This window comes from Chryseobacterium sp. OSA05B, assembly GCF_019970065.1.
In the GTDB taxonomy this organism is placed as follows: domain Bacteria; phylum Bacteroidota; class Bacteroidia; order Flavobacteriales; family Weeksellaceae; genus Chryseobacterium.
In genome coordinates, this window is record NZ_JAHXYH010000002.1 from 865,071 (window position 1) to 922,741 (window position 57,671).

At 37.0% G+C, this 57,671-nt stretch carries 55 protein-coding genes (1 of these 55 only partly in view); 21 read left to right on the forward strand and 34 right to left on the reverse strand.

Annotation, left to right across the window (positions count from 1 at the left end; all coding sequences use genetic code 11):
• Positions 1 to 78: 78 nt before the first annotated feature.
• From LC419_RS11280 to LC419_RS11315, 8 genes are all read right to left on the reverse strand, one after another.
• Entirely contained in the window at positions 79 to 516 is a 438-nt protein-coding gene (locus tag LC419_RS11280) for a hypothetical protein (protein WP_223607427.1), read from the reverse strand.
• Positions 513 to 3,914 (reverse strand): DUF6443 domain-containing protein, encoded by a 3,402-nt coding sequence (locus tag LC419_RS11285; RefSeq protein WP_223607428.1) that lies wholly within the window; start codon positions 3,912 to 3,914, stop codon positions 513 to 515. The genes LC419_RS11280 and LC419_RS11285 overlap by 4 nt, the downstream gene beginning before the upstream one ends.
• Positions 3,915 to 3,922: 8 nt before the next feature.
• Positions 3,923 to 7,261 carry a hypothetical protein gene (locus tag LC419_RS11290; protein WP_223607429.1) on the reverse strand — a complete coding sequence of 1,113 codons (3,339 nt, stop codon included), beginning with the start codon at positions 7,259 to 7,261 and terminating at the stop codon, positions 3,923 to 3,925.
• Positions 7,262 to 7,265: 4 nt separating this feature from the next.
• Entirely contained in the window at positions 7,266 to 8,867 is a 1,602-nt protein-coding gene (locus tag LC419_RS11295; RefSeq protein ID WP_223607430.1) for a T9SS type A sorting domain-containing protein, read from the reverse strand.
• A gap of 321 nt (positions 8,868 to 9,188) precedes the next feature.
• Positions 9,189 to 10,007, reverse strand: a complete 819-nt coding sequence (locus LC419_RS11300; protein WP_223607431.1) for a DUF2314 domain-containing protein — start codon at positions 10,005 to 10,007, stop codon at positions 9,189 to 9,191.
• Between the two features lie 146 nt (positions 10,008 to 10,153).
• A complete protein-coding gene (locus LC419_RS11305) occupies positions 10,154 to 10,792 on the reverse strand; it encodes a hypothetical protein (RefSeq protein WP_223607432.1) in 639 nt (212 codons plus the stop codon).
• A gap of 426 nt (positions 10,793 to 11,218) precedes the next feature.
• Positions 11,219 to 12,061: a hypothetical protein gene (locus LC419_RS11310; RefSeq protein WP_223607433.1), complete on the reverse strand. Its 843-nt coding sequence runs from the start codon at positions 12,059 to 12,061 to the stop codon at positions 11,219 to 11,221.
• Between the two features lie 103 nt (positions 12,062 to 12,164).
• Complete coding sequence (locus LC419_RS11315) at positions 12,165 to 12,593, reverse strand: DUF4268 domain-containing protein (protein ID WP_223607434.1); 429 nt, start codon at positions 12,591 to 12,593, stop codon at positions 12,165 to 12,167.
• 132 nt (positions 12,594 to 12,725) lie between these two features.
• On the opposite strand from LC419_RS11315, the gene LC419_RS11320 reads away from it, so the two are divergent.
• From LC419_RS11320 to LC419_RS11330, 3 genes are all read left to right on the forward strand, one after another.
• Positions 12,726 to 13,133, forward strand: a complete 408-nt coding sequence (locus tag LC419_RS11320; protein ID WP_034726378.1) for an Rrf2 family transcriptional regulator — start codon at positions 12,726 to 12,728, stop codon at positions 13,131 to 13,133.
• Between the two features lie 185 nt (positions 13,134 to 13,318).
• Positions 13,319 to 14,206, forward strand: coding sequence for a sulfite exporter TauE/SafE family protein (locus LC419_RS11325; RefSeq protein ID WP_223607435.1), 888 nt, complete (start codon positions 13,319 to 13,321; stop codon positions 14,204 to 14,206).
• Between the two features lie 89 nt (positions 14,207 to 14,295).
• Entirely contained in the window at positions 14,296 to 14,586 is a 291-nt protein-coding gene (locus LC419_RS11330; RefSeq protein WP_047448412.1) for a putative quinol monooxygenase, read from the forward strand.
• Positions 14,587 to 14,807: 221 nt separating this feature from the next.
• On the opposite strand, the gene LC419_RS11335 is transcribed toward LC419_RS11330, so the two are convergent.
• Together LC419_RS11335 and LC419_RS11340 are read right to left on the reverse strand one after the other, a co-directional pair.
• Positions 14,808 to 16,106 (reverse strand): T9SS type A sorting domain-containing protein, encoded by a 1,299-nt coding sequence (locus tag LC419_RS11335; protein WP_223607436.1) that lies wholly within the window; start codon positions 16,104 to 16,106, stop codon positions 14,808 to 14,810.
• Positions 16,107 to 16,305: 199 nt separating this feature from the next.
• Positions 16,306 to 17,124: a choice-of-anchor J domain-containing protein gene (locus LC419_RS11340; protein ID WP_223607437.1), complete on the reverse strand. Its 819-nt coding sequence runs from the start codon at positions 17,122 to 17,124 to the stop codon at positions 16,306 to 16,308.
• A gap of 469 nt (positions 17,125 to 17,593) precedes the next feature.
• On the opposite strand from LC419_RS11340, the gene LC419_RS11345 reads away from it, so the two are divergent.
• The 8 genes from LC419_RS11345 to LC419_RS11380 all read left to right on the forward strand — a co-directional run bounded on the left by LC419_RS11345 (position 17,594) and on the right by LC419_RS11380 (position 26,346).
• Positions 17,594 to 19,708 (forward strand): TonB-dependent siderophore receptor, encoded by a 2,115-nt coding sequence (locus tag LC419_RS11345; RefSeq protein WP_223607438.1) that lies wholly within the window; start codon positions 17,594 to 17,596, stop codon positions 19,706 to 19,708.
• A gap of 15 nt (positions 19,709 to 19,723) precedes the next feature.
• Positions 19,724 to 20,830 carry an HmuY family protein gene (locus LC419_RS11350; RefSeq protein ID WP_223607439.1) on the forward strand — a complete coding sequence of 369 codons (1,107 nt, stop codon included), beginning with the start codon at positions 19,724 to 19,726 and terminating at the stop codon, positions 20,828 to 20,830.
• Between the two features lie 22 nt (positions 20,831 to 20,852).
• Positions 20,853 to 21,731 carry a hemin ABC transporter substrate-binding protein gene (locus tag LC419_RS11355; RefSeq protein WP_223607440.1) on the forward strand — a complete coding sequence of 293 codons (879 nt, stop codon included), beginning with the start codon at positions 20,853 to 20,855 and terminating at the stop codon, positions 21,729 to 21,731.
• Complete coding sequence (locus LC419_RS11360) at positions 21,715 to 22,755, forward strand: iron ABC transporter permease (protein WP_223607441.1); 1,041 nt, start codon at positions 21,715 to 21,717, stop codon at positions 22,753 to 22,755. The genes LC419_RS11355 and LC419_RS11360 overlap by 17 nt, the downstream gene beginning before the upstream one ends.
• Positions 22,755 to 23,525, forward strand: coding sequence for a heme ABC transporter ATP-binding protein (locus LC419_RS11365; RefSeq protein WP_223607442.1), 771 nt, complete (start codon positions 22,755 to 22,757; stop codon positions 23,523 to 23,525). The genes LC419_RS11360 and LC419_RS11365 overlap by 1 nt, the downstream gene beginning before the upstream one ends.
• Before the next feature lie 2 nt (positions 23,526 to 23,527).
• A complete protein-coding gene (locus tag LC419_RS11370) occupies positions 23,528 to 24,178 on the forward strand; it encodes a class I SAM-dependent methyltransferase (RefSeq protein WP_223607443.1) in 651 nt (216 codons plus the stop codon).
• 4 nt (positions 24,179 to 24,182) lie between these two features.
• The gene (locus LC419_RS11375) at positions 24,183 to 25,211 is read left to right on the forward strand and encodes a hemin-degrading factor (RefSeq protein WP_223607444.1); all 1,029 of its coding nucleotides are present in this window, start codon (positions 24,183 to 24,185) and stop codon (positions 25,209 to 25,211) included.
• Positions 25,212 to 25,473: 262 nt separating this feature from the next.
• A complete protein-coding gene (locus tag LC419_RS11380) occupies positions 25,474 to 26,346 on the forward strand; it encodes a ChaN family lipoprotein (RefSeq protein WP_223607445.1) in 873 nt (290 codons plus the stop codon).
• A gap of 242 nt (positions 26,347 to 26,588) precedes the next feature.
• Here the strand turns inward: LC419_RS11380 and LC419_RS11385 are convergent, their stop codons facing one another.
• Positions 26,589 to 27,263: a hypothetical protein gene (locus LC419_RS11385; protein ID WP_223607446.1), complete on the reverse strand. Its 675-nt coding sequence runs from the start codon at positions 27,261 to 27,263 to the stop codon at positions 26,589 to 26,591.
• A gap of 394 nt (positions 27,264 to 27,657) precedes the next feature.
• Between LC419_RS11385 and LC419_RS11390 the strand changes: the two genes are divergently transcribed.
• A complete protein-coding gene (locus LC419_RS11390) occupies positions 27,658 to 28,287 on the forward strand; it encodes a peptide deformylase (RefSeq protein WP_223607447.1) in 630 nt (209 codons plus the stop codon).
• Between the two features lie 64 nt (positions 28,288 to 28,351).
• Here the strand turns inward: LC419_RS11390 and LC419_RS11395 are convergent, their stop codons facing one another.
• From LC419_RS11395 to LC419_RS11490, 20 genes are all read right to left on the reverse strand, one after another.
• Positions 28,352 to 29,074, reverse strand: coding sequence for an NERD domain-containing protein (locus LC419_RS11395; protein WP_223607448.1), 723 nt, complete (start codon positions 29,072 to 29,074; stop codon positions 28,352 to 28,354).
• 100 nt (positions 29,075 to 29,174) lie between these two features.
• On the reverse strand, positions 29,175 to 29,597 hold the full coding sequence (locus LC419_RS11400; RefSeq protein WP_223607449.1) for an organic hydroperoxide resistance protein: 423 nt from the start codon (positions 29,595 to 29,597) through the stop codon (positions 29,175 to 29,177).
• Positions 29,598 to 30,032 carry a MarR family winged helix-turn-helix transcriptional regulator gene (locus LC419_RS11405; RefSeq protein ID WP_047449087.1) on the reverse strand — a complete coding sequence of 145 codons (435 nt, stop codon included), beginning with the start codon at positions 30,030 to 30,032 and terminating at the stop codon, positions 29,598 to 29,600.
• Positions 30,033 to 30,062: 30 nt separating this feature from the next.
• On the reverse strand, positions 30,063 to 30,695 hold the full coding sequence (locus LC419_RS11410) for an NAD(P)H-dependent oxidoreductase (protein ID WP_223607450.1): 633 nt from the start codon (positions 30,693 to 30,695) through the stop codon (positions 30,063 to 30,065).
• A 296-nt stretch (positions 30,696 to 30,991) separates the two neighbouring features.
• A complete protein-coding gene (locus LC419_RS11415; protein WP_139222019.1) occupies positions 30,992 to 31,303 on the reverse strand; it encodes a hypothetical protein in 312 nt (103 codons plus the stop codon).
• Between the two features lie 68 nt (positions 31,304 to 31,371).
• Complete coding sequence (locus LC419_RS11420) at positions 31,372 to 32,325, reverse strand: protein-glutamine glutaminase (protein WP_223607451.1); 954 nt, start codon at positions 32,323 to 32,325, stop codon at positions 31,372 to 31,374.
• 305 nt (positions 32,326 to 32,630) lie between these two features.
• A complete protein-coding gene (locus tag LC419_RS11425; protein ID WP_223607452.1) occupies positions 32,631 to 33,677 on the reverse strand; it encodes a serine hydrolase in 1,047 nt (348 codons plus the stop codon).
• A 173-nt stretch (positions 33,678 to 33,850) separates the two neighbouring features.
• A complete protein-coding gene (lipB, locus tag LC419_RS11430) occupies positions 33,851 to 34,579 on the reverse strand; it encodes a lipoyl(octanoyl) transferase LipB (RefSeq protein WP_223607453.1) in 729 nt (242 codons plus the stop codon).
• 79 nt (positions 34,580 to 34,658) lie between these two features.
• A complete protein-coding gene (gene trpA, locus LC419_RS11435; RefSeq protein WP_223607454.1) occupies positions 34,659 to 35,393 on the reverse strand; it encodes a tryptophan synthase subunit alpha in 735 nt (244 codons plus the stop codon).
• A gap of 80 nt (positions 35,394 to 35,473) precedes the next feature.
• Positions 35,474 to 36,658 carry a tryptophan synthase subunit beta gene (trpB, locus tag LC419_RS11440; protein WP_223607455.1) on the reverse strand — a complete coding sequence of 395 codons (1,185 nt, stop codon included), beginning with the start codon at positions 36,656 to 36,658 and terminating at the stop codon, positions 35,474 to 35,476.
• 87 nt (positions 36,659 to 36,745) lie between these two features.
• A complete protein-coding gene (locus tag LC419_RS11445; protein ID WP_223607456.1) occupies positions 36,746 to 36,901 on the reverse strand; it encodes a hypothetical protein in 156 nt (51 codons plus the stop codon).
• Positions 36,885 to 37,409 (reverse strand): hypothetical protein, encoded by a 525-nt coding sequence (locus tag LC419_RS11450; protein WP_223607457.1) that lies wholly within the window; start codon positions 37,407 to 37,409, stop codon positions 36,885 to 36,887. Before LC419_RS11450 ends, LC419_RS11445 begins: the two co-directional genes overlap by 17 nt.
• Positions 37,410 to 37,492: 83 nt before the next feature.
• Positions 37,493 to 37,945, reverse strand: a complete 453-nt coding sequence (tnpA, locus tag LC419_RS11455) for an IS200/IS605 family transposase (RefSeq protein ID WP_223607458.1) — start codon at positions 37,943 to 37,945, stop codon at positions 37,493 to 37,495.
• A 44-nt stretch (positions 37,946 to 37,989) separates the two neighbouring features.
• The gene (locus LC419_RS11460) at positions 37,990 to 38,685 is read right to left on the reverse strand and encodes a phosphoribosylanthranilate isomerase (RefSeq protein WP_223607459.1); all 696 of its coding nucleotides are present in this window, start codon (positions 38,683 to 38,685) and stop codon (positions 37,990 to 37,992) included.
• Positions 38,686 to 38,780: 95 nt separating this feature from the next.
• A complete protein-coding gene (gene trpC, locus LC419_RS11465; protein ID WP_223607460.1) occupies positions 38,781 to 39,557 on the reverse strand; it encodes an indole-3-glycerol phosphate synthase TrpC in 777 nt (258 codons plus the stop codon).
• Between the two features lie 116 nt (positions 39,558 to 39,673).
• Entirely contained in the window at positions 39,674 to 40,663 is a 990-nt protein-coding gene (gene trpD, locus LC419_RS11470) for an anthranilate phosphoribosyltransferase (RefSeq protein WP_223607461.1), read from the reverse strand.
• Between the two features lie 49 nt (positions 40,664 to 40,712).
• On the reverse strand, positions 40,713 to 41,192 hold the full coding sequence (locus LC419_RS11475) for a hypothetical protein (RefSeq protein ID WP_223607462.1): 480 nt from the start codon (positions 41,190 to 41,192) through the stop codon (positions 40,713 to 40,715).
• 1 nt (position 41,193) lies between these two features.
• On the reverse strand, positions 41,194 to 41,802 hold the full coding sequence (locus LC419_RS11480) for an aminodeoxychorismate/anthranilate synthase component II (RefSeq protein WP_223607463.1): 609 nt from the start codon (positions 41,800 to 41,802) through the stop codon (positions 41,194 to 41,196).
• Between the two features lie 65 nt (positions 41,803 to 41,867).
• The gene (locus LC419_RS11485) at positions 41,868 to 43,292 is read right to left on the reverse strand and encodes an anthranilate synthase component I family protein (protein ID WP_223607464.1); all 1,425 of its coding nucleotides are present in this window, start codon (positions 43,290 to 43,292) and stop codon (positions 41,868 to 41,870) included.
• A gap of 254 nt (positions 43,293 to 43,546) precedes the next feature.
• A complete protein-coding gene (locus LC419_RS11490; RefSeq protein ID WP_223607465.1) occupies positions 43,547 to 44,191 on the reverse strand; it encodes a hypothetical protein in 645 nt (214 codons plus the stop codon).
• Positions 44,192 to 44,331: 140 nt separating this feature from the next.
• Here LC419_RS11490 and LC419_RS11495 point away from each other — a divergent pair, with 140 nt between their 5' ends.
• The 4 genes from LC419_RS11495 (at position 44,332) to lysS (ending at position 47,811) form a co-directional block, all read left to right on the forward strand.
• Positions 44,332 to 44,556, forward strand: coding sequence for a hypothetical protein (locus LC419_RS11495; RefSeq protein WP_223607466.1), 225 nt, complete (start codon positions 44,332 to 44,334; stop codon positions 44,554 to 44,556).
• Positions 44,556 to 44,930 (forward strand): c-type cytochrome, encoded by a 375-nt coding sequence (locus LC419_RS11500; RefSeq protein ID WP_223607467.1) that lies wholly within the window; start codon positions 44,556 to 44,558, stop codon positions 44,928 to 44,930. The genes LC419_RS11495 and LC419_RS11500 overlap by 1 nt, the downstream gene beginning before the upstream one ends.
• A gap of 2 nt (positions 44,931 to 44,932) precedes the next feature.
• Positions 44,933 to 45,859: a 23S rRNA (adenine(1618)-N(6))-methyltransferase RlmF gene (gene rlmF, locus LC419_RS11505; protein WP_223607468.1), complete on the forward strand. Its 927-nt coding sequence runs from the start codon at positions 44,933 to 44,935 to the stop codon at positions 45,857 to 45,859.
• 257 nt (positions 45,860 to 46,116) lie between these two features.
• Positions 46,117 to 47,811: a lysine--tRNA ligase gene (lysS, locus tag LC419_RS11510; RefSeq protein WP_223607469.1), complete on the forward strand. Its 1,695-nt coding sequence runs from the start codon at positions 46,117 to 46,119 to the stop codon at positions 47,809 to 47,811.
• Between the two features lie 35 nt (positions 47,812 to 47,846).
• Here lysS and LC419_RS11515 read toward each other — a convergent pair whose 3' ends face one another.
• From LC419_RS11515 to LC419_RS11525, 3 genes are read right to left on the reverse strand one after another with little or no spacing between them, the layout of a single operon-like run.
• Positions 47,847 to 48,362, reverse strand: coding sequence for a ClbS/DfsB family four-helix bundle protein (locus LC419_RS11515; RefSeq protein WP_223607470.1), 516 nt, complete (start codon positions 48,360 to 48,362; stop codon positions 47,847 to 47,849).
• 2 nt (positions 48,363 to 48,364) lie between these two features.
• The gene (locus LC419_RS11520; protein ID WP_223607471.1) at positions 48,365 to 49,369 is read right to left on the reverse strand and encodes a cytochrome d ubiquinol oxidase subunit II; all 1,005 of its coding nucleotides are present in this window, start codon (positions 49,367 to 49,369) and stop codon (positions 48,365 to 48,367) included.
• Positions 49,366 to 50,709, reverse strand: coding sequence for a cytochrome ubiquinol oxidase subunit I (locus LC419_RS11525; RefSeq protein ID WP_223607603.1), 1,344 nt, complete (start codon positions 50,707 to 50,709; stop codon positions 49,366 to 49,368). The genes LC419_RS11520 and LC419_RS11525 overlap by 4 nt, the downstream gene beginning before the upstream one ends.
• A 230-nt stretch (positions 50,710 to 50,939) precedes the next feature.
• Between LC419_RS11525 and gyrB the strand changes: the two genes are divergently transcribed.
• The 5 genes from gyrB to LC419_RS11550 form a co-directional block, all read left to right on the forward strand.
• Positions 50,940 to 52,874 (forward strand): DNA topoisomerase (ATP-hydrolyzing) subunit B, encoded by a 1,935-nt coding sequence (gyrB, locus tag LC419_RS11530; protein WP_223607472.1) that lies wholly within the window; start codon positions 50,940 to 50,942, stop codon positions 52,872 to 52,874.
• Positions 52,875 to 52,958: 84 nt separating this feature from the next.
• Positions 52,959 to 53,384, forward strand: coding sequence for a DUF5684 domain-containing protein (locus tag LC419_RS11535; protein WP_223607473.1), 426 nt, complete (start codon positions 52,959 to 52,961; stop codon positions 53,382 to 53,384).
• A 377-nt stretch (positions 53,385 to 53,761) separates the two neighbouring features.
• Entirely contained in the window at positions 53,762 to 55,684 is a 1,923-nt protein-coding gene (locus LC419_RS11540; protein ID WP_223607474.1) for a DUF3857 domain-containing protein, read from the forward strand.
• Positions 55,685 to 55,729: 45 nt separating this feature from the next.
• Entirely contained in the window at positions 55,730 to 57,622 is a 1,893-nt protein-coding gene (locus LC419_RS11545; RefSeq protein WP_223607475.1) for a DUF3857 domain-containing protein, read from the forward strand.
• 8 nt (positions 57,623 to 57,630) lie between these two features.
• On the forward strand, positions 57,631 to 57,671 hold the 5' end (the start) of the coding sequence (locus LC419_RS11550; protein WP_223607476.1) for a transglutaminase-like domain-containing protein. It continues 1,891 nt past the right edge of the window; the window shows 41 of its 1,932 coding nt (coding positions 1–41); its start codon is at positions 57,631 to 57,633; its stop codon lies off the right edge, out of view.

Genomic DNA, 57,671 nt, shown 5'->3' on the forward strand with positions numbered 1-57,671 from the left:
GCTTTTCTTTTTATTTCACCCGTTTGCTTTACAAAAGCAAACTAGCATATGTCAATGAGCGGGGGGCAATTATTATTCTTATCTTTCCATAATTTTATAATCAATAACAGTATACTTATTATCTTTAGAATCTATTTGAACATTTATCACAATACCTTCTATTTTATAATCAAAAGTAAGGTTTAAGATGCTTCCAGATTGAGTTACGTTTAATAGTCTTATTAAATTTCTATTTCTATGTTCCATTCCTTTTTGAAGAATTTTAACGTGTTTAGAAAATAAGTCAAAATATTCACTATCATTAGGCTGTAAAGGATACAAACTATAAAATGATATATTATTTCTATCTGGAATTTCCAAATGCAAATATGGTTTAAAATTTTTTAAATCTAGAGCTTTTTCAATAATTACAATATTTACGGTATAAGTATCCTGAGTACTTTTATACTTATCGACATTATTCTGAGCAAAACAAGAATAATTTATTATTAAAACTAAAAAAAATAGTATCCTCATGGCGTTGTTGGTGTTATCGGGATTGGAGTCGTTGTAGTAGAAGTCGTTGGTGTTGTAGTGGATGTAGTAGTTTTTGTTGTATTTTTCTTATTTTCAAAATCTTTTCTTGCAGCATTCATATTAGATTCATCAACAATTCTTCCAAAGGAATCTTGCTCCATTTGCTCTCCTTCTTCACCAGGATAATCAACATTATCTTGATCATCACCTCTATGTGTATTCTCATGTAATATCGTCACTCCTGTCAAAAAATCGTAATCTTTCTTGTCTTCTCCTTTTGCTGCATCTTGTTTCTTTAATAAATCTTCGTCTACACGTATCTCATTTGAACTAATACCTGGTGTGAACTCACCATAAGCACCACTTAAATTTGCTACTTTAATAGTTGGACCTTTTCCATCTTTTAAATCTTCTTTTAATTGTTTTAAATCCAATTGACCATATTTTAAAACTGCAGCCTGTACATCCTTATCATTTATCATTTTTCTCATTTCTCTAATAGCTGCTTTGATTGCTCTCTTTTGTTCTTTAGTAGCATTAGGATCTATAATAAATCTTCCATCAGGATCGATAAACCTTATCGGATTGTTTACAGCATAATTATACGGCGACCAACGTCTGTATAATTCCGCCAACGGGTCAACAACACCCCATCTCCCAATATCCGGCATGTAAAATCTCGCGCCATAATCATACATTCCGGTCTCTTGCAACTCCTTGCCGTTGTACTTATAACTGTAATATCCTCCAAAATTAGAACTGCTCAACATGCCCTCAATATGGTTCAACCCAAATGGATAATAGTTATTGGTATCTGTTACTTCAACAGCTCCTTCGCTGTTTTTGGCAAAACTAACTCTGGCATTTCCCAGGTGGTCCCTGTACTGGTAAATATAACGGTTTTCTGTGAAACTGTAAAATCCTTCAGCAGTTGGGACAAAATCCAGTTTCCATTCCGGGGTTCCACCAAGACCGGGAAATGTTTTGCCCACATTTTCATAGGCCTGCTCTTCAAAAGCAGATTCTGTTCTGCAGCCCAGACAGGGTTGAAACCCATCTCCCGAATCAATATAGCTGTACTGGAAACCATCCAGATAATCTGTCATTCGTGTTGTAGTTGTGGTCCCTCTTCCATCTCTTCTGCTGGTATAGATTTTTTTCAGCTTGGTTCCGTCTGCACGGTAAAGATAACCAAGACTAGAGCGGACAGTAACCCCCATCGTGTTCTGTACAATATCAAAGGTGTCTGGCAGGCTTAGATAATTGTATGTAATGGTTTGGATCCCTTTATCTTTCATATTGATCATATTCCCGTTCAGGTCATAATCAATGATATTGTTTCCTCCTTCATATCCTGTATCATTTAAAGAGCTTTCAATCACCTGATTCAAGCGGTTTCCAATATATTTATACTCAAGATCATCCACCTGTGTGGATGTTGAGCCAAAAACAGGAAGGGCATTTCTTTTTAAGAATGAAATATTTCCATTTAAATCGTAGGTTAAACGTTCATCAAAATTCTTATTGTGAGGATTGGTAGTCTCCGGTTCTGCGTATTCGGCATCGGTTAACCTGTTGAGTTTATCATAGGTGTAGTTGTATCTTTTCAGATTATTGACCGTTGACATATTCCAATCAATTTCAGCAATATTCCCATTGAATTTTCCTGGAGAAATACTATTGTAAACAGGATCTGTATATTTTACTTTATATCCAAACAGTTTTCCATTCAAAGCTGCAGGATCATTAATCTGGGTCATCCAGCCTCTGATATTGTATTTGTAATCTAAGCTTTGAAGCGGTGATCCAACACTAATTCCTCCGACTTTTTTGTTTTCAAGCTGGGAAAGCTCGTTGTACTTATTCTGAGCAAGAATCTCTTCAGGGTTCCCATCTACCTGGTGCTTGTGAACAAGCATTCTGTTTTGATGGTCATACGTGAAGGTTTCGGTGATGACTTTTTCCGTATCTGTGGCCAGTCTTTTATGTTTGGTAATAACGGTCTGTGCAACCCCTGCAAAATCCAGTTTAGATTCTGTTTTGGTATACCCTCCAAGATGATTAATGGAATAAGTGCTTACTGGCCGGCCTTTGGTATCGTAGTAGGAGTAGTTCTTCGTCCAGTTATCATCTTCGATATTCTTGACCATGCTCATCACAGCAAGTCCTTTGGTGCTTCTGTTGTCAGAAGAAGGTGTTTCTGTTAAAATCGGCTCACCCTGAATAGTAGAAGGGAAAGGAGGATTGAAGCCATACCCCTGAGGATAGGAGTCATAATAGTTAACGGATAAAAGTGTATCTACGTTTAGATATACACTGGTATAATAAACGGTTATTCCATTCCTTACGAAACCCGTTAGATGTCTGGCATCATAAATAACCAGATCTGCAATCTGATTTTGCAAGGCAGTTCTACTACTGGTATTGTTTACTATTCCCGTATAAGCCACTCTCCCCAACATATCATATTTGGTCATCAGCCATTTGTTTTGTGAGGCCATCACAGCATCCTGAGTAAGAAGTAGTCGGTCTGCTTTATCGTACACCATATATTCCCAGCCTTTGCCCGGAAGTTTCTTTTCTACAAGCCTGCCTCTTCCATCATAGCGGTATTGATAGCACAAATCATTCAATAAAGTTTCTGTTATAGCTTTGTTGACAGCCAATGGCGGAACGACCACAGCCAGCTGATTATATTCGTTATAAACATAGTAGGTATCTGCATAATCTGTTTCATTGAGCATTTTTCTCACCAAAACGGTTTGTCCCTGACCATTTTTAAACTCTGTTGTATTATTTCCATCTTCATCCAGAACGGTATTTTTGTACAGTTGGTTAGGTTCGTAGACGGAAAGAGTTAATGTTGTTTTGGTAGCTCCGTTTTCCCAAATTGTATGAGGAACATATTTAAATACTTCATTGTTTACATTAGCATTGTAATAAAACTTTACAGGTTTATCATTCCAGGCATTTCCAACCTGAGTCTGAAGAAGAATCCTGTCTAATGGAGAGTTTTCCAATACTTTTTCTGAATAGATCTTTTCCGATCCGTAAATATCGGGTTGGGTAGCATTAGCTAATGACGAAGGGACAATTCCTCCATTTTGAGTTCCGGTCTGAGGAACGGGTAGAAAATCATAGATCTGTCTTCCGAACTGGTCGTATTCTATATGAGTAACCACATCTCTTCCTAAAGGCGAGGCTTTTACATTAACAACCTGTTTGGGTCTTCCAAGACCATCTATATACTGTACGGTTTCAGACGTTTTTGTAGGCTGACCACCGGCATTATAATCAAGATAAGATTTGGAATACACATAGTTTTCTCCCTGGGTAAGCTGTGCATGAGCTGAATGACCCATCAGCAAAGCCCCGATGGGAATGATTATCTTTTTCATGTCTGTGTTTAGTTTTTATAGTTGTATTGGTATTCTTTCAGCACTTTTCCATTCACGTCAATCACTTTTTCAAGTCTGTTGGCCGTATCGTATTTGTAAAGCTCTCTGATTCCGGATGGCGGGGTGATGCTTCTTACTCCAATTAACGGATCGCAGGTATAGGTACTGATCTGATAGCCCGATAATGCAGAATTATTTCTGAACAAATCTAAAGCCGCAACCAGAGACTGCTCTGAAGCATCGGTACCCAGTTGGGCATCATTATCTGAAGCACTGACAATATTGTCAATTAATGACTGAGCAATATCAGAAAGTTTAGCTCCTTCGATTTTGGCAATAGGCTGGCTTTTGTTGTAGCCCCAGATCACCGTTGTAGAAATTCCGCTTCTTGTGGTGTATTGCTGTATGTTACCCCTGGAATCATATTTATCGTAGGTAGCTTCTGTGGAAGGTACATTAGTCTGAAGATCATAAGAAAGCACAGATAGTGGCAGTACAAGAGAAGAGCTGTTGTTCGTTATCTCCGCTGTTGTTTTTGGATAAATCGTTTCTGTTTTTGATAACGTTTTTGTAGTACTTCCCATAGTTTGAGTGGTTGAAGTTTCCAGAGGAATAGCTACCATATTCTTACCGATCATCAGCTGGTTGCCTCTTTCATGAGCATATTGATAAGAGGTTTCTGTGACGGTATTGTCTGAACTTTTTACAGACACTGTTTTCACATTTATAGGCTTGTTAATATCTGTATCATAATATTCAGATTTCGTAACGGTTTCTATGACTTTATTTCCAGGGAAATATTCTGAAGTCTTAGATTCTATTTTTTCTACTTTTCCAGAATTAATTCCTATAATTGATTTAGTTAATAAATAATTTTGCACATATATGGGATGTCCCGCTTGATCATAAGTAACCCTTTTCGGAAACTTTGCTATATCCAAATTTAGAGCAAATCCCATCTGATTAGGATCTGCTGTTATAAAGCCTGCTTTTGGGTTTTTCAGATAATTAAATGCGTATTTATTGGTTTCAACTTTTAAAGTATCTTTTAATTTATTTAAAATAATATTCTTTTCCAGAAATCCATTTTTCCAGTCATCATAATTTGAATATACATTACTATACATCCTATCACTATCTAAATTATTGACCTGCGAAAAAACATTGATATTTTCTCCTAAATCATTGTATTCTGTCACCTGTTTGTAAGTAATAATGTCTGAAGAACCGTAGGTATTATAATTGGTACTTGAATTATTTACAACAAGATAGTGTTGTACAGCAGGACCATTTTGTAATTCTACTTCATTTGTTGCAGTCATCGTATATCTTGTTAGCAATCTGGTATATTGAAAAGGCATATTCAGAACTCCACTACTTTTATTCGTATTGGAAATTGTATCCAAGACTTCGTATTTATAATTATATGCATTTACAATATTATTTTCATTTTTATCTTCAATTTTCTTAATCCTAAGTCCACCAATAGAGACATTAGAATTAATGGTATTGAACTTTCCATATATAACACCTAAAGAATATCCACACTGACATTTACCGGTTCGAGATAAAGATACATTAATTGAAGTACCCTCAACAGGAACTTCAAATTCTGCAGGTTTTCCATTTGTTCCATAATTAAGGCCATTATATATTGCATTTCCGTAACAGGATGTGTCATGAACCTGATTGGTTTCATCATCTACATTATTTTGGCAGGTATTCCCAAATGTCAATTTCACTTTTGGGGAATCCTTTCCTTCAAGAAAGTTTGAAGGAATATTAACGGTCTGATTTACATTCCCAAAACCATCACTTAGACCTCCTGAAGGTTCACTGAGAACCGTAGCAAAATTGTCGATATACCCCCATTGATAATTTGTTTTCTTAAAAAATTTACTGGCATTTTCATAATACAAATTTTTACTTCCACCGGTTGGATACTCGATTTTATTTAAAATACCAATCTGTGTATAAGTAGGATTTGTATTACGGTCTCTTGTATGTCCGGGTTTTACTGTAATATTCTCAGATGTAATATCCGTATAAATCTGAGAAGGAAGATTAGCAGAGTTTTCACCGAACGTGGTAGCATTAATATATCCCCAATAATCATCATTATTAGAATTACGCGCAGGGAAAGGAATACTTTCATCATAATAGAACTTATAATAATTATTTTGTAATGCATCATAAACATTCGATAACTTCAACCTAAAGTTTTGAAAGTCATTTCCTGTGTTTGAAGCAAAATAGGAGAAATTCAGCTGATAATTCTTGATGATTTTACCATAATTGTCTTTTACGAGAATCTGTCGCAATGCCACACCGCCAGGCCCTGCAAGATCTTTTCTTATGTTTGTCCCGTCAGAAAATGGTAAACCGTCATTAGAATAGTTGAAATATATAGCTCCATCGGGAAAATTAATTTTTGTAATTAATTTTTCCATATTAACAACATAGCCAATATACCTTTCATAATCAGGTAAAGGTGGTGGGAACAATGCATTTGGATTGATAACTTTGGTAATGTCAATATTAGCTCTTTCCGTAATACTTTTTTCCTCATAAGAATATGATTTAGCATATTCAAATGAAATTTTCTTATTGTTTGGAGTTGTTATACTATCTATCTGATAAAGTGTTTGTGAGCCAGAACTTGTACTTCCCGGAACACCTGAGTCTAATAATGTAGAGTTCTTAATACTTAAAAAATAAGAAGCCCCGTCCGTACTTACAATTTTAATGTTTTTTTTATTATTTGTAGCAGTAATCAACAGATCCTCATGAGGAATTGTATGTCCTGTATCATTATTAAAAATAAAGCTTCCTCCTCCGAATGGAAGGGAATAATTGAACATATCGGGTCTTGTATCATATACGCCTTCATAATGATCATCTACTATTTGACGGAAATCATTGTCATACATGCCAATATTTGTAATATTAGAGTATACGGTATTGATATTTTTGGTGTACATTGAAGAATACTTGTCATCTTTATCTACAATATTCTGGTTGATACTGCCCGGAATATTTAAAGCCCAACCTAAGCCTGCAACACTGGCCACCTCATTTAATTTTATTCCCCCAGTATTATATGACAGGGAAACAGGAATATTAACTCCATCCACATTCACCGTATAAAAAGGAATATTGATATTGACTTTTCCTCTAAACATATCAACCGGAAGCTTTCCCACTTTGTCCATCGCATACGCATTTGCGGAAGTAGGAAAGGCGACAATATTTTTTTTCTGTGTGCTGTTGTCTCCAACTTGGGCAGAGATCTGGCTACTGCATAATATAATAATACTGTTGATTATTATCTTAAATATGTTTTTCATTTCTTTATTTCTTAATAAGTTTAGCATTCGCCGTTTTATTCCCATCCGTCTTTATCGTCACCAGGTAAGCCCCCTGAATCAGATTCTGAGTACCCAACTTCGTTACCTTATTCTTCGTCTTCAAACTCTGAAGTTGTCTTCCCCCCATATCATACAGCATAATATCCGCTTCTTTAAACTCGAATCCTATTTCCACATAAGCATAGTCTGATACCGGATTCGGATAAATTTTAATGTCCTGTTTTTCGATTAACTTATTGATCTGACTGTCTCCCAATTTCACAATCTTCCAGTTCTCTTTTCCAAGTTCTTCTGCGCTGGTTCCTGCCAGAATGATAGAGCCGTCTCTGTTTAATTTAATATCTGAAAGTCTTTCTTCTTTTTTCCTGGATTCTCCTTTGACATATTTTCTCCACTCTTCATTTCCATCCTGATTCAAATACAGCATCCAGAATGTTTCGTCATCTGTTTCTATTTTTCCCTCTGCCTGTGTATAGCCACCTAAAAGAATTCCTTTTGAAGATTTATCATCTGCAGAATGAAGGACGCTCATTCCCATTAAAATATCCCGGTTCTTGAAATTGAAAGATTTCTGCCAGATCTCATCACCTCTTTCATTTAAAGAGATCAACCATAAATCAGTTCCTTCTTCAATACCTACCGTTTTATTTCCTGATCTTTCAGATCTGGATTCTCCACCGATTATGTATCCTGCAGATGTTAAGGCCAATGTTCTGATATGATCATCTCCTTTTCCTCCGAAATTCTTTTCCCATTCTACTTTTCCGGTTTTGTCAAGCTTGACGATCCAGTAGTCTCCTTCACCGAAATTATCAGTAGACTTAGCGCTTCGGGATACAGGATACGAGGTTGCCGAAGAAGACTTATCACCAGAACCCGAAACCCGGATCTCGGAACTCCTCGAGTAAATTCCTAACAACGCGCCACCGTCTCTCGTAGGAATCATCTTTTCAACTTCATCCAAACCTTTTCCACCCAAAACAGTTTCAGAAAGTACTTTTCCATTTTTATCCAATCTGGAAATCCAAACATCTTTTGATCCGTACCCTTTAGATGAGTTTTGAACATTTCCGGTGACAAAAAATCCAAGATCCGTAGTTTGAATAACTGACCTGGCTTCCTCATCAGAAGCACTTCCCAATGTTTTCTGCCATAGCTCATCTCCGAATTCATTGATTCTGATCAGCCAGATATCAGATCCTCCTTTGGAATCTTCTTTTTTATCTAATCCTTTTCCGGAATAAGAAGTTCCGGCCAATAGAAATCCTCCTTCCTGAGTAGCTACAGAAGCTGAGAGGTAGTCATGATTTTGCCCTGAGAAATATTTCTCCCAGATCTGTTCACCTTGTTGGTTCAGTTTAATTAAATGGAAATCGTAACCGTTATTTTGCTTACTGCCTTCAGCCTGAAGCTTACTGCTGTGTATAGAGCTTCCGGAAATAAGATATTGCTGATCAATAGTCGTGGTCACTTGGCTTAGAAAATTCTGTGTAGAAGATTTAATGTCTTTCTGCCACAATACTTCCTGGGCAGAAAGCCCCAGAAGCGTGCATAAGGTCAATGCACCGGAATAGAATCTCTTCATCTATTTGTGTTTAAATTAATATTAGTTTTATAAATAGCGCGACAAATTTAACAATTTTTAACATATATAAAGCTCTCTAAACTGAGATTTAATAATGAATTTTATCAGTCTTTGTATGTTTGTTAATAATGTTATAGGTTAATGATGCAAAGATATCATGTGACTGCGACAGAACGTGACGTATTACAATGAGAGATGACCGGCGCTTGAGTGATGATGATAGAAAGAACTTATATAAAGGAAATTTGAGATGAAAACAAAAAAAAGAGAAACTGAAGCTTCCCTTTTATATAGACTGTATTTTAATTTAAAGTTGTGTTTTTACCCCTGTAAAACCGGAATAATATGCTCCCATTGCAGCTGTTGCGCATAATCAAGGGCTGTTTTTCCGTTTTTCGATTTTACATTTTTGTCGGCTCCGGCTTCTAAAGCAATTTTTACAGATGTTAAATTTCCGGCAATCGTTTCTCTGTGAAGAAGAGTAAGGCCATTATCATCTGTATGGGCCAATTCATCGGGATATTCCTGTAGAAATTTCACGAATTCACCTTCCATATTTCTGCTCATAGGATGCTCTGTCAGATTTTCCGGTTTTTCCTTCTGCTCGTTCACGACGAGTATTTCATTGAAATCTCCGAAATCAAGCTGCCATGCATCATCATGCTCCTTTCTTTCATCTTCGGGCATATCGGCACGCATTTTATGAATCGTAAATCCGCCGTAAGTTTTCGGTAAAGGATTTTCAGATGAAGAGAACAGTTTGGAAAGGCCTTTCGGTTTCTTGGCTGCAGGCGTAATGGCAAACAACCAGTCGCTGATCTTGTTCAGGGGGATTTCAAAATAATCTCCGGCCTGTATATTGGTAAGTTCGTTAGGTTCGTTGATCAGAAATCCGCTTACGGTATCGCCATCAAAATCTATTTCATTGATCCACATGTGTTCCACAGTGTTTTCTCCCGTTTCAGGATCTTTCTGGCTGAATGATGCCTTCACACAGGCCAGATCAAGGCCCGGTATAATTCTTCTGTTTTCCCAGGACTGCTCCCGCCAGAAATATTTAAAGGTTTCTCTTGCTTTTTCATACGCTTCGATCATTTTAGGATCTTTCCCATCGGTAAATATAAACGAATTCTCTTCCATTGTGATTGGTTGATAGTTAACAGTTGATAATGATGCCGGGTTCAAAAGTGTTCTGAATCACTCTTAAACCCGGCATATTTTATTTGACTAAATTACGAAAAATATAAACTAATGTTTGATTTTTTTCGGTAAAATTTTACTGTATTTTATTCTTTTTCTGCCATTTTTGGAAGCAGGGCAGCTGTTTTGTAATAACTTATATCTGCATCGATTCTGTTCTGCAGATTTTTAAAAGTAGCGTATTCATAATGTTCCCATTCCTCGTCATTATCAGGGTTAGGTGTTTTATCTATTGCCAGCTCCAGTTTTCCGTCTTCCTGATAGCTGAATTCAATGGCTGCATATTTTTCACCGTTTTCATCAGAAGCATACCAGCACTTGGTTGTTCTTTCCGGTATCGGTTGAAGCGTTTCATTATCAAGAATTTGAGAACAGATGAAATTTTCAGGATCATTACGATAAAAAACGGTCTTTGAAACCAAAGGTTTTTCATCTACGGCGAGTGAATACATTTTGTTGGTGGCAATAATGAAGTCTCCCGCAGATTCTCTTTTCTCAATATCAAAAAGATCGGATTTTTCTTTGAGGTAGTTCACAATCTGCGCCTCATCTTCATCTGGGCTCATAAAATAATTGATGCTGTATATTTCATCTTCAGCGAGAAACTCGATCTCTTTGAGCACCTCAGACTCTTTTTCATAATAATATAAGTGATAGTCGTCTAATTTTTCAGCTTTTGCTTTTGAAATAACTTCTCCAAAAATGTTTTTGTATACTTTTTTCATGTTAGTCGTTTATTGTAGGTTGTGTTATCATTGTGTTTGTGTCAATAGAAATTGTGAATATCTTACACATCCTGAAATCCCACTGCCTTTAGATGGAATAATCCGGCATTGGTTAAGTTGGCTTTAGGAATTTTATGCAATTTCATGCATTATTTTTTCCAGAACTATTGTATCTGAAGGGTTAAGCCGGTTAAATGTACAGTTGTGATAGAAATTCGGTAATAGTGTAGGATACACATGTCTTTAGCGGAATCGGTAACCGCCGTATGAGGATATTACGGTTTTATTCTGGTGGTCTGGATGACGTACCATTTGTATTTTTTACCATAAGCATGGATGCTGTCTACGAGCCTAAAATTCTCGTCTCTGTATTCAGTTTTCATGGAGTGGGTTTTTGTGTGTTCAAATATATTTAAAATCAGAGAATTAAAGAATCATATCTGAGTTTTTATAATAAGGATTTTTTGATAAGAAGTCCGGGTATGTCATTTCCATCTCTGAAGCATATACATATGGAGTCTCCGGATTACTGTTCTCAATAGCGGAAAACCCGCCATTATGATCATATAAAAGCTCAACGCTGTACCCGAGTTGTTCATCAAAATAATATTTTCTGATGATCACCTCCGATCCTCCCTGGAAGTAATTTTCTTCCTTTTCATAAATCATCCGGTCATTCCTGTCATAAAGGCTGGTAAGATAGAATTCATCATTTTTCCCCTTGCTGTAGCTTGTGCTGAACTCTTTTCTGTATTCGCCGATATTTTCAGTTCTTATCAGAGAAAAATCCACTTCATGGAATGTTTTTACCAAAGCTGAAACGATGTCCTCTTCAGACTCATATTTTTTTAAATAGTAATTGAATTCGGAATACTTATCTACAGTAGCTTGGTCAAGGGGAGGCATATGTAAGAAATCTTTCCATAAAAGAAGCAGCTGTTTCAGATCTGAAAAAGGAATTTCCTGCAGTTGTTTTTTCTCAGGATCAATATCTTCAAACAGGGCAGAAGTATCTGTGTATCTCATGGTAAGGAAATCAAGATAGATCTCCATACAATATGCAGGATCATAGAAGCCTTCCGAAATAATAGAATCAATCTCTGAAACCATTTCATCAATGCTTTCGTCATCTTTAAAACGGCTTAGAAAATATCCAAGGAAATCATTGTCCACACGATGTATGGCTATTTTCATATTAACCGTCTTATCACCTGGAAAAGTGAAGGGACGGTCTACAAAAAAAAGCTTGTATTGTTCTAGAATCTGCATTTCTTCATGATCTAATATACATTAAAAAAGACATTGAGATCTACACGGTATTAGTTTTAAAAAAAAAATTGATTTCTTTTAGTCTGTATGATACTTTTTTAAATTAAACATCTTTTATAAAGTCTTCATATTCATAGTAAAACCTTTCAAAGCCATCCATTTTATCCCAGAAAAACTCAAAAATTTCCTGCCAGGTATTTTTGTTGTACACGGACACGCCCTGTTTTTCAATCCAGATTTTACTGATCACTTTTCCGTTGTCAAGGGTAAAATATTCCTCTTTTTGAAAATCTCCTATACAATCTTTCAAAATATCTTCCAAAGACCAGATCTTCTCATAATAAGCATTCCTGAAGATTTCATCCTTCATTTCGATATCCAATGACACCTCCGCCTTTTTGTTATCGGCATTAAATTTAAATGACATATCCTTGATCTTCGTATCATAAAGGAGCCATTTTCTGGGAAAAGACTTTCCAAAAGCCGTCCAAAATTCCTTTTTTAGCTGTTGAGCTTCTTGTTTACTGAACATGTGAACAAACATAAGAATTTAATGGGAAAAGAGCAACGTTATGAATGTTAATGTATCAATTGGAGAAATTAACTTTTTACGATCATCATTCTCCATTTATATAATTCAAACTATTTTCTTATTTTTGCTGTAATGCTTTCAAAAAAATCTCAATATGCTTTTAAAGCGCTTTCGTACCTTGTAGAAAAAAGGAATGATGGCCCGGTCCTTATTTCCGAAATTGCGGAACGTAAGAAGATCCCTTTAAAGTTTTTAGAAAATATCCTGCTGGAATTAAAAAAAGCAGATATCCTTGACAGTAAAAAAGGAAAGGGAGGAGGATACTTCCTGAGAGAAAATCCTGAAAATGTGAAACTGGCCAAAATTATCCGGCTGGTGAATGGTCCTATTGCCATGCTTCCCTGTGTAAGTCTGAACTTCTATGAAAAATGTGAAGACTGCAATGAAGACCACTGCGGGCTGCATGACGTACTTATTGAAGTCCGGGACGCATCACTGAATATTCTCGAGAAAAAAACTTTAATGGATCTGGTTGACTAACCCGGTCCTTTTTTTTGAATAATTAGTCTACTTTTTTGGTAGGATAATATTTTTATTTGATATTTGCAGTAGCCCAAATGACCTAATCACACTAAACCGTGCTCTGGCGCAGGTTTTAAAAGTTTCCAGGACCGGAGAGATCCGCGAAACTGAAAGGGGAGAGCAGGAGCTGTAATGATATTAATATGATAATTTCAAGAAAAATTCAGATAAGACTCAATGTATTCTTTGTGACGGCCGCAGTACTGCTGATCTCCGTTTTATCCATGTACGAAATGGGTTATATGGATGAGCTGCTGAATATTTTGGCTAAAGATAATTATATTTTTTACTGGATGCTTCTGGTAGGAGTTGTGGCAGAAATTGTAGCCGGATCCATGGGGATGGGCTATGGTGTAATCTGTACAACAACTCTTCTTTTCCTCAATATTCCACCTCATATTGTAAGTGCAAGCATCCATTCTGCGGAAAGTTTTACAACAGCTGCGGGAAGTTTAAGCCATATCAAACTCAAAAATGTAAGTAAAAGCCTGGTTAAAAAACTGGCCATTCCGGCAGTCATTGGGGCGATTATCGGAGCAGTAAGTCTTACGTATCTTGGAGAATATTATGCTAAAATTACCAAAACCATTATCGCGTTTTACACCCTTTATCTGGGGATTCAGATTCTGTCCAATGCTTTTAAAGAGAAGCAGAACCGGGCCATGAAAAGAAAAACGAACCTGACAAGGCTGGGTGTCATTGGTGGTTTCATAGATTCATTTGCCGGCGGAGGATGGGGACCCTTGGTGACCGGAACCCTGATCAAAAATGCATTCACGCCGAGATTTGCGGTTGGAAGTTCTACTGTAGCTAAATTTATTCTGACCATAACAGCTGCCATCACTTTCTTCCTGACTCTTGGAATCCAGCACTGGAATATTATCCTGGGACTTCTGATAGGGGGAATCATTACAGCTCCTTTCTCTGCAATGCTTACGGCAAAGCTTCCTGTGAAAAAAATGTTCGTGGTCATTGGAATCCTTGTGATAGTAATGAGTTCTATAACTATTTATAAATCAGTTTTTAATTAATTCAAGTGGGTATTTGTAGAAAAATAAATGCTTCAAAAACATTTTTCGTTTTGAAAATATTCTACTTTTACACCATTAAATAATAGAACATGAATTTACATATAGTAGCGCTTTTTAAGTTTAACGAAAACTATCTGATGGACGCTGTAGAGCTTTTTCAGAATCTGGTAAAAGAGACGAGAAAAGAGGAGGGTTGCCTTCAATATGATCTTATCGAGGATAAAGATAACAAAGGAACTTTCTTTCTGATCGAACTGTGGGAAAGTGTTGAACACCATAGCAGACATCTTGGACAGGACCATCTTCTTAATTTCCGTAAAGACGCTTCAAAAATGATGGAAAGCGCTGCGGAGGTGTATAAGGGGTTTAAGATTTATTGATGATAAAAGAGATTTAAAAATTTAAGAATTTAATGATTTAAGCATTCAGATTTAGTATTCTTTGAATATCTAGATCCCCAATAGCTTAATCTCTCAATCTTTAAATTTTTGAATGCTTTAATCTTTTAATCTTTACTTTAAGAAATATCATATAAAAGGCGGTCTCAGATTCTGAAACCGCCTTTTGATTAGAAAAAATAGAAAGTATTAAAATTTTGAGTTTATTTTACGATAAGTTTTTTCGTTTCCGTACTGCCTCCGAAAGTGATTTTTACTAAATAATTTCCAGCAGTAAGGTGAGATAAGTTCAGATCCTGTTTGTAGAAACCGGCCTGGTTGGTCAATTCTGCAGTATGTACTTTTTTCCCCGTGAGGTCATAGACCTCTATGCTTCCTTTGTTGTTGGCTTTTTCTTTAACGTCAAAAAGAACCGTTACTTTTTTGTCAGCTGTTGTCGGGTTTGGATAGATCCCGAAAGAAGCTTTTTTGCTTACTTCTGTGATACCCAGAGTGGCTGTTATCTTTTTGTATTTGAAATACATATTTCCGGTTTGAGTCCCTTCATTTGAAATGAAATACATTCTGTAGTAATCTGTACCCTGTTTTACATAATATACAGCATCAGAATATACTCCGGAAGTAGGCTTCCAAGAATGTCCGATAGTGGTAATATTACTGGAGAATGCTGTTGATGCCGGAATAGTAGATGTTGCAGTCGCCTGGGTTTCAGGTCTTACTTTAGCTACTGTAATATTCGAGTTTTGGATAACCCCGGACATTCTGTATTTCATGGTTTGCGGGTTTCCCTGTGGGTCTGTATAAGGATAGTCTGTGTAATATCTGGTAAACATCAGATCCCAGTTCGCTTTTGCCGGCTCAAGATTGGTCACTTTTTCACCGGTAGTGAATGAGAAATAATTGAAGTAGGCATCATCAGTTCCGTTGGCAACCGTTTTAGTCTGCGTTGCATCCCATGAAGAGGTACCTGCATTCCATTTTGCATATTTAAAAGTATAACCTCCAAAATAATCTTCAATCATAAATTTAACAGATGCTCCTGAAGCGTACTGCATAATGAAGATTACTTTTCCTTCTACATGGTGATTTCCTGAGTTATATTCTCCCCATCCATAGGTGGCAGAACCCTGTTCAAAAGCACCTTCCTGCAGGTATGTCGTATTGTCAACATTAAAAAGAGGAGCTCCGTAAGAAGCTACGCTATTGCTTGTAATGGTATTCCAGTCAGCTGGGTTGGCAGACGCCTGATACACTTTGATATCATAAGCATCATTAATTCTTGTTCCAAAATTAGTTGCCGAAGCTCTGTAAAAAGCTACATCCCATGAATTTGCGGGTTGCGATACTATATTATTGGCACTGAAGTCGAAAAAAACGCGGTTCTGGTAACTGCTCCCCATAGACAGATTAACTGTCGTGTATCCATTAGCATCTGTCTGTGCCAGTACTGTTTGTTGAACTGAAAGTGCAAACAAAGAAGTCAAAAGTAATTTTGTTTTCATAACAAGTAAAATTTATAAGTATCCTTATTTAGAATGATTCCACAAAAGTATATAATTATTTTTAATCATTCTAAATAAAAACATGATATTTGTCTTGTTTCATTATAATTGCATGATAAATATTTACATTTTTCGGCACAAAAAGAGCCGGCTGGAAAACTTCCAGCCGGCTTTATAAAGGGTTACTGTCTAATAAACCTTATTTTTTGATGAACTTAGATTTTATTACTGAACCTTCTGCTGTTTCAACTAGCATATAGTAAACGCCTGTATGCAGTCCGCTGATATCAAATTTTTGTGCTTTTAATTTTCCTTCAGCTACTTTTTGTCCTGAAGCAGAATAAACCTCAATGTTTTTAGGTTCTGTTCTGGTGATAAATTCTAAAGCTGTGTTGTTTGAATTTACAGCGAATTTAAAGTTTTCACTTACTTTAGCGGCATCATTAACACCTAAAGCAGTAGAAGGTTTAAATACTACATCATCTATTTGAATAGCTACGTGGGTAGCACTTGGAGTAAATTTAAAAACAATATAAGAACCTGTAGTAGAAGGAAGATTAACGCTTATGTTCTGAATGACTCCAATTGTAGTGACATTGATAAGATTTCCCACAGACACAAAAGTTGACATATCAGTAGGGCTTGTTGCTAATCCAATCTGGATAGTTCCGGGTCCGGGAGATGGAGATACCAATGTAGTGGTAAATGTTAAAACTTTATTTCCTGTTATATTCTCGATCTGAGGAGTAATAAGATAAGAAGGAGTTGTCGCATTATTACCAGCGTAAGATTGGATAAATCTCTGATTATTATCATTTTCAAGAGCAGCTACAATCATTCTTGGTGGTGCTGGTGGAAATGCACCTGTAATAGGAGCAACTACTGCAGCCCAGCCCCCCTGTGGAAATGTGGTGTTTCCAAGAGTAAAGTTGTTGAAATTTTCATTAAGCGTGGCTACTTGTGCATTCGCTGTAAAAGCCGTAAACATTAAAGTTCCTAAAAGTAGTTTTAATTTCATAACGTATCTTTATTTAGAATTATTCCACAAAAATAAGTATTAATTTTTAATTGTTCTAAATAATCTTAGATTTAACGTTTAAATTTTAATATTGATTCCATAGAAAATCATTGTTTTATTTTTATATGAAGAGATCAACCGGGTATGGAATCTGGAAGAGGAAAATTGTTTGAAGTCAGAAATACACATATGGAATTATCTTAGTATGACCGCCAAGTTATAAAACCAATAATGACTTCCAGTTTACAACTTATAATGTATCTGTTTCTCATCAATCACTCTCTTTTTTCGGTTTGTTTTAATTTGAGCGAAAAAAATCATGATAAATATCAATATTTAATTAAAAATATTTCTATAAGTGCTTCTCTAAAGTATTGTTTGGTGTGAAAAGGCAAAAAGGAATAATAATATTTTCCATTATTTTTAACTATTCTAAATAAAGCGTTATATTTGCCAAAATTTTTACTCTATGAAGAAGAAGGTGCTTTCCGTTCTATCATTATCCATTACCTTTTGGATGAACGCACAACAAAAAGATTCTCTTAATAAAAATAAAATAGAGGAAGTTGTTATTACAGGACAATATACACAGCAGTCGATTAATAAATCTATATACAAAGTTGACGTTATTGATGCTCAGCAGATCAAAAATATGGCTGCAACCAATGTGGCAGATGTTTTAAATCAAAGTCTTAATATACAAATTACGCCGGATACCCGCTCGGGAAATTCTACAGCTAATATCATGGGGCTGGATGGGAATTATGTGAAAATATTAATTGATAATATTCCAGTAGTAGGAGATACAGGACTCGGAAGTAATATTGACCTTACCAAACTTTCCCTGAATAATGTAGAAAGAATTGAGATTGTAAAGGGGAGCATGGGAGTGGAATACGGGAATGGGGCAGTAGCCGGAGTCATCAATATTATTACCAGAAAAACAAGTGTAAAAAAGGTTGCTGTGAAAGCGTCTCTTCAGGAAGAAACAGTAAGAGATAACTATGACCTTAAGAAAAAAGGAAACGGAAGACATATTCAGAACTTAAATGTAGATTACAATATAGACAGTAATTGGTTTGCGAATATCAGTTTCAATCATAATCAATTCATGGGGTATGAAGGTGAGAGTAAAGGATATAAATATTTTGGGACAGATCCTGAGATAAAAAGAGGCTATGAATGGAATCCGAAGGATCAATACGATGCTTCTGCATTGATAAGATACAGTAAGAACAAAACTTCGTTCTATTATAAACTTTCTTATCTGAATGAGAAATTTAATTTTTATAATCCTGAGACTAACAGGATTCCCCTTAACGATGGTCTTGGAGGAGTTGTGTATCAGAGTAGAGATAGAGAGTACAATACCAACAGATGGATTCATCAGTTCAATATCCAGGCCAATTTAGGGGATATCCGGTATATGGGAGACTTTTCATATCAGACCCAGGATAGAAAATATTTTGATTATAACTACGATATTCCTAATAGGTCTGTTACAAGTAAAGATGAAAAAAGATCATATTATCAGACAGATATTGTGTATTCAAGAGGGATGTTCAGTAATTTCCTGAACAATAAAACTTTTGACTTCCAGCTTGGTTATGAGCTAGACCATACCAATGGTCAGGCAGCACTTATTGCAGGCCAGTTTTTTGGTGAATCTGTAAAAAGAAAGATTTTTACCTATTCTAATTTCCTTTCGGCGGAATGGAATATCTCAGATAGATTTTCACTAAGACCAGGGGCAAGACTTTCAGTAAGTGATATGTTTGATAACCAATTTAATTATTCTCTTTCTGCGAGACTAAAAACTTCTGAAAATTCAAATCTGAGAGCTGTTGCCGGTACAGCCAACCGTTTTCCTACCTACGATGAGTTGTTTACTTATTTTGTTAATATTAATCATGATGTTCAGGGAAATCCTGATCTGAATCCTGAAAAAGGGTTTTCGGCAGGTCTTTTCTGGGACCAGAATTTTTCGGCAGGTAATGACTGGAAGATAGCTTATAGTGTTAATGCATTGTATCTTGACGTACAAGACAGAATAGAAATGGTGATGGTAAAAAGACCTTCCACCTATAAATATATGAACCTCAATACCTATAGAAATATGCTTTTATCTGCGAACGTTGATTTTAGAAAAGATCAGTTAGCATTTTCTTTAAGAGGTTCGGTAAATGGTACTTCTGTGTCATTGAATGAATTAGAACATACTTCTCCTACAGATTTTCAATATCTTGTACAAGCGGGAGCATCAGTAAACTACAAACTGAAAAATATAGGGACAGGCTTTTCACTATACTATAAATATACAGGACCTGGAAGAAATTATGTACTGGAGAGTGATACCGAAGGTTTCAGACTTGGTAAAACAGATGGTTTTCATATGTTGGATTTTATCGTAAGTCAGCCGCTCTGGAAAGATCATCTGGAGGTGTCTGCAGGGGTTAAAAATATATTTGACGTTACAAGTCTGAATTCTACTGCCAGTGCAGGAGCCGGCCACATTGCAGGTGCAGACCGTATTAATTTATATTACGGAAGAAGCTATTTTGCAAGATTAATCTATCAATTTTAAAACTAAGCTATCATTATGAAATATTTAAAAATATTATCTCTTCTGTCCATCGTTGCTCTGCAGTCATGCCTGGCAGCAGATGAAGATCCGGTGCCGGTTGCACCACTTACCGGATCAGTAGTAGATGTTGCGGTAGGAGGACCTACAGAGCCTAACCAGGTGTGGATCGATTTAAGTGATTACAAGAATGCTGTCACTAATACAAGAACAGACTGGGATCTTGGGTTTTATACAGGAGATGCATTTCGCGTAGTGATCAATGGATCTATAGCAATGACGGTTGCAAAAATTCCTAATGCCACAGATATCAATCTAGTAAAGGAATCAGATGTTACTGCACTGAAAACAACGGCTCAGGTTGGAACCTTCGCTGCTTCCAATATGCAGTATGTTGATAATCCAACTGGAAATTTCCTGACACAAACTACAGGAATTGATGCCATTAAAGAAAACGATGCAGAAAATCCGATCTATCTGGTCAATATGGGAAGGGATATTCCGCCTTCCTCAAACATCGGAGCCGGATCTGTAAATTTATCCGGATCTGCGAGAGGTTGGAAGAAAATTCAGATTCTACGTGCCCTGAACGGATATAAAATACGTTATGCTGATGTAGCAGATACCACTTATAAAGAATATCTTATCACAAAAGACACAGAGTATAATTTCACCTATTTCAATCTTAAGACCGGGGCACCCGCGAAGGTACAGCCTAAAAAGAAAAAATGGGATTTAGCATTTACAACGTTTACCAACGAAGTATTCTCAGCCCCAACTACCAGCGCAGGAAGCTATTTCTATGCTGATTTTATTGTCACAAATACGCTGGACGGTGTTGGTACATACCAGGTAAATGCAGGAGGTAATCTTGAACAGGCTTATAACGCATTTAAATTAAGTGATGTAGATCAGTCTAAATTTATTTTTAATGACCAGCGAGCTCTTGGAGATAAATGGAGAACGACTACCGGAACACCGGAGATACCACAACCATTTGTCTATTCTGACCGCTTTTTTGTCCTTAAAGATGCAGAAGGATTTTATTTTAAATTGAGATTCAATGCTATGAAAGACAAAAATGGAAATCGTGGTGCTTCCAATTTTGAGTTTGACCCTTTATAAAAAATCAAATAAATCGTATATCATGAAAAAAATAATCCTTGCAGCTTCCATTTTGATGGCAGTCTATTCATGCAAAAAAGAAGAAGGTGCTAAAAAAGAAAATACAACAGAAACCTCTGCTGAAGCTCCGAAAAGCAACAACAAAATCGTTACTTTAAGCGGTGGAGTTACAGAAATTGTAAGTGCATTGGGCCACGAAAAAGAAATCGTTGGAACAGACGTTACCAGTACTTATCCTGAAACATTAAAAGCTACGGCTAAAGGCCTGGGTCACGTAAGATCAATGACGATCGAGCCGATCATGGCGGTGAATCCAACTTTAATTTTAGCTTCAGAAAAAGACATCAATCCTGAATTGATGACGAAGATCAAATCTTCAGGAATCAAAGTTGAGGTTTTCAAGCAGGATTACACTGTAGACGGAACTAAAAAATTGATTGCTGACGTAGCAAAAGCTGTTGGAAATACAGATTATCAGAAACTAAACGATAAAATTGATGCTGATTTAAAGCAAATCCAGCCTATCGCTAAAAAACCTAAAGTATTATTCATCTACGCAAGAGGAAATATGCTGATGGTTTCAGGAACTAAAACACCAATGGATGCACTGATCAGCCTTGCCGGTGGACAGAATGCTGTAACCGATTTTGAAGATTTCAAACCTTTGACGCCGGAAGCAGTAGTAAAAGCTAATCCAGACGTTTTATTCTTCTTCTCAACAGGCCTTGAAGGGGCAGGTGGAAACGAAGGAGCACTTAAAATGCCGGGCGTAGCACAAACCAACGCAGGTAAAAACAAGAAGATCATCGCAATGGATGGAGGGTTAGTTTCAGGTTTCGGACCTAGACTAGGAGAAGCAGCATTAGGATTAAACAAACTTTTAATTGAGAACACAAAGTAAACTATACTTTTATCTAACTATAGGTGCCGTACTGCTTGCTATCATAGCAGTACTGGCACTTAATACAGGAGTCTACGACTTTGGAGGAACGTCACCCTTCAAAGTTTTATGGCAATATATAAAAGGAGACCCGGGCTTATCTTTAAGCAACAAATATGTGATCTGGGATGTGCGCGCAGCAAGGATCATTATGGCGATTTTAATAGGAAGCATGCTGGCGGTTTCCGGAACCGGTCTGCAGGGACTTTTCAAAAATCCTCTGGCGACTGGAGATCTCATAGGGCTTACATCCGGAGCGACACTGCTGGCGGCCATTGCCATCGTTTTAGGAGGACATTTCAAACAGTATCTTCCTGAAGCCGTACAATTTTCAATAGTAGGAATTGCAGCATTTATCGGTTCTTTTTTATCCATGATGCTCGTATACAGGATTTCTACGGCTGGCGGAAAAACCAATGTAGTGATGATGCTTCTTTCCGGAGTAGCCATTACCGCAATCGGGTTTTCAATCACCGGATTTTTGATCTATATCTCAAAAGACGAGCAGCTCAGAGACCTTACGTTCTGGAACCTGGGAAGTCTGGCGGCAGCGACCTGGACTAAAAATATTATTTTAGCAGTAGTTCTGGTTATTTCTTACATTATTCTCCTTCCCAAAGGAAAGGCTTTAAATGCCATGATGCTGGGAGAAAAAGATGCACAGCATTTAGGAATCAATGTAGAAAAGCTTAAAAAGCAGATCATTATTATTGTAGCCTTAATGGTGGGAACATGTGTTGCATTTTCAGGAACGATAGGATTTGTAGGACTTATTGTCCCTTACATCCTGAGACTTTTGTTTAAATCGAATTACACATTTATCCTGCCTTTATCAGCCATATGCGGAAGTATATTGCTGTTGACGGCAGATACGTTCAGCAGAAGTATTGTAGAACCTTCGGAACTTCCGATAGGGATTCTTACAGCACTCATGGGAGGTCCTATTTTTATTGCTATTTTAGTTAAATTCAAAAAATCTCTGTAATGATAAAGGCACATCAGATCAGTTACAAACACAAAGATTTCCATATTCTGGATGGGATAGATGTGGCTCTTGAATACGGTGAATTTCTTGCCATTGTAGGTCCGAACGGAGCAGGAAAATCAAGTTTGCTGAGTGTTTTGGCTAATGAGATCAAATCCAGGCAGAAAATACTGTTTAAAGATAAAGAGATTACCCAATGGGATGTGAAAGAACTGTCTCGGCATAAGGCTAAATTTTCCCAGCACAACAGCAATGATATTCCGCTTGAAGTAAAAGATGTGATCATGATGGGAAGGTATCCCTATTTTGATGCCCAACCCGGAAAAGAAGATCTTGAAGCCATGAATAAAATGATGTACGAAACTGACATCTTTCACCTTAAAGACAGAGAATACAACACCTTGTCCGGAGGCGAAAAACAGCGTGTACATCTTTCCAGAGTAATGGCACAGCTCGAAAATGAAATTGCCCACAAGCTGGTCTTTCTGGATGAGCCGCTGAATAATTTAGACATCAAACATCAGTATAAGGCTTTGGAGATTATTAAAAAATTTACCAAAAAAGCCAACAGCGCTATTGTTGTTCTGCATGATCTGAATCTTGCAGCCCAGTTTGCCGACAAAATTTTATTAATGAAATCAGGAAAGGTGTCTGCATACGGGACGCCACAGGAAGTATTCACGGCTGAAAATATCAGTCATGCCTATAATTTCCCGTGCACCATCTGCGAACACCCTATTACCAATAACCCAATGATCATTTTTGGATAACCATGGAAAAAGATGAATTAAAAATCCTCGCTCAGAACCTTGCCAATCCACAGGGAGAAAAAGGAATAGAAATCGGCGAGATGATGAATGCTACGAACATCAGCATGACATTAGAAAGCATCAAAACGCTTTTAATAGAAGACGATGAACACATCCTTGAAATAGGACACGGAAATGCCGGACATCTGAAAAATATTTTAAACAGAGCGCAAAATCTGAAATACACAGGAGTAGATATTTCTGAAACCATGTACAATGAAGCTAAAAAGCTGAACGAAGACTTTGAAAGCCAGGCCGATTTTGTATTGTACGAAGGGAAAAAGCTTCCTTTTGAAGATAAAACTTTTGATAAAATATTTACCGTCAATACCGTTTATTTCTGGGAAAACCCGGTTGAGTTTCTGAATGAGATCTACAGAGTTTTAAAGAATGACGGAACGTTCGTCCTTACTTTCGGACAGAGAAAATTCATGGAAACATTGCCGTTTACGGAATTTGATTTTGCCATGTACAGCAACAGTGAAATGGAGGAGGTGGTTTCCAAAAGCCACTTCAAGAGAATGAAAATTTCGGAAAAAGAGGAAGAGATCCAAAGCAAATCCGGAAACGAGACCATCCACAGAATTTATACAGTTTTAACCATAAAAAAATAAGATAATGAGCACGTTAGTTAATGATCTAAAGGAAAAATGGGAAGCTCTGAAAGCAGAAAATCCACATATAAGAATAAGAAATGCTGCGGCACAGTTAGGCGTAAGCGAAGCTGAATTATTGGTAACCAGCATCGGAGAAGGCGTTACGGTACTTAACTCTGAATTCCCTGCGATCCTTACCGAAGCAGAGAAGCTTGGAAAAGTAATGGCACTTACCCGCAACGACGAATGTGTGCACGAAAGAAAAGGAATCTACCAGAACGGTGATTTCAGCAGTCCTCATGCACAGCTTTTCGTAGGAGAAGATATTGACCTTAGAATATTCCTTAACCACTGGAAATCTGCATTCGCAGTAGTGGAAGGTGACAAAAAAAGCCTTCAGTTTTTCGGAAAAGATGGTCTTGCTCTTCATAAGATCTACCTGACAAAAAACAGTGAAGAAGCAGCTTTCGATGCTATTGTAGAACAGTTCAAGGCAGAAGATCAGAACCAGGCGTTCGCTGTGGAGGCTGTAGCTCCAAAAGCTCCTGAAAAAGCAGATGCTGAAATTGATGCTGAAGGATTTAAAAAAGCATGGACAGAATTAAAAGATACCCACGATTTCTTTATGATGACCAGAAAATTCGGGGTGAGCAGAACTCAGGCATTGAGACTGGCTCCGGAAGGATTTGCTAAAAAAATCGATAATGCTAAAGTGGTGAATGTTCTTGAAGATGCTTCAGAAAAGAATATTCCAATTATGGTATTCGTTGGAAACAGAGGAATTATCCAGATCCACACCGGAAACGTAAAGAAAACACTTTGGCACCAGCAGTGGTTCAACGTCATGGATCCGGATTTCAACTTACACCTTGATGTGACGAAAATTGCAGAAGCATGGATCGTGAAGAAACCTACTGAAGACGGAGAAGTAACGGCTATTGAAGTATTCAACAAAGAAGGAGACTTCATCGTTCAGTTCTTCGGAAAGAGAAAACCGGGAATCCCTGAATTACAGGAGTGGAAAGATCTTGTAGCAGAATTAGAGAAATAATAATTAGATGATTTTGAATGGGCCGTTTTGTTTTTTAATTCAAGACGGCCTTTTGTTTTGACGCAGATCGCTGGATTGGCTGAAGAATAAATAAACTGCAAATTTTTTCGAACCACAAAAGTCACAAAAGCAAATTAATCACTTTAGTTATTTTTAAAGTTAATACATTGCACATACGAAGTACACTTGAATTCTGTGAAAATCTTTTGTAGTTTAAAATCACCGTAAAAATTTGTATAATTTGTATTTAAATAAAATAAAAATGAAGAATATTTTCATAGCCGTTTTGCTGGCAGGTTTTTGCTCATTAAGCGGGCAGGATATCAAAACCTATCAGTTTTATGACAAGAAAGGGAAAGAAGTAAAGACCGAAAAACTGGTTAAAGAACTGGCTGAATATGATGTGATTTTCTTTGGCGAAAATCACAACAGTTCTATCAACCACTGGCTTCAGCTGAAAGTGACGGAAGGTTTATTCCAAAAGAAAAACGGACAGATCATTCTGGGTGCAGAAATGTTCGAAAGAGATAACCAGGCTCAATTGAATCAATATCTGGAAGGAAAATTTGATGCCAAAACATTAAAAGATTCCGCCCGTTTATGGAACAATTACGCGACAGATTACAAGCCACTGGTAGATTTTGCTAAAACCAAAAAGCTGAACTTCATCGCTACCAATATTCCAAGGAGATATGCGTCTCAGACCGCAAAAGAAGGACTGGAATCATTGAATAAATTAAGTGATAAAGAGAAGGCTTATATCGCTCAGCTTCCGATTAAAGTAACGCTGGATACTCCGGGTTATCAGGAAATGAAAGCAATGATGGGTGATCATGCGGAAGGAACCAAAGTGATGAATTTTATCTCGGCACAGGCTACGAAAGATGCTACCATGGCTGAATCTATCCTGAAAAATATGCAGGCTGGAAAAACGTTTATCCATTACAACGGAAACTACCATAGCAAGGAATTCGGTGGAATTTACTGGTATATTAAGCAGAAAAACCCGAATCTTAAAATGGCGGTGATCTCTGTTTTTGAATCCGAAGATCCTGAACTGAAAGTTCCTGCAAAAGAATATATCCCGACAGATTTTAATCTGATTATTCCGGCAGATATGACAAAAACTTTTTAATAGGAAATTTTATAAACTAGAATTATTCTTTCAAAAATTGTTTACATTAAAAATTGAGGCTTAGATTTTGTAATCTGAGCCTTTTTTAAAAAATAACGATCAGTTAATTTAAAAAATTCCCAATTTTGAATATTTTCACTTTTAGTATCAGACAGACAGATTGACGATGGTACTGTCCGCAGAAAAAGACACTTATTTTTTTGGTGGATATATTTATATTTTCAATTACGCTGCTATAAAAATTATTTCAGATCTTTATTTATTTCTATTAATATGCTATCAATATTGGAAGTAGTTACATCATAGTTTTTTATAACATTCTTCATATAAGTGTCTAGGAAATAAGCATTTGCTCTCACGGCTTTATTTTCGGATAATACCAGATCCATAACTTTTTCCATCTGATTGTTGTAGATTCTTTCATCATCTTCAAGAGACTGAACATCCTGTTCATAATATTTTAAAATTTTTCTTTTCAGAATTTTATTATGGATATAACCGATATTCCCGCTTGATTTGAAGCCTTCATAATTACCGGAATTAGCTTTTCTGCTGATAAAATTTAGATAAATATGTTGATTTTTGACAGGTTGTCTAAGTGTATCCATATATATTGCATCGGGACTAGGAGTAAGTTTTCCTTTAGAACTAATAGTTAATTGTTTTTTCACTTTTAAGATTCTTTCTTTGTCCGCGGCTAAATCACTTTTCAGATCAGTCAAAAATTCTCTTACTTCTTCAGCCTGGTGACTCTTTTCACTCAGCCCATGAAGCCAGATAGAAAGCGAGACTGCAAAAACAATAATAAATATTTCTAAAAAAAACTCTTTTATTTTATGCCATGGTCCCTTTCTATCTTCCTTTGCAAGGGTTTTTAATGCCTGTTTTGCATGTTTGCGAATTTCTAAATCAGCCATGATTGTATTTTTAAGGTTGTTGATAAATGATTTTCAAGAAATGTAAAGTTAATTAAAATTGTGAACTTATTTTAAATATATGCGTATGATACTTTAATCATTATTGTTGTTTATTGTGTTTTAAGTGTTAAATCCATGCTATTTCGGAAAATGTTTTTATTTCGATACAGAGGGATTTTGGTTCGTTTTTTATTGAAAGATATAACGTGAAAAGGTTTCGTGAACTGCTTTTGCAAATCCTCAGTTTATGCCCGGCAATGGTATACATAATGTTATCAACTGTCAGGCTGAGCGGAGTCGAAGCCTTCAAAACTAGCTGCCCATTTGTATTAAACCTCCATTCCAGTTACCTGTTTGAAGGACATTATCTATCTTTGTATCACAAATAGTAAAAATGAAAAAAATATCTTTTCTGCTCATCCTCTTTATCGGGTTTATCAACGCACAAAAGTTGACATCTGGTGAGATTTCGATCATCAATAAAGGAGATATCAATACGGCCATGCCGATTTATCAGACCACAGATGCCGATCAGCATAAAACCTTATTAAATCTTTCCTCAGAAATCAGCCCGGTGGATCCCAATACCGCTGTTTTAGTGAAAAGAATGAAAGAATCTCTTCTTTCAACAGACGGTGGAGTAGGCATTGCGGCACCACAGGTCGGAATCAACAGAAAAGTGATCTGGGTCCAGCGTTTTGATAAAGAAGGAAATCCTTTGGAATACTTCATCAATCCTGTGATTGTGTGGAGATCAGAATTACAGAATCTCGGCCCGGAAGGAGATTTATCCATTCCCGAATTCAGGGATCAGTTTTACAGAAGCAAAGTGATTCAGTTGGAATATGTAGATTTGAAAGGACAGAAATATTCAGAGATTGTGGAAGGTTTCACGGCTGTAATTTTCCAGCATGAAATAGACCACCTTTTCGGAATCCTGATTTCCGATAAAAAAGAAAAAGAGAAGAATGATTCTTATAAAAAAGTGGATGCTTTTAAAAAGAGTGATTCGACAACGAGATAGTAATTTTGTTCCTAAATAATTTAATCTTTCTTGGCATTTTTACCATACTGTTTTAATAGAATAATTACTTTTTGTTCCTTGTATATGTACATTTCGGGAAATTACTACAGCCCCAGAAAGACCCATATTGACCATTTCTTTTAATAAGGTTTCCTCCACAATCTGGGCATGAAATATTTCGGTTGATATTAGAGTTGGCTATTATTCTTTTATCGTCAGTACGATTGTTTTTCCTTGCAGTGAGGATTGTTGCGACAATTTCGTTCTTGGTTCGTTCATATATATAAGCTGAGTCATATTTTTTTATGGTTTTGATTAACTTATTTGTATAAACAACATCAGTATATGTTTTGGTCTTGAGGGTTGCCCTTTTTGTAAATGTAATTACCGAATAATATCGCAAATAAGGATAGTTTTTCAGGACGTGTTTTAAAGCATAAATATGACCCTGATTTTGTAAAATAGGATTGTAAAACTTATGCCTGTACTTATAAATAACCTGAAACCAATACCTGTCTTTTTCATAGCCTAAAATCCAGCCTTTATAATTCTTGGTTTCAATAACAAATATTCCATAATCTGAAACAATAATGTGATCTATTTGTGAAATGGAACCTTTAATCTTTAATTCTATATTATTCAGGACAATATATTCTTTATTGTTTAATCTTTTAAGAATTTCAGAAACCCTGCGTTCACCAATATACCCCTTTATTTTTGGAGTATAATATCTAATGATTAAGTACAGGATGCCTAAAATAAAAATGATTAAAAAACTACTGTCCATTCTGTTTGTATACTGTTTCTGTTAATGTTTTTTTGTTTTTCGATTAGTAAAAAAAAATCTGTCTCCAAAGAAACAGATTTTTTATTGAAAGGAATGAAACTTAGTTATTCGTAACCACAATTTTCACCTCCATATTACCTCTTGTCGCATTAGAATACGGGCAAATCTGGTGTGCTTTTTCCGTCAAAGCCTGTGCTTCTTCGATAGAAACACCGGGAATATTCACATCCAGTTCTGCTGCCAGACCGAAACCTCCGTTTTCAATCTGTCCGATGCTTATCTGAGCAGTTACCGTTGTTTCCCCTGTTTTAGTTTTAGCTAAACTGATCACTCTGTTAAGCGCACTGTCAAAACAAGCCGAATATCCGGCTGCGAAAAGCATTTCAGGATTGGCAAAATCATCATTACCGCCACCTAAAGCTTTAGGCATTCTTACTTCAAGATCCAAAACTCCGTTTTCACTTTTTACATGACCGTTTCTTCCGCCTTGAGCTGTTACTTGTGTTGTATATAACGTTTTCATCTATTTTTCTATTTTGTTTAATATTTTTTGGATAGTTTCCTTAAGATGAATAAGATCTTCCGTTTCTACCCCGATCTTATTCTGTATTTTTCCGGGAATTTCACATGCTTTTTGCTGCAGCTTTTTCCCTGCTTCGGTTAAGAAGACTTCAACCACCCTTTCATCCTCTTTTTTCCTTTTTCGATCGATGATTCCCTTGCTCTCCAGTCTTTTTAAAAGTGGCGTCAAAGTTCCGCTGTCCAGAAAAAGTTTGTCACCGATATGGCTCACGGCAAGACCGTCGTTTTCCCATAACACCATCAAAACAAGATACTGCGGATACGTAATGTCGATCTCATCAAGAAACGGCCGGTAAAGTCCCGTAATCTCTTTCGCAATCACATAAAGCGGAAAGCAGATCTGGTTGTCTAGTTGTAACGATTTTGAATTTTCCATAAGGCTGAGCATGAAAGGTTTGTGAATATATTACTTTTTTATGATAAATTCCTCCATAGGAACTCTTACTTTTTTCATCGTTGAAAGCCAGTCTTTTTCCTCATCTCTATAGCCAAGATACAGAAGGCTGACACTTTTTAATCCTAATTCTTTTAATCCAAGAATTTCATCCACCACTTCATTGCTGAAACCTTCTGCCGGTGTACTGTCGATTTTTAACTCTGCAGCCTGAGCCAAAGCAAAGCCTAAAGCGATATAAGTCTGGCGGGCTGTATGCGCAAAATGCTCCGCAGAAGTCTGATTGCCATACATTTGCTTAAGCATATCCGTATAGCTACCGAAGCGGCCCTGTGGCAGTTCTCTTACATCCGTATGATAGTCATACACTTTATCAATTTTCTCATTAGAGTAGCTGTCCCAAGCTGCAAATACCAAAACGTGAGAAGAATCTTTCATCACTTCAGGATTCAGAGCTCCTGCTACCATTTTTTCTTTTAATTCCTGATTTTCCACAACAATGATACGGAAAGGCTGAAGTCCTGATGAAGTAGGAGCCAATCTCGCTGCTTCTAAAATAGTGTTAAGATCTTCCTGTGATACTTTTTTTGACGGATCATAAGCTTTTACCGCGTGTCTCCATTGTAAGTCTTGTATTAATGACATTTCTATTATTTTAAATTATATTTCTTTCTATGATCATCTCCGGAAAAGTCCGGTGATGAATTTCTACAGCAAATGTACGATCAATTAAATTGTGTACAATTTAATTTTAATAGATTTAATTTATCGCCATTTTAGAAGAAAACAAAAATAGGAGTGATTCCACTTCATTGTTTTAATTTAAAAAAATAAAAATCCCCATCATTCTCTGTGATGGGGGATTTTGAAGGATGTGGTTGGTTTTTTTCATCGGCCTGCTTTAAGTGCAGTATTTCGATTGGAAGGAGAGGAAATCCATATTAGGGAATTTCATTCACCTGTTTGATAATATTGGTGTTATTTTCTATACCTATATTATATGCTTTTCCTCTTTTTTTACTCTGACTTGTTTTTTCCAGAAGGGTTTTATAATCTTCCGCTTTTTTAGACAGGTAAAAGATCTGCGGACTTATTCCAATGGATACACGGGTGAATTCCTCCGGTTTTTCCGGATCTTCAGTGACATCAGTGATGACAGAATTATTATACCAGGTCAGGTTCTGTGAACTTGAGCTTCCGGAACAGGATGTGATCATAAATAGTAGTAATAGTATATAAGTCCAGGGTTTCATAGAAAAAATATTTAGTAAACAGCTCCTGCCATTAAGTTATAAAAAATGGCAGAAGCTCTATAAGTTAATTAGAATCCACAGCTTCCAACACTTGGAGCCGGAGATGGAGAACATCCTGAAAGTGATGAGAATATCGTTAGGACACAATTAGTGTTTACTAAGTTATTGTCATACAGATAAGAATTGCTCGGGCTTCTGTAATACACATTTCCTGCTGTATTGGCATAAGAAGATACAGATGCAGATCCACATGTCGTGTTGATACAAGCATTTCTCCATGCCGTATCTGTTACAGGTCCGCTAGGGAAAAGGGAAGGATCTATGATTCTTTTTTCAGTAACGCCGGATGCATTTTTATAGCTTACTAAAATTGCAACGTGATAACTCCATGCAACGCAGCAGGTACCGGTAGATGCCTTTAGATTTCCGTATACAAACTGCTTTTCACAGTCATATCCGTTGTTGATTAGGATTTGTCTCATTTTGTGAGCTCTTGCATAGCATCCGTCTACAGGATATCTGAAAGTAATACATGGGGATGATGCAGTAGAAGTACCGCACGCCTGATTTTTGATCAGGGCAAACATGCTGTTCAGTGTAGCTACGTTTGGAAGAACGCTGGTAAGTTTGTTAGTTTCATTTTTAACCTCTTTGGTATAGGCAGACTTGAAGAAGCGGACATCTTCCTCGCTTCCTTTTTCTACTTTCGCAATTTCATGCGTATTTGGCTTGATAAAAACCTGAATTGGAGATTCGTTTTTTACGGCTTCTCTGATCAGGCTGATGTACGCTTCATTCTCCTTTGTAGGAGTAATGGTATAGAATTGTGCCGTAACGATGAATGATACTTTCAGGGTACCGTTTTCATCTTCTATCCCTACCGGAATTGTTTTTCCAAGATCCGTTAAAGCCTTGTTACTTGTTTCGTTCTGACTTATTTGCTGTTCCGCATTAGAGTCGTTACAGGCATTGAATGACAGAGCTGCCACGAATACCATCATTGATAACAGAAGTTTTTTCATAATTTTCATAGTTTGGTGGTTAATAATAAAATGTAATATTTAAGTTTTTGGTGTGTGTCGTTTTTCAATAATAGTAAAAAAAATAGTTCACTTTAATGTGATATTAAAAGTAAACAAAAATAGTGTATCGGCAAATTATTTTTCAATAAAATGTTAATTATTTTAACATATGTTTGAATTAAACCTTTGTTTTAGGGGATTGAGATTGTTTTTTAATATCAATTTGTAAATAAAACTCCGATAGTCATAAAACGAAAAAATCCCGCACAAAAAATGACGGGATCTTATTTATTTTAAAAAAGCAATTATTTTCTTCTGATGAGGTTGCTTTCCAGAACAATATCTCTGATCAGCGCTTCCTGATAATAATACAGATGGCTGTCTTCGCTCATCTGGTTTTCCATGACAACGATACTTACATCTGAACCGGGAACATACACCATCAGAGAAGCAAAACCATCACCCAAACCTGTATGTCCCAAATAGGATATGCTTTTGTATTTCACGATACGCATATTATAACCGTACCCTGATTTCTCTTTTCCAAATACATCATGCTGTGACAGCATTGAAGAAGTAGTCATTAATTTATAGCTTTTGGAATTCAGGATTTTTCCCTGATGAAGAAGTGAGTTCCACAAGGTCATATCTTCTGCTGTACTGATGACACCATCTGCAGGCATGTTTTCATCATTAATAAACGAATTTTCTACTGGCGTGAAATGATTGTCCTTATTCATATGGCCAAAAACCAGATTTCTGCGGTTATCTTTTGAATAGCAGAATGTATTTTTCAGATGAAGCTCTTTGAACAGATCCGTCGCCAATTGAATATATGATCTGCCGGAAGTCTTCTCAATGATCTTTCCTAAAAGAATATTCGACAGATTACCATACTTAAATTCCGTACCGGGTTTAAATAATAAAGGTTTCTCTACATCTACAATTCCATGGGTATGATTCAACAGGTGATGAACCGTTACAGAATCTGCCCAGGACTGGGTCAGAGAAGGAAGATATTTTTTGATGGGAGCCTGCAGATCTACTTTTCCTTTTTCATATTGTTTAAGTAATAATACGGCAGTGATTGGCTTGGTATTGGACATGATCTCAAACTGATCATCCATTTTCAGGGGAACTTTCGTCCGGCTGTCTTCAAATCCATAGACTTTGGAGTATTTGGTTTTTCCGTTTTGCGTGATCAGGATAACTCCGTTGAAAGGTCTTGGAGAGTTTGGAGACTGTATTAAACTGTCGATCCGCCGGGCATAATCTTTTTTATCCTGTCCATACAATGAAGATGCTGAAAAAAGCAATGCTGCAGCGCAGAAGATTCGGAGAACTGATTTCATTTGGCTTAAAATTTAGAGCGGGTGCGATTGTATTAGAAGACCAAAAATAAGTTTTAAAATAATACGGGATCAGAAAATTTTGAAATTAAAACTTTAGAATCATCATTCATCTGAAAATAAGAAAACCGACTGTAGAACTACGGCCGGTTTTTATTTTTTATTGCGAAAATATACTATTTGTGGATAAGCTCAGCGCCGAAAACATCTGCAAAGTGCTTTCTGATCTTAGCTTTCAGATCTTCTACTTCCTCGGTGGTCAGATCTCTTTCAAGTTCTCTTTTTACGGAAGTCACCTGTTTGTCTTTGATTCCGCAAGGAACAATGTATTCAAAATAACGCATATCGGTATTGACATTTAAAGCAAAACCATGAAGCGTTACCCATCGTGATGCTTTCACACCCATCGCGCAGATCTTTCTGGCATAAGGTTTCCCCACATCCAGCCAGACTCCGGTTTCTCCCGGTGAACGCTCTCCTTTGAGACCAAATTCAGCAATGGCCCTGATGATCACCTCTTCCAGATTTCTCATATACAAATGAATATCCGTAAAGAAGTTTTCAAGATCCAGAATAGGGTAGCCTACAATCTGCCCGAAACCATGATAAGTAATGTCTCCACCACGGTTCACTTTCACGAAAGTAGCATCAATTTCTTTCAGTTTTTCGATTCCTGCAAGCATATTTTCTTCGTGACCGCTTTTTCCCAAAGTGTAAACGTGAGGATGTTCCACCAATAAGAAATGGTTGGGTGTTGTCATGTGCTCTTCTGCCGGCAAATCGCGGTTTTTAATTTTGGTATCGATGATATTTTTCATCAGACTTTCCTGATAATCCCAGGCGGGCTGATATTCTTTGATACCAAGATCTTCAAATTCTACTGATTTATTTTGATTTGTATTCATACGTTGCTGTCTGTTTTCTTAATGGTCATAGGGAGTTGTGATTTCCCTCCATTTTTCGGACATACAAATTTAGTGAATTTTAACCTTTTATAGAATGGATAAAATCTATGGCAGCATTCTTCCAGTCTTTATGATTCAAGAGCGTATGAACAAAGGCTGTTCCGATAATTCCACCGTCTGCTTTTTCCGTCACATTTTCAAAATCTTCTTTAGATTTGATCCCAAAACCGATCATCACAGGGTTCTTAATCGGAAGGGAAGCCAGTCTTGACAGGTAGTTTTCATTTTTAAGGACGGCATTGTCATTTCCGGTGGTTGATGATGAACTTACTGCGTACAGAAAGCCGGAACTTAAAGAATCTAGATACAGAATTCTCTCGTCAGAAGTTTCAGGTGTTACCAGAAACGTAAAATTAAGGTGGTACTGTTTTAAAATCTGCTGATAATTGTTTTCAAATTCAATAGGAGGCAGATCCGGAATAATCAATCCTGAAACTCCGCTTTCCGAACATTCTTTACAGAACTCTTCAAATCCGAAACTCAAAACAGGATTGATATAGCCCATCAGAATAATGGGGATCTGTATTTTATCTTTAACGGTTTTTAATTGAGAAAACAGTTTTTCAATCGTCATTCCGTTTTTTAGAGCCTGTTCATGAGCCTGCTGGATCACCGGCCCATCTGCCACCGGATCCGAATAGGGCATCCCGATTTCCATCATATCCGCTCCGGAATGCTGGATCAGTTGTATAATATCAGCGGTATCTTCCAGTTGCGGAATTCCTGCTGTGAAGTATATGTTTAGTTTTTTCATTGTTATAATATAGATGTTAGAAATTAGAGATTAGAAGTTAGAAGGAATATTATAAATTGAAGTTGTCAAAAGACTAATCTCTAACTTTTCATTTCTCTTAAATAGGTTTCCATATCCTTATCCCCACGTCCGCTCAGGCAGATCACGACAATATCATTTTCATTAAATTTCTTCTTATCCAGAACTGCCAGAGCATGAGAACTTTCCAGTGCCGGAATGATTCCTTCCAGTTTCGTCAGTTCAAAAGCAGACTGTAAGGCTTCCTCATCATTGATACTGAAAAATTCAGCACGTTTTTCCTTAAATAAATGAGCATGAAAAGGCCCGATTCCAGGATAGTCAAGGCCGGCAGAGATCGAGTGGGGTTCAATGACCTGACCATCTCCGGTCTGCATCACAAGACTTTTGCTTCCATGAAGAACACCTAATGTTCCAAGGAAAGTAGTAGCAGCTGATTTTCCGGAATCCACGCCCAATCCTCCTGCTTCCGCAGCAATGATTTTTACGTCTTTTTCTTCCACAAAATGATAGAAAGTTCCCGCTGCATTGCTACCTCCGCCTACACAGGCGATGACATAATCCGGATTTTCTCTTCCGATTTTCTCCTTCAACTGTTCCCTGATTTCCTTTGAAATAATACTTTGAAATCTGGCTACCAAATCGGGAAAAGGATGAGGTCCCACCACACTTCCAATGACGTAATGCGTTGTCACCGGATTGTTGATCCAGTCTCTAAGGGCTTCATTTACTGCATCTTTTAACGTTTTTGAGCCTGAAGTTGCCGGAATAACTTCCGCGCCGAGCATTTTCATTCTTGCTACATTGGGAGCCTGTCTCTGGATGTCGATTTCTCCCATATAGACGATGCATTCCAGACCCAGTAAAGCGCAGGCTGTAGCGGTAGCCACACCATGTTGTCCGGCACCGGTTTCAGCAATAATTCTTGTTTTTCCCAGGCGTTTTGCCAGAAGAACCTGTCCCAGTGCATTGTTTATTTTATGGGCTCCGGTATGGTTGAGGTCTTCTCTTTTTAAATAAATCTGAGTATTGTATTTCCGGCTTAAATTCTTGGCGAAATAGAGGGGTGTAGCGCGTCCCACATAGTTTTTCAGCAAATCCTGGTACTCATTCTGAAACTCTTCGGATTCTATGATTTCAAGATAGTTTTTTTGCAGTTCCTCTACATTCGGGTAAAGCATTTCAGGGATGAAAGCGCCACCGAATTCACCATAATATCCGTGTTCATCAGGGTTTTTATAATTCATTGTATTGTTCTTTAGTTATTAAGTAAGCATTATTTTCCGTGCCGAGCTTTCTGAGCAGCTCTTTTTTTTCTTCGGAAGTATTAAAAATTAAAATATCATCATCTTCAGAATTGCGCCATATGGGTTCATCATTTTCAAGTCGGAAGGTGTCATTTTGCTCCACTCAGGCACTTTCCACAGACTTAGAATAAATCCTGTCTCGGGATCCGTCAGTTCGTCTGGTTTTTTAATTTGATAATTCATCGATTAAACTATTGATAAAATGGATGTTATAATTACGTTGTTGTCTTGTGATCAGTTTTTTATGATGCATAAACTCAATTTTGCTGGTGAGATCAATTAATGTCCCCGTATCTATTTTAGATTCATACATCGTTACTGCAATTTCCAGATTGTCAATTAAAAAATAAGGATCAGAATCTTCATAAAGCAAAAAAATCTTTGCATAAATCTTTCCGAGATCATATTTGACATTCGCCCTGACATGGCTGTCTAAAAATTTATCAGAAATAATAACCAGATAATAGCTGTTCCAAAGACTGATCCTTTCAAAGAAATACTGGATATCACCCTCATCAAAGCTTTTGATAATGCCTATAAATTCCTGCAGCTGTCCATCTATGGTCCAGTATTCCGTATCACTGTCATTTTGCGAAACAAAATTATACAGAGACTGTATTTTTTTATTCCCGAATTTTGGCGGAAATAAGGTTTTATAAAATGTTTTTTTTAACTGGTGTATGTTCATCATCTTTGTGTGTATTTTTTTAGAGAGTCCCGAAGGGACGATTTAACTATCGTAAAGGATGAAGTCCTTTACTTCTATCATTCCATTTAATCCCAAACATATTTTTCATCATATTCAACGTTATGTTTTTCCAGCATTTCAAGCACTTCATCCTTAAATTTTTGTTTCTGATGATGTATTCGTTGATTTTTGATATAATAAATGACCTTGTCAATTTCATCTCTGCCAACTGAAAATGTTCCGTATCCATCCTGCCAAAAGAAGTTTTCATACTGAGGTCCTTTAGTCTTCATCCATTTTGAAGAATGAGCCTTGATTTCCTGAACCAGCTTCATCAACGGTACTTTCCGAGAAAGAAGACATAAAATATGAATATGATCATCACTTCCACCTATCATCAGTGCCGGGCTTTCAAAATCCTTACACAATACTGCGATATAGGAAAATAATTCTTTTTCTATTTCTTCATCAATGAAATCCTGCCGGTACTTTGTACTGAAAACAATGTGGATGTAGTTTTTTACTAGGGACTGGGGCATTTTATTTTGTGTTTTTTATTGATCGGACTATATCCGATCTTTTGTTAAATCGTCCCTTTGGGACTCTTATGATATAATTTTTTTATTTTTTCCAGGTCTTTATTTCCAGGTTCTATTTCAAATTTTGAGTTGATATCAACAGCCAATGGCTTTTGTTTCAACAGGTTGATATCTTCGACATTTTCCTCTGAAATTCCACCGCTCAGAAGATAGGGGAGCGGAATATCTAATTCATTCAATAAAGTCCAGTCGAACGGTTTTCCGGTTCCTCCGAATGCTTTTCCGTCTGTATCAAAAAGGAAAAAGTCGACAATTGAACGGTGAGAACTCATCGTGTTTTCTATTTTTTTTCTGGTCTCCTGATCATTATTCCCAATTCTGATTACTTTTATGATTTTAATATCCCGCTGCAATTTTTGTCTTAATTCAATGATAAAACCCTCACTTTCATCGCCGTGCAGCTGAATCAGGTTTAACCCTGCTTTTTCTGCAATTTGAACAATTAAGTCAATTTCTGCATTCACAAAAACACCTGTTTTCCCATGATGATTAATCTTGGAAATATCTTCCAATTTCAAATGATTCAGAACATATCTCGGCGATTTTTCATAGAAAATAAAGCCAAGAAAATCTACTTTCATGGAAATCAATTCCTCAATCTGATCCGGTACTGTTAAACCACAGACTTTGAGTTTAGGAAGAAGGGGGTTAGTTTCAGCTTTCACGCTCATAAAATTCATAAAGTTATTATTTCACAGTTAATTTATTCCATTTATACATCATCACATCATCGCATTACAAAATCAACATATCACCAAATCATCGCATTAGCAAATCATCCAATCGCCAAAGTAAACTCCTCAAACGCTTTCGCCGGATTTTCATTTCTCATAAAGTATTCACCCATCAGAAAACCGTCGAATCCTTTTTCTTTTAAATATTTAAAATCATCGAGATTATAAATTCCACTTTCAGCGACAGATAAAACATCTTTCGGAAGCTGGTCTTTTAACTGTACAGAATGTTGAAGATTAACTTTAAAGTCTTTTAAATTTCTGTTATTAATCCCCACGAGATCAATGTTAGCATTACAATGTTTCAGTTCTTCTTCCGTATGAATCTCCAATAATACTTCCAGATTCAATTCGTGGGCCAGTTCTGTAAATTCCTGCACCTGATTGGGTGACAGACACGCCGCGATCAGTAAAACCGCATCAGCGCCAATGCTTTTGGCTTCATAAAACTGGTATTCGTCTACCATAAAATCCTTTCTGAGAATCGGAATGTTAATATGGTTTCTGACATTCAGGATATCATCAAAGCTTCCTCCAAAAAAGTCTTTATCTGTAAGAATTGAAATTCCGGATGCGCCAAAACTTTCATAAGCCGAAGCTACTTCCAGGGGCTGAACCTGATTATTGATGATCCCTTTTGACGGAGATTGTCTTTTAAATTCAGCAATAATTCCGCTTTTGTTTTTTACAGATTCTTTCAGAGAAAAAGTTTTTCTTCCAAAAAATGCAGAATTCTTCAGATGATCAATTGAAATTTTAGGTTTTGAAACTGCAATTTCTTCTTTTTTTCTTGCAATAATTGTATCGAGTATTGTCATTTTTTTTAAACTAGAAGTTAGAAATTAGATGTTAGAAGTTAGATGTGCCGGAAAACAGTTTAAAGATTTTACTATCAACTGATAACAAGCAACCCGCAACTTTAAAGATCAACATATTAACCATTCACCAATAATTCAAGGCTTCTCAATGCTTTTCCGCTTTCCAGACTTTCTTTGGCCATTAAGAGGCAATTTTCATAGCTAACGAATTTCTGAGTATGGAAGAGAGCAGTCGATGCATTGGCAAGAACGACAGAGTTCTGCTGTACCGATCCGTTTCCTTCCAGAATATTCCTGAAGATCTTCGCAGATTCCTGAGGGGTTTCACCAGCCAGAATACTTTCCGGACTTACGGATTCAAATCCCAGATCTTCCGCTGAGTAAATCTCTTCACCATTTTTTGTAATAATTTTACTGTCCTGAGTAAGACTTATTTCGTCATAACCATCCAACCCATGTACAAGGATAAATTCACGTTCTTCTTTCTGTAACAGATATTGATAAATTCTTGCTATTTCAAGATTGTAAACCCCAATTACGGAATATTTCGGTTTTGCAGGATTCACTAGCGGGCCGAGAAGATTGAAAAATGTTCTCAGTCCCAACGCTTTTCTCAAAGCACTTACAGACTGAAGGGCAGGATGAAAATACGGAGCGTGCAGAAAACAGATATTGGCTTTATCCAGATCTTTATTCAGCTCGTCTGAATTGCTTTTGAACTGATAACCAAGTTCTTCCATGACATTAGATGATCCTGTGGTAGCAGACGCCCCGTAATTACCATGTTTGGCAACTTTCTGTCCGGTTCCTGCAACAACAAAGCTTGCCAGCGTTGATATATTGATTGTGTTTTTGCCATCGCCTCCGGTTCCCACAATATCCATCGTATCATCATGGTCAAGATGCACAGGAATGGCCATCTGCAGAAGGGCTTCCCTGAAACCTTCCAATTCTTTTAAGGTAATATTTCGCATCAGAAAAACACTGATAAAGGCCGTCACTTCTGCCGGATTAAATTTATTCTGAGCAATCTCAATCATGGTTGCCTTTGCCTCAGATTTGGACAAAGTATGATGATTGAACAGGTATTGTAATATTTCTTTCATTTGTGGAGTTTTTATGGTCGTTGAGGATAGAGTTGTCATTGTATATTTTTTAACGCAGTTTCATTAATTCTTCTACAGAGCTGTAATTTAAATTCTTGGCAAGTTTTATTAAAAGTTCGTGATCAGCAAATTCAAAATCCAGATAAGCATGATCATGAAAAATATTGTACAAATCACAATCAGATTTAGGTGTTTCAAATAATTCAAGATAAAACTGTAATCTCTCGTTTACTCTGAAATCCCGGAGATCATTTGAAATTAATGTCTGAGCGAATAATTCTGTCTGCAAACCGGTCCAGCGGGGAATGTCTTCTTTTATTCTTTCTAAAATATTCTGACTTCCGTTTTTGATCATGTACATAATATCTGTGGTGCCATGATCTTCGTTCCACCAGTCGCTGTCTTTATTTTCATGTTCCAGAATGTAAGCGTAGATCTGGAGAATCTCTTCATCAGAACTTTGGGTTCTGTTATTCTGGGCATATATTTCTTTTTGGGTAAGAAACTGCTCAAACTCTTCCCTGGTCATCTCAGTTCAGTAAAAAATTTCTGATAATCACTTCTCCATCCGGAGTTAAAATGCTTTCGGGATGGAATTGAACTCCGTGTACATCATAAGTTTTATGCTGCAGGGCCATGATCATTCCGTCCTTATCTACGGCCGTGATTTCAAGCTCTTCCGGGAAACCTTCCGGGTTAACTGCCCAACTGTGGTATCTTCCTACTTCCATTCCTGAAGCCAGGTTTTTGAAAATTTTGGTATTTTCTTTAACCAGTTCAGCAGAGGTTGCTACCCCATGGAAAATTTCCGAAAGATTGATCAGGCTTCCTCCAAAAGCTTCTGCAATAGCCTGTTGTCCAAGACATACGCCCAGAATACTTTTAGTAGGAGCATATTCTTTGATCAGATCAAGTAAGATTCCGGCTTCCTCAGGAATTCCAGGGCCTGGCGAAAGGATAATTTTATCATATTTCCCGATCTCTTCCAGGGTGATCTGATCATTTCTCACTACATCTACTTTCTGATCCAGAATTCGTTCAATGATCTGGACAAGGTTGTACGTAAAGCTGTCGTAGTTATCAAAAACCAGAACTTTAAGTTGAGTAGGAGTTGCCGGTTGGTTTATATTATTGCTCATTTTTTTGTTTTTTTTAATTGTTGGGGTCGATTTGCTAGTTGCTGTTGACTTATCACTCATCACTTTTAGCTCCTCACTATCTTACCGGCTTTGTCTACCGCTTTTTTCAGTGCATTTAATTTATTGTTCACTTCCTGCAATTCATTTTCAGGGACAGATTTTGCCACCAGCCCGGCTCCGGCCTGATAATAAAGGGTATTGTTTCTGCTTAAAAAAGTACGAATCATAATGGCCTGATTGCAGGTTCCGTTTAATCCGATTATCCCGATGCATCCTCCGTAATAACCTCGGGAGTCTTTTTCATACTGATCGATGAGCTGAAGGGCTTTATGTTTTGGTGCGCCGCTTAGAGTTCCCTGTGGAAAAGTAGCGGAAACCATATCAAGAGGATTGATATTTTCCGGAAGATCAGCGGTCACTTCGCTTACCATATGAATTACATGAGAGAAAAGCTGGATCTCCTTGAGTTTGGTAACAGTTACGTTTTTGCCCAGTTTTCCTAAATCATTTCTGGCAAGGTCTACCAGCATAGTGTGTTCTGCATTTTCTTTTGGATCATTTTTTAAAGCTTCAATAGACTGAAGATCCGTTTCCAGGTGCCCTGTTCTTTTAAAAGTTCCTGCAATAGGGTGGATGATGGCTTTGTTGTCTTTGATAATCAGTTGGCTTTCAGGACTTGATCCGAATAATTTGTAATTTCCGTAATCAAAAAAGAAGAGATAAGGCGAAGGATTGATGTTTCTAAGGGCACGGTACACATTGAATTCATCCCCTTTAAATTTCTGTTCAAACCTTCTGCTTAATACCAGTTGGAAAACATCCCCTCTCATACAGTGTTTCTGAGCTGTTTTTACCAGTTCGATATATTCTTCATCGGTAAGATTAGAGGTTTCATAACCAGTTTTCTCGAAAGGGTAGACCGGAGTATTCTGGTTTCTGATCAGATTTTCAAGCAGATAAAGTTCAGATTTTAAACCGGGAATCTGATTTTCAATAATATGCATCTCATCATTGTAATGGTTGATCGCAATGACATATTGATAGAGTCTGTAACGAAGAATCGGAATTTCAACTTCCGGACTCTGTGGCTTCAAATGAATATCTTCAAAAAACTGTACCGCTTCAAAGCTAGTATATCCGAAAAGGCTCTGAGCCGTCTGTTCAATAGGATCGTGCGTGATTTCACAATCAAAATTACTTTGAAATTCATCAAAGATGTCCGTGATATTTCTGTCTCCGATCAACTGCTTTACAGGATCTGAACCTGGAAGTTTGATTTCAAACTCAGTCAGATTTTTAACTTCAATTCCCGCCACAGCGTTTACGGCAATAAATGAAAAGTTATTGTCGATATTTTTAGAATCTGAACTTTCCAAAAGAATCGTATCCCTGAAGCGGTCTCTGATCTGAAGATAGATATTCATCGGAGTATAAAGGTCTCCCAGTGTTTTTTTTGAATCGGTTTTTATTTTAATTTTTTGAGTAGTCATCTGACGTGTATTTTTTTTGTTTTTGGATGAAATAAAAAAAGGCTTTAACGGAATCCGTCAAAGCCTATATATTGTGTATTTTAATTATTCTGCTAAACCTTTAGCAACATGACAATACCTCCAGACCCGACGAAGAGTTTGAAAGCCACCACCAAATATTGTTGCTCATATTAAACATGGGACAAATGTAGAAATTTTTTTAATACAAAAACAAGAAAAAGTCCGAAAATTAAAAAACTTAAAATACAAATCCTTTATTTAAGCTGCTTCAGCTCTGTTTTTAATTCGTCGATTTTTATTTTGTATTCCTCATTGTCATAGCTTTTTACATAATCTTCCACGGCGGAAATGTATTCTTCGATGAATTCTTTATTCGTTCTGTCCGCCTCATATTTAATCTTGGCTGATTCTACGGGGGCCAATTTTTCATACTTCAGCATATGGCTTCCTTCCTCAGACTGATAATAAAGAATGACGATGTTTTTCTCGTACCCCGGAATATATTTTACCGGAAAATATTGGCCCATTCGCGGAATTCTGATGGCATTTTCAATAGGGTAGATCGTGGCACTGGTCGTCGAAAAGAATGTTGAGGTGTATTTTCCGTCGTGTTTTTTGACAATCGCTTCGTAATCATGGATGTACATGTCGTTCAGGGTAGAGTTGGTTTCTACATCCGAGGTGATGATGGCTGTACTCTCAACGCCGTATTTATTTAGAAACCAGGCATTCAGATACTGTCCGGCAACACCATTCAATATAGCCAAAGGAATAATGGGAGCGAGAAACCATGCTTTTTTGGTCACAAAAGAAAGCAGACTAAAGAATGCCACAAGGATAATCACGGTATAAAAACCATGATGACTGGTGAAAAACAGAATTTTGGAGATGAAAATCATAGCTTAAATTTAAAACTATCGGTACAAATAATCATTATCTAAACATTAATTTTCCGGAAAAATATTGGTGACGCAAACATTTGTCATGAGTTTAAACGCTTATTTTTTATATTTTTGTCTAAATTTTATTAGAAAAAATAATGAGAAAAGTATTAGCAATTGCATTTATCGGAAGTTTATTAGTGGTAAACTGTTCTAAGAAACCAGACCATACATTACAGGACAGCAATACAATGTTACCTGAACCGGATGCTCCAGTAGTAGTAGACTCTACAGCTAAGAAAGCTGCTCCGGCTGCAGCTGCAACACCTGCTCCAGCTACTCCTGAAGCAGCTAAAACAGATTCTACGGCAGCAAAAAAATAATGAAAAAACTCCTTTTGGCAGGAGCAATAGGTTTTTTGATCCTATCCTGTTCTAAAAAAGAAAACACGGAGGCACAAGGTATACCCTCTGAAACATCCGCTGTTTCGGAGCCGGTAAAGGCTAATCTTTCAGGTGACCAGATCATCGAAACCTTAGACTGCTCAGGATGCCATGCCGTGAATGAGAGAATGATAGGACCTTCTTACAAGGAGATCGCAGAAAAATATTCTGATAAAGATATTGAAATGCTGGCCTCAAAGATCATAGAAGGCGGAAGCGGAGTTTGGGGAGGCGTTCCGATGGCTCCTCATCCACAGGTATCTAAAGAAGATGCTAAAAAAATGGTAGAATATATTTTGAGTCAGAAAAAATAAATATGACTACTGAAAAATCCAGTCTGCACGCAAGAAATCTGCATCGCAATCCCTATGATTTTGAGCAGCTTATTTCTTGTGTGCCAGAACTGAAACACTATGTTTTCGTTAATGCTTACGAAACGAAGACCATTAACTTCAGTCTTCCCAAAGCGGTCAGACTGCTTAATCAGGCATTACTTTTACATTTTTATAACATTAAAAACTGGGATATTCCTGAGGCCAACCTGTGTCCTCCTATTCCCGGACGTGCCGATTACATCCATTATATCGCAGATCTTTTAGCGGAACAGCAACCTAAAATCCCGACCGGGACTTCTATATCAGGTTTAGATATCGGTACAGGGGCGAATCTTGTTTATCCTTTATTAGCCCACAGATCTTACGGTTGGAAAATGTTGGGGACGGATATCAATAAAGATTCGTTAGAAAATGCTCAGCAAATTTTAGATCACAATCCTGACTTATTACCTGTTATCCAATTAAAACATCAGTCTGATTCCCATCATATCTTCAAAAATATCATTGAGACCGGAGACCGTTTTACATTTTCTATGTGCAATCCTCCTTTCCATGATTCTAAAGAATCTGCTATGAAGGGAAATCTCAGAAAAACAAAAAACATCAATAAATCTAAGGGTAAAAACCCTCTGCTTAATTTTGGCGGACAACAGTCGGAATTGTGGTGTGAAGGTGGTGAAATAGCTTTTATCTCGAAAATGATCGAAGAAAGTGTTCAGTACTCCTCACAAGTCCTTTGGTTTACGTGTTTGGTCTCTAAGAAAGATAACTTATATAAACTAACCACACTCTTAAAGAAAGTCAAAGCATTAGATATCAAAACTATCGATATGGCGCAGGGGCAGAAAATAAGCAGAATGGTAGCGTGGACTTTTATTCCTCAGAAAGAGAGAAAAACCTGGCTTTAAAAGTGAATGGTCAATTTTGCTACGCAAGCCAATAGTGAATATTAATGCATACAAAAAATTCACGGCGAAGCCAATTCACAATTCACAATTCACAATTGACCATTTACCATTCATATTTAACTGCTAGTCCTAATGATAATCACCATTAATAAATTCACTGCAAAGCAAATTCACCATTGACCATTCACAATTAAAAAAATCATAATTGACAAATCACTAAAAATGCCTAAATTTGTACGCTTTTAGAAAAATAAGAAATGCAATTATCAGAACAAGAAATCATTAGAAGAGAAAAGCTGAACAAGCTTACTGAAATGGGAATTAATGCATTCCCTGCGGAGGAGTATACGATTACAGATACTACAGAATCTATAAAACAGGATTTTTCTGAGAATAAACAGGTGAAGATCGCTGGTAGATTGATGTCCCGCAGAATTCAGGGGAAGGCTTCTTTTGCTGAATTGCAGGACTCTAAGGGTAAGATCCAGGTGTATTTCAACAGAGACGAAATCTGTCCGGGTGATGATAAAGAACTGTACAATGAAGTGTACAAACATCTTTTGGACATCGGAGACATTATTGGTATCGAAGGAACTTTATTCACTACTCAGGTAGGGGAGATGACGATTTTAGTGAAGAACTTTACACTTCTTACCAAAGCTTTACGTCCGCTTCCTCAGGCTAAAACTGACGAGAATGGAGTAGTACACGACGGATTTACAGATCCTGAACTGAGATACAGACAGCGTTATGTAGATTTAACGGTTAATCCGCAGGTGAAAGAAATCTTCGTAAAAAGAACAAAAATGTTCAATGCGATGAGAACTTTCTTCAATGATGCCGGATATTTTGAGGTGGAAACGCCAATCCTGCAGTCGATTCCGGGAGGAGCGGCGGCAAAACCGTTTATCACGCACCACAATGCTTTAGATATTCCATTATATTTAAGAATCGCCAACGAACTATATCTGAAAAGGCTGATCGTTGGAGGTTTTGACGGGGTGTATGAGTTCTCTAAAAACTTCAGAAATGAAGGAATGGACAGAACCCACAATCCTGAATTTACAGCGATGGAGATTTATGTAGCGTATAAAGACTACAACTGGATGATGGATTTCACAGAAAAACTATTGGAATTCTGTGCGACTCAGGTGAACGGAAGTGCGGAATCTACTTTCGGAGAACATACGATTAACTGGAAAGCGCCTTATCCAAGAGTTTCTATGACGGAAGCAATCCAAAAATATACAGGTTTCGATATCACCGGGAAAACTGAACAGGAACTGTTTGATTTTGCTAAATCTATCGGAATTGACGTGAATGAAACGATGGGGAAAGGAAAATTGATTGATGAGATCTTCGGTGAAAAGTGTGAAGGAAACTTCATTCAGCCGACATTTATTACAGATTATCCGATTGAAATGTCTCCATTGACGAAGAAACACAGAAGCAAAGAAGGATTAACAGAGCGTTTTGAATTAATGGTTTGCGGAAAGGAAATCGCTAATGCCTATTCCGAGCTGAATGACCCGATTGACCAGAGAGAGCGTTTCGAATCTCAAATGGCCTTATCAGAAAGAGGAGATGATGAAGCAATGTTTATCGACCAGGATTTCTTAAGAGCATTGGAATATGGTATGCCTCCAACTTCCGGATTAGGAATTGGGATGGACAGACTGATCATGTTCCTTACCAATAATGCATCCATCCAGGAAGTATTATTCTTCCCTCAGATGAGACCCGAGAAAACAGTTCCTCAGATTGAACTGGGCGAAGATGAAAAAGTGATTCTTGAAATTTTGAAATCAGGAGAACAGCTTGCTTTAAATGATGTAAAACAACAAAGTCAGCTTTCTGGTAAAAAATGGGACAAAGCATCTAAAACTTTGACTAAGAATAATTTGGTGAAAGTAGAGAAGATTGACGAGGTTCTTTTGATGAAACTGGCGTAAAGCTCACCATAACATAAATATAAACCGGTACAGACTCACTCTGTACCGGTTTGTTTTTTCCATTTCCGCAACTGGGCCCTGAAATTCTTAAACGGAGCTGCGGTATTGATATGTATCCATTTCCAGACGGGCCATTTCGCGGGTGTTGTAGCCCATTTTCTCTGCTCAGCGATAAATAATGTTTCGTGATCTAAGGTTTCAATCCATTCTATAATTTCATTAACCTGATTCTTCAGCATTTCTCTTTGCTGATCAAGGCTGTAAGTTTCATACTTATGATAAAAGGATTCGTAAAGTCCTCCCAAATTGTTCCACTTATATCCCGGCGCCGGAGTCTGCACTTCGATTCCTTTTTTCTCATCCGATTCCCACTGCAATAAAAGATTGGTCCAACCCAGCTGATAGGATAGATTTTGTGAAGGCGTTTTATCAACTCCCGGTTTCACAAGGTCTTTTTCATCTTCAGGAATATCATCAAACTCTTTGTCATAAAGCAGATGATTCTTTTTTATCGCTTCTATAAGGTCAGTTTTGTCTTTATATTGAATCATATCTACTTTCTCTGTTTACTGAATGAAGCCATCAGATAAAATAAAAACGGAAGAATAAACAAAGAACCGAGCATAAGTGCCCAACCCAGAGCATTAATGGTTTTTGGAGGTGCCATATGTTCCAGTAATGAAAGATGCTGTCCGTTCCCAAGCAGGATAATATCGGGATTATGCTGATAGGTAGCCGCAATCAGAATCATCACCATCTGAAATCCTGCTAATGCCCGTACAGGCAGCAGTTTTCGCCGATGCAGGGCGCGAAGGATCAGGCCTAGAGAGACTGTTGCAAAGGAAATAGCCATAATTCCCAGCGGCTTTGAAAATACCCACATCACAAGAGGAATATCAGAAATATAAGCAGTTAAAAATACCAGCATTCCTGTGATGACTACAAAAACCATCGTCTGTCTGGATTTTTTGATCATCAATGTAAGATCAGCTTTATCACGGGTTTCTCTTAATGAAAAGATAGAAGCCAGATAAGCGCAAAGTGCCACTGTAAATAAACCTACAGAAACACCGAACCAGTTCAGCCAGCTGAAAATATATAAATCTAAAAATCCTACTGCATCAGGATTAATGGAATGAGAAACCGTTGCTGCTGCAATCAATCCTAAGAAAAACGGTGTCAGGAGGCTTGCATAATAGAAAACCTGCGTATATAAAACCTGCATATGATCTTTCACGGCATCATAATGTCTGAAGGTAAAAGCCGTTCCCCTTGCAATAATACCTAAAAGCATCAGAACCAGAGGGATATGAAGGTAGGTGGACATCGTGGTGTAAATCTCAGGAAATCCTACAAAAAGGATAACGATTGCAATGATGAGCCACATATGATTGGCTTCCCATACCGGGGCAATGGATTCATACATAATCTCCTCAGTTTTGTGACGGGCTTTTTTATGGGTAAAAAGCTCTACAATTCCGGCTCCGAAATCAGCACCGCCCAGGATGATATACAGGCAGATAGAAAGCCATAGAAATCCTATTACAACGTAGATCATGATTTTTTGTTTTTATCGTTAAACTCAGCGTCTGTAGGGTCGTAAAGTTTGGGTACCATCTGGATCTGTCTTTTTAAAAGGAAGATAATGATCAGTGATAATGATACAAAAATAGCGGTGAAGAAGTAGAAAGAATACTGTATTCCCGGCATTGGCGTTACCGCATCTACCGTTTTCATAATTCCGTAGATGATCCATGGCTGTCTTCCCACTTCGGTAACAGTCCATCCTGCTTCCAGAGCGATATATCCAAAAGGAGTAGCGAACAGGAATGTTTTTAATAGCCAGTTTTTAGTCAGCCATTCCTTTTTGAAGAAGAAAGCATACAGATAAATACTTCCGATGATGATCATCACTACTCCGAAAAAAATCATAATCTGGAAAGCGTAATGAACAACGGCTACCGGCGGCCATTCGTCTCTTGGAAAATCATTTAATCCTTTTACTTCGTGATTGAAATCGTTGCTCACCAAAAAACTTAATACTTTTGGAATTTTAATGGCATATTTGACTTCTCCTTTCTGCTGATCAGGAATTCCGCCAATAATGAAAGGGGCTCCTTTTTCAGTTTCAAAGTGAGCTTCCATGGCAGCCAATTTAATAGGTTGTCTTTCTGCCACAGATTTGGCGGCAACATCACCGCTTAATGGTGCTCCGAATGCTCCGATTAAAGCAAATCCTGCTGCAATCCTGAATGCTTTGGTATGAAATTCCACATTCTTTTTTTTCATAATTAAAAAGGCATGAACCCCTGCAACGGCAAAACCTGTCGCACAGAAGGCAGCCACCGTCATATGAAGAGCCTGAGGAAACCAGGCATCATTGAACATTGCTTTGATAGGATCTATATTTAAATACTGCCCGTTGATATAGTCGAAACCTGTCGGTGAATTCATCCATGCATTGGCTGCAACGACAAGAATACCTGAAGCAAGTCCGCTTAAACCTACCAGAAATCCGCAGAACCAATGGAACCATTTATTGAATTTTTCCCATCCATATAAAAAGAACCCGATGGCAATGGCTTCAATAAAAAATGCTGTTCCTTCAAGAGAAAACGGCATTCCAAAGATAGGTCCGGCGTGTTTCATAAATCCCGGCCATAGAAGTCCCAGCTCAAAAGAAAGCATGGTTCCTGAAACAGCACCGGTGGCAAACAGAATCGCCACTCCTTTGCTCCAGGCTTTTGTAAGCCCTTTGTATACTTCATTATTGGTTTTAAGGTATTTCCAGTGAGCGAAGGCCATCAGAAAGGGCATCACCATTCCCACACAGGCGAAAATGATATGAAAGCCCAGCGAGAGAGCCATCTGCGCGCGGGCTGCAATAAAATCATCCATATAATCAACTTTTGAGTAAATAAATTTAAGCATAAAATACGGATGTATAATATGATTTAATACAGATGGTATTTGGGAAATAGGTAATAACTTTAGTCTTTTTTAGATAAAACATCACTTCTGGTTTTAATAAAAACGCTACTCTTTTTTGACATATTTTAACTTTCATAAGTCGAAAAAAATCACGATATTTGTAGGTCTTTGCATTAGGCAAAATTTATTAATTTTATATGAGTCAAAAACAATATACAGCTAGCAGTATCCAGGCCTTAGAGGGTATGGAACACGTTCGACTAAGACCATCAATGTACATTGGAGATGTAGGAGTAAGAGGTCTTCATCATTTGGTTTATGAAGTAGTAGATAACTCTATTGACGAGGCTTTGGCAGGGTATTGCGATACCATTTGGGTAACGATCCACAAAGGAGAAAGTATTTCTGTAAAAGATAACGGTAGAGGGATTCCTGTAGATTTTCACGAAAAAGAACAAAAATCTGCTCTAGAGGTTGTCATGACTAAAATCGGAGCAGGTGGGAAATTTGATAAAGATTCTTACAAAGTATCCGGAGGTCTTCACGGAGTAGGGGTATCTTGTGTGAATGCACTTTCTACTTTATTGGTGGCTACAGTAAGCCTTAACGGTAAATTATATCAACAAAAATATTCAGAGGGAAAAGCCCTTGCAGATGTTGCTGAAATCGGAACTACCACTGAAAGAGGAACAGAAGTTTTCTTCCAGCCGGATGCTACCATCTTTCAGGAAACTGTTTACAACTACGATACCCTTGCGACGAGATTACGTGAATTAGCTTTCCTTAATAAAGGAATTACCATCACTCTTGTTGATGAGAGAGCAGAAAACGAAGACGGATCTTTCGCGATGGAAGTTTTCCATTCTGAAGGCGGTCTGAAAGAGTTTGTAGAATATATCGACGGAAACAGAGAGTCTATCATGGAGAATGTGATCTTCATGGAAGCAGAAAGAGATGATATTCCTGTAGAAGTGGCGATGCGTTATAACACGTCATTCAGCGAGAATCTTCACTCTTACGTAAACAATATCAACACCCATGAAGGGGGTACTCACCTTGCAGGTTTCAGACGTGCTCTGACAAGAACACTGAAGAAATATGCTGATGATTTAGGTATTCCTCAAAAAGAAAAGGTAGAAATTACCGGTGATGACTTCCGTGAAGGATTAACTGCTGTGATTTCTGTAAAAGTAATGGAACCTCAGTTTGAAGGACAGACCAAAACGAAACTAGGAAACTCCGAAGTTTCAGGAGCTGTAGATAAGATTGTAGGGGAAATGCTTTCTAACTTCCTGGAAGAAAATCCTAATGAAGCGAAAATTATCGTTCAAAAGGTAGTATTAGCCGCAAAAGCGAGACAGGCAGCGAAGAAAGCCCGTGAGATGGTTCAGAGAAAATCTCCGATGGGAGGTTCAGGACTTCCAGGGAAATTATCTGACTGTTCATCCAAAGATCCGGCAGAATCTGAATTATTCTTAGTAGAGGGAGATTCCGCAGGTGGAACTGCTAAGCAAGGTAGAGACAGACATTTCCAGGCTATTTTACCATTAAGAGGTAAGATTCTGAACGTGGAGAAATCAATGCTTCATAAAGTATATGACAACGAGGAAATTAAAAATATCTATACCGCTCTTGGAGTTTCTGTAGGAACGGAAGAAGACAGCAAGGCCTTAAATATGGCTAAACTGAGATATCATAAAGTAGTGATCATGACCGATGCCGATATTGACGGATCTCACATTTCTACGCTGATTCTTACCTTCTTCTTCAGATTTATGAAGGAACTTATTGAAAACGGATATATCTATATTGCTCAGCCACCTTTATATTTATTAAAGAAAGGGAATAAAAAGGTATATGCCTACAACGAGAAAGAGCGTGAAGAATTCACTTTGGATATGGCTCCGGACGGAAAAGGTGTAGAAGTTCAGCGTTATAAAGGTCTTGGGGAAATGAATCCTGAGCAGCTTTGGGAAACAACCCTGAACCCTGAACACAGAATCTTAAAGCAGGTAACCATTGACAATGCAGTGGAAGCAGATAGCATATTCTCAATGTTGATGGGGGATGAGGTACCACCAAGAAGAGAGTTTATTGAGAAAAATGCAAAGTATGCGAAGATTGACGCATAATTATTATTAAAAATATATTGAGAAAAGCTTCTATTTATTAGAAGCTTTTTTTATATTTGGTGAAAACCAATAAAAAATAATAATATGTTAACTCTTTTACAAACAGACCCTTATGATGGGGCTGATGCAATGTCTGGTGCCGCTGCTGCAGGACTGGGAATGGGCTCTATGATCTTCGGATTGCTGGCTTATCTATTTTATGGATACTGTATGTATAAAATATTTCAGAAAGCAGGAAGAGAAGATGCATGGGCAGCTTTTATCCCGATCTATAATATCATTGTGCTGCTTGATATTGTTAAGAAACCAATCTGGTGGTTCATCCTGTTCCTGATTCCTCTTGTAAACTTATATGCTTCATGGGTGGTGAATGACAGGTTGGCAAAAGCCTTTGGAAAAGAAACGCCGGTGTATACCATTCTTCTTTTCTTCTTTGGGTTTATTTTCGTACCGGTTCTTGCTTTTAGCAGTGATAAGTATGACAGTAACAGAATTCCAAATGATCAGTAATACTAATTAAAAATAGGTAAAGACTTCAGAAATGAAGTCTTTTTTTGTGTCTTATTGCAGAATTTGAAAAATTAACAAATTATTCTTTTAAAAATATTTGAATCAAAAAATTACAAAATATCCTAATCTAGAGATATAAATTGTTGAAATCATCATGTAAATACATGTTAAAAGTGAACATTTTTCTGTAGCATTTTTATTTATGTTAAAATAAAAAATTAACATTTGTTAAGATTTTATTATTTTTGCACGATTTTAATAACCATGATGAAAAAATTAGTTTTCGGAGCTTCAGATGAAGCCGCAATATATGCTGAAAAAATAATGTTGTTCGGTTCTTTAAAAATTGATTTTTTTTTAACGACTGAAAAGAGTATATGAGAATTAGCAGCAAACTTAATACGGCAATCTGCTGTTTAGCCTTTAATCTGTTTTTTACACAGCATCAATTTCTGTCTCCGCCGGTTTTTAGTGAAGATGATCTGAAAAAGACGGGTTCACTGATAGAAAAAACAGCACCCGCAGAAATACTTTATAATTCTGTTCGGTATAATTTTTTGGCGGATGGTACAGTAGAAAAGGAGTATTATTCAAAGATCAAGATCTATGATAAAAAGAATGCGGAAGAGTGGCTGAATATAGAAATTCCTCTTTTTTCTGAAGATAGGCTGGAAAAATATGATGTAAAAATCTATAACCTGGCCAATCATAAAGTAGAAAAAATTTCAATAGATAAAAAAGAGCAGCTGAAAGAAAATTTCACTAAAGGTCTGAAAATCTATAAACTTGCCGTCCCTAATATTCTGGATGGGTCAATCATTGAATACAGCTATAAATTAGTGACCAAAAATGTAGTTAATCTGAATTATTTTCTTGAATATAATATTCCCGTGGTCTATCAGGAATATAACCTGGAATATCCGGATGACCGTCTGGCTTACCATTTTAACAATACGGGCTCTATTATAACACCTAAATATCATGTTTCAAGTATAGAGGACCGTTTTGGAGCACTGTATAATGTGTTTCGTTTTGGATATGAAAATATAAAATCTGTTCAGAAAGAAAAGTTTGTAAAGAATGCAGACCGATACCGTGGGAAAGTGAAACCGGAATTAAAGAAATATTCAGGAACCTATTTTAGCTATTATGATTCCAAGGACTGGAACGAAGTGGCAAAGCAGCTGGAGAAAAGTGATGATTTCGGTGGATTTTTAAGGAGTAATGTGAATGATCTCCTGCCGGAAAAAATTAAAACAGGCTACAGTTCCGTAGAAAAAGCAGATAAAATTTTCAATTTTGTTAAAGATAATTATAAATGGAACAGAGAAGACGCCATACTGACCTCCCAAAGCCTTAAACAGCTTATAAAGACGAAAGCGGGAAACAGTGCAGAAATTAATCTCCTTCTGATTATGCTTTTAAGAAATGCGGGTATTGAAGCCAATCCACTGCTGATTTCTACTGTAGATAACGGAATTCTGAATATTGCTTCACCAAGTCTCAGGTATTTAAATTTCCTGTTGGCATCGGTTAAAATTGAGAATCAGATCTATTTTTATGATGCGACTTCTTTCAGTTCAAAGGCAAATATTCTTCCGGAAAGAGACTGGAATGATTTCGGAATCCTGCTTGAAAAAAATAAAGGAACTGACCTGTCCTATTCCAACACAAATATCAGCAAAAAAGAACAAATCATCAAAGCCAGCCTGGATGTTGAAAATTCAATAATAAAAGGAACATTTTTACAGAAAGATCATGGAATGTTTGCCATAGAGTCATATGATCAGTTCGATACTAGTAAAGATAAATACAACCAGTCTTTTGCTTCCACCTACAGTGCGGATATCAGGGAAGTAGAGTCAAAACTTCTTGAGAATGGTGATTTTGAGTCTCAGATGAATTTTTCCGGTAATAGTTTTATGGATGTTGTTGGAAATAAAGTGGTTATTAATCCTGTATTATTTCTGAATATCAAAAATGAATCTTTTGACCAGACTGAAGCAAGAAAGAATCAGATTGATTTTATCTCTGCTTTTGAGAAAGAAAAGAGAATTGAACTGGTAATTCCTGAGAATTATAAGATTGTAAGTCTTCCTAAAGAAAAAAAAATGGCTACGGATGATAAGGAAATATCTTATACGTACAAGGTTGAAACTACCGGAAATAAGGTGATTATTACCACAAAAGCAAATGTAGCAAGCCAAAATTATCCTAAAGAATACTATCCTTTTTTCAAACAGATATGGAAAGCTATATCAGATTTCGAAAACCAGGTGATCACGCTGGAAAAAAAATAGTGATCAAAATTATTTAATAAATTATCTCGTAAAAACTTAACTGCAATGATGAAAATATTAGTTCTAGGGGCTTTATCTATCGCCTCGATATATTTCGCCCAAACTTATCCTGCATCTGCCATTCCTGAAAATTTAAAGAAAAATGCTGATGTAGTGATCAGAAAAGACTTTACCACGGCCCAGATTAATAAAATTGATGAAATTAAATACCAGTTCAATACGGTAACCACGGTTTTAAATAAAGATGGTGACTCTAAAGCCTTGATTTATATACCTTACCAAAAAGGAGATAATATTTCAGATGTGAAGGTTACTGTGTATGATGAGGCCGGAAAAAAAGTAAAAAGTTTTTCCAAATCTGATTTCGGAGACTTTGCCAATAATAGTCAAGGGGTGTTTTATTCTGATAACAGGATTTTGGCGTTGTCATACACTTCGGCTTATTACCCGTATACCATTGATTTTTCTTATCAGATTACCAATGATAATACCATTTTTATTCCCGATTTTGTGCCGTTTTCATCGCCCAATATAGCTCTGGAAGAAGCACAGTTTAAAATAATCAATAAATCGGGAATCGAACTCAGAACTAAGACATATCCTTCAAAATATAACTATACTTCCGTGCTGACAACTGATAACGGAATTGAAAAAACATACGCCTATAAAAATGTTCCGGCCATTGATGATGCCCAGATGCTTCCGCAGCCAGTGAAAATTTTACCGAAAGTGAGTTTTGCCTTAGCTAAATTCAATCTGGAAGGAAAACAGGGAACTCTTAATAACTGGACAGATTTCGGAACCTGGTATTATACCAATCTTGTAGAGCCTGTTTCTGCGTCTACCCCGGCTATTAAGGCTGAAGTAGCTGCCCTGAAGTTAGAAGGTTCAACCGAGGAGAAAGTCAAAAAACTCTATCAGTATATGCAGGCAAAAACCAGGTATATATTCGTGGGATTGGGAATAGGCGGTTGGCTACCGATGCTTCCGGATGAAGTGCATAAAAAAGGATACGGAGACTGTAAAGGACTTACCAATTACATGAAAACCCTATTGAATGAGGCAGGAATTCCATCCAATTACTGTGTGATCAATTCCGGTGCATCTCAGGTTTCTTTTGATTCCGATTTTCCGGCGATGGGTGGAAATCATGCCATTTTGATGGTTCCGACTGAAAAAGGAAATATCTGGCTGGAAAATACTTCTCAGCAGATTGCCTTTAACCATTTGGGTTACAGTACTACAGATAGAAATGTACTTGCCGTAACCAAAAAAGGAATCGAACTTATCAATACACCGACCTATACTGCAGAACAGAACAGAGAGAAGCAAATTTTAAAAATTACCCTGAGTGAAGACAGTACAATAAAAGGAGAAGGCCAGTTTGCGTACACCGGAAGCCAGTATGACAGTAATTTATCATATGCTTATCTGTCACCAAAAGAAAGAATTGAATCTATGAAAAGCAGATTTGATGTTCTGAATTTTGAGAAAGTGGAAATGAAAGACTTTGTAAATGATAAAGATAATGCGGTGGTGAAATTCAATATGGATTTTAAAGCTAATAATTATTCCAAATCTATGGGGCAGAGTTTGATATTCAGAGCTGTACCTATTTTTTCTAACAGCCATTACAAAGCTGATGAAAACAGAGAGCTTCCTTTTGAAATAGGACAGTCCTTTGAGGATGAATATGAAATAGATTTTGTACTTCCGAAGAACTATAAAATAGATGAAGTTCCACAAAATGTAACAATCAATTCTGAATTTGGAACCTACAAACTTACGCTTGTGAAAAACGGTGAATCAGTAAAAGTGAACCGTTTCATTAAAATAAACAAAGGCATATTTCCAAAAGAGAAATACAACGACTATGTGAGCTTCCGTAAAAAAGCCATGAATACGGATAATTCTAAAATATTAATAACTAAAATATAAACATAAACATGAAAAAAGCATTATTAATAGCTTTCTTTTCTGGAATTTT

Bases quoted from the DNA above. Each gene is read 5' to 3' on its own strand.
- LC419_RS11280 (WP_223607427.1), bottom strand. From the start codon at position 516: ATGAGGATACTATTTTTTTTAGTTTTAATAATAAATTATTCTTGTTTT.
- LC419_RS11285 (WP_223607428.1), bottom strand. From the start codon at position 3,914: ATGAAAAAGATAATCATTCCCATCGGGGCTTTGCTGATGGGTCATTCA.
- LC419_RS11290 (WP_223607429.1), bottom strand. From the start codon at position 7,261: ATGAAAAACATATTTAAGATAATAATCAACAGTATTATTATATTATGC.
- LC419_RS11295 (WP_223607430.1), bottom strand. From the start codon at position 8,867: ATGAAGAGATTCTATTCCGGTGCATTGACCTTATGCACGCTTCTGGGG.
- LC419_RS11300 (WP_223607431.1), bottom strand. From the start codon at position 10,007: ATGGAAGAGAATTCGTTTATATTTACCGATGGGAAAGATCCTAAAATG.
- LC419_RS11305 (WP_223607432.1), bottom strand. From the start codon at position 10,792: ATGAAAAAAGTATACAAAAACATTTTTGGAGAAGTTATTTCAAAAGCA.
- LC419_RS11310 (WP_223607433.1), bottom strand. From the start codon at position 12,061: ATGCAGATTCTAGAACAATACAAGCTTTTTTTTGTAGACCGTCCCTTC.
- LC419_RS11315 (WP_223607434.1), bottom strand. From the start codon at position 12,593: ATGTTCAGTAAACAAGAAGCTCAACAGCTAAAAAAGGAATTTTGGACG.
- LC419_RS11320 (WP_034726378.1), top strand. From the start codon at position 12,726: ATGCTTTCAAAAAAATCTCAATATGCTTTTAAAGCGCTTTCGTACCTT.
- LC419_RS11325 (WP_223607435.1), top strand. From the start codon at position 13,319: ATGATAATTTCAAGAAAAATTCAGATAAGACTCAATGTATTCTTTGTG.
- LC419_RS11330 (WP_047448412.1), top strand. From the start codon at position 14,296: ATGAATTTACATATAGTAGCGCTTTTTAAGTTTAACGAAAACTATCTG.
- LC419_RS11335 (WP_223607436.1), bottom strand. From the start codon at position 16,106: ATGAAAACAAAATTACTTTTGACTTCTTTGTTTGCACTTTCAGTTCAA.
- LC419_RS11340 (WP_223607437.1), bottom strand. From the start codon at position 17,124: ATGAAATTAAAACTACTTTTAGGAACTTTAATGTTTACGGCTTTTACA.
- LC419_RS11345 (WP_223607438.1), top strand. From the start codon at position 17,594: ATGAAGAAGAAGGTGCTTTCCGTTCTATCATTATCCATTACCTTTTGG.
- LC419_RS11350 (WP_223607439.1), top strand. From the start codon at position 19,724: ATGAAATATTTAAAAATATTATCTCTTCTGTCCATCGTTGCTCTGCAG.
- LC419_RS11355 (WP_223607440.1), top strand. From the start codon at position 20,853: ATGAAAAAAATAATCCTTGCAGCTTCCATTTTGATGGCAGTCTATTCA.
- LC419_RS11365 (WP_223607442.1), top strand. From the start codon at position 22,755: ATGATAAAGGCACATCAGATCAGTTACAAACACAAAGATTTCCATATT.
- LC419_RS11370 (WP_223607443.1), top strand. From the start codon at position 23,528: ATGGAAAAAGATGAATTAAAAATCCTCGCTCAGAACCTTGCCAATCCA.
- LC419_RS11375 (WP_223607444.1), top strand. From the start codon at position 24,183: ATGAGCACGTTAGTTAATGATCTAAAGGAAAAATGGGAAGCTCTGAAA.
- LC419_RS11380 (WP_223607445.1), top strand. From the start codon at position 25,474: ATGAAGAATATTTTCATAGCCGTTTTGCTGGCAGGTTTTTGCTCATTA.
- LC419_RS11385 (WP_223607446.1), bottom strand. From the start codon at position 27,263: ATGGCTGATTTAGAAATTCGCAAACATGCAAAACAGGCATTAAAAACC.
- LC419_RS11390 (WP_223607447.1), top strand. From the start codon at position 27,658: ATGAAAAAAATATCTTTTCTGCTCATCCTCTTTATCGGGTTTATCAAC.
- LC419_RS11395 (WP_223607448.1), bottom strand. From the start codon at position 29,074: ATGGACAGTAGTTTTTTAATCATTTTTATTTTAGGCATCCTGTACTTA.
- LC419_RS11400 (WP_223607449.1), bottom strand. From the start codon at position 29,597: ATGAAAACGTTATATACAACACAAGTAACAGCTCAAGGCGGAAGAAAC.
- LC419_RS11405 (WP_047449087.1), bottom strand. From the start codon at position 30,032: ATGGAAAATTCAAAATCGTTACAACTAGACAACCAGATCTGCTTTCCG.
- LC419_RS11410 (WP_223607450.1), bottom strand. From the start codon at position 30,695: ATGTCATTAATACAAGACTTACAATGGAGACACGCGGTAAAAGCTTAT.
- LC419_RS11415 (WP_139222019.1), bottom strand. From the start codon at position 31,303: ATGAAACCCTGGACTTATATACTATTACTACTATTTATGATCACATCC.
- LC419_RS11420 (WP_223607451.1), bottom strand. From the start codon at position 32,325: ATGAAAAAACTTCTGTTATCAATGATGGTATTCGTGGCAGCTCTGTCA.
- LC419_RS11425 (WP_223607452.1), bottom strand. From the start codon at position 33,677: ATGAAATCAGTTCTCCGAATCTTCTGCGCTGCAGCATTGCTTTTTTCA.
- lipB (WP_223607453.1), bottom strand. From the start codon at position 34,579: ATGAATACAAATCAAAATAAATCAGTAGAATTTGAAGATCTTGGTATC.
- trpA (WP_223607454.1), bottom strand. From the start codon at position 35,393: ATGAAAAAACTAAACATATACTTCACAGCAGGAATTCCGCAACTGGAA.
- trpB (WP_223607455.1), bottom strand. From the start codon at position 36,658: ATGAATTATAAAAACCCTGATGAACACGGATATTATGGTGAATTCGGT.
- LC419_RS11445 (WP_223607456.1), bottom strand. From the start codon at position 36,901: ATGAATTATCAAATTAAAAAACCAGACGAACTGACGGATCCCGAGACA.
- LC419_RS11450 (WP_223607457.1), bottom strand. From the start codon at position 37,409: ATGATGAACATACACCAGTTAAAAAAAACATTTTATAAAACCTTATTT.
- tnpA (WP_223607458.1), bottom strand. From the start codon at position 37,945: ATGCCCCAGTCCCTAGTAAAAAACTACATCCACATTGTTTTCAGTACA.
- LC419_RS11460 (WP_223607459.1), bottom strand. From the start codon at position 38,685: ATGAATTTTATGAGCGTGAAAGCTGAAACTAACCCCCTTCTTCCTAAA.
- trpC (WP_223607460.1), bottom strand. From the start codon at position 39,557: ATGACAATACTCGATACAATTATTGCAAGAAAAAAAGAAGAAATTGCA.
- trpD (WP_223607461.1), bottom strand. From the start codon at position 40,663: ATGAAAGAAATATTACAATACCTGTTCAATCATCATACTTTGTCCAAA.
- LC419_RS11475 (WP_223607462.1), bottom strand. From the start codon at position 41,192: ATGACCAGGGAAGAGTTTGAGCAGTTTCTTACCCAAAAAGAAATATAT.
- LC419_RS11480 (WP_223607463.1), bottom strand. From the start codon at position 41,802: ATGAGCAATAATATAAACCAACCGGCAACTCCTACTCAACTTAAAGTT.
- LC419_RS11485 (WP_223607464.1), bottom strand. From the start codon at position 43,292: ATGACTACTCAAAAAATTAAAATAAAAACCGATTCAAAAAAAACACTG.
- LC419_RS11490 (WP_223607465.1), bottom strand. From the start codon at position 44,191: ATGATTTTCATCTCCAAAATTCTGTTTTTCACCAGTCATCATGGTTTT.
- LC419_RS11495 (WP_223607466.1), top strand. From the start codon at position 44,332: ATGAGAAAAGTATTAGCAATTGCATTTATCGGAAGTTTATTAGTGGTA.
- LC419_RS11500 (WP_223607467.1), top strand. From the start codon at position 44,556: ATGAAAAAACTCCTTTTGGCAGGAGCAATAGGTTTTTTGATCCTATCC.
- rlmF (WP_223607468.1), top strand. From the start codon at position 44,933: ATGACTACTGAAAAATCCAGTCTGCACGCAAGAAATCTGCATCGCAAT.
- lysS (WP_223607469.1), top strand. From the start codon at position 46,117: ATGCAATTATCAGAACAAGAAATCATTAGAAGAGAAAAGCTGAACAAG.
- LC419_RS11515 (WP_223607470.1), bottom strand. From the start codon at position 48,362: ATGATTCAATATAAAGACAAAACTGACCTTATAGAAGCGATAAAAAAG.
- LC419_RS11520 (WP_223607471.1), bottom strand. From the start codon at position 49,369: ATGATCTACGTTGTAATAGGATTTCTATGGCTTTCTATCTGCCTGTAT.
- LC419_RS11525 (WP_223607603.1), bottom strand. From the start codon at position 50,709: ATGGATGATTTTATTGCAGCCCGCGCGCAGATGGCTCTCTCGCTGGGC.
- gyrB (WP_223607472.1), top strand. From the start codon at position 50,940: ATGAGTCAAAAACAATATACAGCTAGCAGTATCCAGGCCTTAGAGGGT.
- LC419_RS11535 (WP_223607473.1), top strand. From the start codon at position 52,959: ATGTTAACTCTTTTACAAACAGACCCTTATGATGGGGCTGATGCAATG.
- LC419_RS11540 (WP_223607474.1), top strand. From the start codon at position 53,762: ATGAGAATTAGCAGCAAACTTAATACGGCAATCTGCTGTTTAGCCTTT.
- LC419_RS11545 (WP_223607475.1), top strand. From the start codon at position 55,730: ATGATGAAAATATTAGTTCTAGGGGCTTTATCTATCGCCTCGATATAT.